At 37.0% G+C, this 57,671-nt stretch carries 57 protein-coding genes and 1 riboswitch (1 of these 58 only partly in view); of the genes, 3 read left to right on the top strand and 54 right to left on the bottom strand.

The genetic code is table 11. The annotated features are described in order from the left end of the window. Positions 1–171 precede the first annotated feature (171 nt). From V1503_RS11400 to rpiB, 36 genes are all read right to left on the bottom strand, one after another. A complete protein-coding gene (locus V1503_RS11400) occupies positions 172–384 on the bottom strand; it encodes a hypothetical protein (RefSeq protein WP_410626985.1) in 213 nt (70 codons plus the stop codon). Between the two features lie 98 nt (positions 385–482). Then, positions 483–1,358 carry a stage II sporulation protein SpoIIQ gene (spoIIQ, locus tag V1503_RS11395; protein WP_320257993.1) on the bottom strand — a complete coding sequence of 292 codons (876 nt, stop codon included), beginning with the start codon at positions 1,356–1,358 and terminating at the stop codon, positions 483–485. Positions 1,359–1,564: 206 nt separating this feature from the next. Then, positions 1,565–2,590, bottom strand: coding sequence for a stage II sporulation protein D (gene spoIID / locus V1503_RS11390; RefSeq protein ID WP_410626982.1), 1,026 nt, complete (start codon positions 2,588–2,590; stop codon positions 1,565–1,567). 215 nt (positions 2,591–2,805) lie between these two features. Beyond that, positions 2,806–4,116, bottom strand: coding sequence for a UDP-N-acetylglucosamine 1-carboxyvinyltransferase (murA, locus tag V1503_RS11385; RefSeq protein WP_410626979.1), 1,311 nt, complete (start codon positions 4,114–4,116; stop codon positions 2,806–2,808). Between the two features lie 36 nt (positions 4,117–4,152). Beyond that, the gene (locus V1503_RS11380) at positions 4,153–4,893 is read right to left on the bottom strand and encodes a YwmB family TATA-box binding protein (protein WP_410626977.1); all 741 of its coding nucleotides are present in this window, start codon (positions 4,891–4,893) and stop codon (positions 4,153–4,155) included. Positions 4,894–5,060: 167 nt separating this feature from the next. Continuing rightward, complete coding sequence (locus tag V1503_RS11375; RefSeq protein WP_410626975.1) at positions 5,061–6,068, bottom strand: nuclease-related domain-containing protein; 1,008 nt, start codon at positions 6,066–6,068, stop codon at positions 5,061–5,063. Between the two features lie 395 nt (positions 6,069–6,463). Continuing rightward, positions 6,464–6,697 carry a DUF1146 family protein gene (locus V1503_RS11370; protein WP_410626973.1) on the bottom strand — a complete coding sequence of 78 codons (234 nt, stop codon included), beginning with the start codon at positions 6,695–6,697 and terminating at the stop codon, positions 6,464–6,466. Positions 6,698–6,981: 284 nt separating this feature from the next. Continuing rightward, positions 6,982–8,493, bottom strand: a complete 1,512-nt coding sequence (nuoN, locus tag V1503_RS11365; protein ID WP_410626971.1) for an NADH-quinone oxidoreductase subunit NuoN — start codon at positions 8,491–8,493, stop codon at positions 6,982–6,984. Positions 8,494–8,498: 5 nt separating this feature from the next. Next, positions 8,499–10,025 carry an NADH-quinone oxidoreductase subunit M gene (locus V1503_RS11360; RefSeq protein WP_410626969.1) on the bottom strand — a complete coding sequence of 509 codons (1,527 nt, stop codon included), beginning with the start codon at positions 10,023–10,025 and terminating at the stop codon, positions 8,499–8,501. Beyond that, positions 10,022–11,890 carry an NADH-quinone oxidoreductase subunit L gene (nuoL, locus tag V1503_RS11355; RefSeq protein WP_410626967.1) on the bottom strand — a complete coding sequence of 623 codons (1,869 nt, stop codon included), beginning with the start codon at positions 11,888–11,890 and terminating at the stop codon, positions 10,022–10,024. The genes V1503_RS11360 and nuoL overlap by 4 nt, the downstream gene beginning before the upstream one ends. 45 nt (positions 11,891–11,935) lie before the next feature. Continuing rightward, positions 11,936–12,250, bottom strand: coding sequence for an NADH-quinone oxidoreductase subunit NuoK (gene nuoK, locus V1503_RS11350; protein ID WP_214480852.1), 315 nt, complete (start codon positions 12,248–12,250; stop codon positions 11,936–11,938). Then, positions 12,247–12,762 carry an NADH-quinone oxidoreductase subunit J gene (locus V1503_RS11345; protein ID WP_410626964.1) on the bottom strand — a complete coding sequence of 172 codons (516 nt, stop codon included), beginning with the start codon at positions 12,760–12,762 and terminating at the stop codon, positions 12,247–12,249. Before V1503_RS11345 ends, nuoK begins: the two co-directional genes overlap by 4 nt. Further along, on the bottom strand, positions 12,759–13,178 hold the full coding sequence (gene nuoI / locus V1503_RS11340) for an NADH-quinone oxidoreductase subunit NuoI (RefSeq protein WP_214480854.1): 420 nt from the start codon (positions 13,176–13,178) through the stop codon (positions 12,759–12,761). The genes V1503_RS11345 and nuoI overlap by 4 nt, the downstream gene beginning before the upstream one ends. Positions 13,179–13,229: 51 nt before the next feature. Next, positions 13,230–14,237, bottom strand: a complete 1,008-nt coding sequence (nuoH, locus tag V1503_RS11335; RefSeq protein WP_320257985.1) for an NADH-quinone oxidoreductase subunit NuoH — start codon at positions 14,235–14,237, stop codon at positions 13,230–13,232. Then, the gene (locus tag V1503_RS11330; RefSeq protein ID WP_214480856.1) at positions 14,237–15,337 is read right to left on the bottom strand and encodes an NADH-quinone oxidoreductase subunit D; all 1,101 of its coding nucleotides are present in this window, start codon (positions 15,335–15,337) and stop codon (positions 14,237–14,239) included. The genes nuoH and V1503_RS11330 overlap by 1 nt, the downstream gene beginning before the upstream one ends. A 3-nt stretch (positions 15,338–15,340) precedes the next feature. Next, the gene (locus V1503_RS11325) at positions 15,341–16,537 is read right to left on the bottom strand and encodes an NADH-quinone oxidoreductase subunit C (RefSeq protein WP_410626961.1); all 1,197 of its coding nucleotides are present in this window, start codon (positions 16,535–16,537) and stop codon (positions 15,341–15,343) included. A 3-nt stretch (positions 16,538–16,540) separates the two neighbouring features. Beyond that, the gene (locus tag V1503_RS11320; RefSeq protein ID WP_214480858.1) at positions 16,541–17,053 is read right to left on the bottom strand and encodes a NuoB/complex I 20 kDa subunit family protein; all 513 of its coding nucleotides are present in this window, start codon (positions 17,051–17,053) and stop codon (positions 16,541–16,543) included. Further along, a complete protein-coding gene (locus tag V1503_RS11315; protein WP_214480859.1) occupies positions 17,044–17,418 on the bottom strand; it encodes an NADH-quinone oxidoreductase subunit A in 375 nt (124 codons plus the stop codon). Before V1503_RS11315 ends, V1503_RS11320 begins: the two co-directional genes overlap by 10 nt. Before the next feature lie 206 nt (positions 17,419–17,624). Next, on the bottom strand, positions 17,625–18,029 hold the full coding sequence (locus V1503_RS11310) for a F0F1 ATP synthase subunit epsilon (protein ID WP_410626958.1): 405 nt from the start codon (positions 18,027–18,029) through the stop codon (positions 17,625–17,627). A 25-nt stretch (positions 18,030–18,054) separates the two neighbouring features. Further along, the gene (atpD, locus tag V1503_RS11305; protein WP_320207420.1) at positions 18,055–19,476 is read right to left on the bottom strand and encodes a F0F1 ATP synthase subunit beta; all 1,422 of its coding nucleotides are present in this window, start codon (positions 19,474–19,476) and stop codon (positions 18,055–18,057) included. A 42-nt stretch (positions 19,477–19,518) separates the two neighbouring features. Beyond that, positions 19,519–20,376, bottom strand: a complete 858-nt coding sequence (gene atpG / locus V1503_RS11300) for an ATP synthase F1 subunit gamma (protein WP_214480862.1) — start codon at positions 20,374–20,376, stop codon at positions 19,519–19,521. A gap of 104 nt (positions 20,377–20,480) precedes the next feature. Beyond that, entirely contained in the window at positions 20,481–21,989 is a 1,509-nt protein-coding gene (gene atpA, locus V1503_RS11295; protein ID WP_214480863.1) for a F0F1 ATP synthase subunit alpha, read from the bottom strand. 15 nt (positions 21,990–22,004) lie between these two features. Further along, the gene (locus tag V1503_RS11290) at positions 22,005–22,550 is read right to left on the bottom strand and encodes a F0F1 ATP synthase subunit delta (protein WP_320257983.1); all 546 of its coding nucleotides are present in this window, start codon (positions 22,548–22,550) and stop codon (positions 22,005–22,007) included. Then, entirely contained in the window at positions 22,547–23,092 is a 546-nt protein-coding gene (gene atpF, locus V1503_RS11285; RefSeq protein ID WP_413785405.1) for a F0F1 ATP synthase subunit B, read from the bottom strand. The genes V1503_RS11290 and atpF overlap by 4 nt, the downstream gene beginning before the upstream one ends. Before the next feature lie 168 nt (positions 23,093–23,260). Continuing rightward, the gene (gene atpE / locus V1503_RS11280) at positions 23,261–23,485 is read right to left on the bottom strand and encodes a F0F1 ATP synthase subunit C (RefSeq protein WP_214480865.1); all 225 of its coding nucleotides are present in this window, start codon (positions 23,483–23,485) and stop codon (positions 23,261–23,263) included. Positions 23,486–23,572: 87 nt separating this feature from the next. Continuing rightward, complete coding sequence (atpB, locus tag V1503_RS11275; protein WP_410626954.1) at positions 23,573–24,307, bottom strand: F0F1 ATP synthase subunit A; 735 nt, start codon at positions 24,305–24,307, stop codon at positions 23,573–23,575. A 7-nt stretch (positions 24,308–24,314) separates the two neighbouring features. Beyond that, entirely contained in the window at positions 24,315–24,695 is a 381-nt protein-coding gene (locus V1503_RS11270; protein WP_410626952.1) for an ATP synthase subunit I, read from the bottom strand. Positions 24,696–24,697: 2 nt separating this feature from the next. Further along, positions 24,698–24,922: an AtpZ/AtpI family protein gene (locus V1503_RS11265; RefSeq protein ID WP_410626950.1), complete on the bottom strand. Its 225-nt coding sequence runs from the start codon at positions 24,920–24,922 to the stop codon at positions 24,698–24,700. Between the two features lie 195 nt (positions 24,923–25,117). Further along, positions 25,118–27,391: a S8 family serine peptidase gene (locus tag V1503_RS11260; protein ID WP_410626948.1), complete on the bottom strand. Its 2,274-nt coding sequence runs from the start codon at positions 27,389–27,391 to the stop codon at positions 25,118–25,120. A gap of 548 nt (positions 27,392–27,939) precedes the next feature. Further along, the gene (wecB, locus tag V1503_RS11255; protein ID WP_410626946.1) at positions 27,940–29,085 is read right to left on the bottom strand and encodes a non-hydrolyzing UDP-N-acetylglucosamine 2-epimerase; all 1,146 of its coding nucleotides are present in this window, start codon (positions 29,083–29,085) and stop codon (positions 27,940–27,942) included. Between the two features lie 184 nt (positions 29,086–29,269). After that, complete coding sequence (upp, locus tag V1503_RS11250) at positions 29,270–29,899, bottom strand: uracil phosphoribosyltransferase (RefSeq protein WP_214480871.1); 630 nt, start codon at positions 29,897–29,899, stop codon at positions 29,270–29,272. Positions 29,900–30,229: 330 nt separating this feature from the next. Continuing rightward, positions 30,230–31,471, bottom strand: a complete 1,242-nt coding sequence (gene glyA, locus V1503_RS11245) for a serine hydroxymethyltransferase (RefSeq protein WP_410626943.1) — start codon at positions 31,469–31,471, stop codon at positions 30,230–30,232. A 117-nt stretch (positions 31,472–31,588) separates the two neighbouring features. Further along, a complete protein-coding gene (locus V1503_RS11240; protein ID WP_410626940.1) occupies positions 31,589–32,041 on the bottom strand; it encodes a GNAT family N-acetyltransferase in 453 nt (150 codons plus the stop codon). 197 nt (positions 32,042–32,238) lie between these two features. Beyond that, positions 32,239–32,487 carry a DUF2621 family protein gene (locus tag V1503_RS11235; protein WP_410626938.1) on the bottom strand — a complete coding sequence of 83 codons (249 nt, stop codon included), beginning with the start codon at positions 32,485–32,487 and terminating at the stop codon, positions 32,239–32,241. A gap of 68 nt (positions 32,488–32,555) precedes the next feature. After that, complete coding sequence (locus V1503_RS11230) at positions 32,556–33,128, bottom strand: TIGR01440 family protein (protein ID WP_214480875.1); 573 nt, start codon at positions 33,126–33,128, stop codon at positions 32,556–32,558. A 21-nt stretch (positions 33,129–33,149) separates the two neighbouring features. Next, positions 33,150–33,587 carry a ribose 5-phosphate isomerase B gene (gene rpiB, locus V1503_RS11225; RefSeq protein ID WP_214480876.1) on the bottom strand — a complete coding sequence of 146 codons (438 nt, stop codon included), beginning with the start codon at positions 33,585–33,587 and terminating at the stop codon, positions 33,150–33,152. 244 nt (positions 33,588–33,831) lie between these two features. On the opposite strand from rpiB, the gene V1503_RS11220 reads away from it, so the two are divergent. After that, complete coding sequence (locus V1503_RS11220) at positions 33,832–34,386, top strand: YfiT family bacillithiol transferase (RefSeq protein ID WP_410626935.1); 555 nt, start codon at positions 33,832–33,834, stop codon at positions 34,384–34,386. 526 nt (positions 34,387–34,912) lie between these two features. On the opposite strand, the gene V1503_RS11215 is transcribed toward V1503_RS11220, so the two are convergent. From V1503_RS11215 to V1503_RS11140, 15 genes are all read right to left on the bottom strand, one after another. After that, entirely contained in the window at positions 34,913–36,211 is a 1,299-nt protein-coding gene (locus tag V1503_RS11215; RefSeq protein ID WP_496113364.1) for a methyl-accepting chemotaxis protein, read from the bottom strand. A 204-nt stretch (positions 36,212–36,415) separates the two neighbouring features. Beyond that, complete coding sequence (locus V1503_RS11205) at positions 36,416–36,850, bottom strand: low molecular weight protein arginine phosphatase (RefSeq protein WP_410626933.1); 435 nt, start codon at positions 36,848–36,850, stop codon at positions 36,416–36,418. Positions 36,851–37,128: 278 nt separating this feature from the next. Further along, positions 37,129–37,680 (bottom strand): manganese efflux pump MntP, encoded by a 552-nt coding sequence (locus V1503_RS11200; protein WP_410626931.1) that lies wholly within the window; start codon positions 37,678–37,680, stop codon positions 37,129–37,131. A gap of 235 nt (positions 37,681–37,915) precedes the next feature. After that, entirely contained in the window at positions 37,916–38,959 is a 1,044-nt protein-coding gene (locus V1503_RS11195) for an L-threonylcarbamoyladenylate synthase (RefSeq protein WP_410626929.1), read from the bottom strand. Positions 38,960–39,335: 376 nt separating this feature from the next. Continuing rightward, positions 39,336–39,953, bottom strand: coding sequence for a stage II sporulation protein R (gene spoIIR / locus V1503_RS11190; protein WP_320257970.1), 618 nt, complete (start codon positions 39,951–39,953; stop codon positions 39,336–39,338). Positions 39,954–40,258: 305 nt separating this feature from the next. Further along, complete coding sequence (prmC, locus tag V1503_RS11185) at positions 40,259–41,128, bottom strand: peptide chain release factor N(5)-glutamine methyltransferase (RefSeq protein WP_410626926.1); 870 nt, start codon at positions 41,126–41,128, stop codon at positions 40,259–40,261. Beyond that, positions 41,121–42,203 carry a peptide chain release factor 1 gene (prfA, locus tag V1503_RS11180; protein WP_320257967.1) on the bottom strand — a complete coding sequence of 361 codons (1,083 nt, stop codon included), beginning with the start codon at positions 42,201–42,203 and terminating at the stop codon, positions 41,121–41,123. The genes prmC and prfA overlap by 8 nt, the downstream gene beginning before the upstream one ends. A gap of 443 nt (positions 42,204–42,646) precedes the next feature. Continuing rightward, complete coding sequence (locus V1503_RS11175; protein WP_214480886.1) at positions 42,647–43,267, bottom strand: thymidine kinase; 621 nt, start codon at positions 43,265–43,267, stop codon at positions 42,647–42,649. Between the two features lie 125 nt (positions 43,268–43,392). Beyond that, entirely contained in the window at positions 43,393–43,593 is a 201-nt protein-coding gene (gene rpmE, locus V1503_RS11170) for a 50S ribosomal protein L31 (RefSeq protein WP_214480887.1), read from the bottom strand. A 223-nt stretch (positions 43,594–43,816) separates the two neighbouring features. Further along, a complete protein-coding gene (gene rho, locus V1503_RS11165) occupies positions 43,817–45,100 on the bottom strand; it encodes a transcription termination factor Rho (protein ID WP_214480888.1) in 1,284 nt (427 codons plus the stop codon). A gap of 833 nt (positions 45,101–45,933) precedes the next feature. Then, complete coding sequence (gene glpX, locus V1503_RS11160) at positions 45,934–46,896, bottom strand: class II fructose-bisphosphatase (protein ID WP_320257965.1); 963 nt, start codon at positions 46,894–46,896, stop codon at positions 45,934–45,936. 218 nt (positions 46,897–47,114) lie between these two features. After that, on the bottom strand, positions 47,115–48,401 hold the full coding sequence (gene murA, locus V1503_RS11155; RefSeq protein ID WP_410626919.1) for a UDP-N-acetylglucosamine 1-carboxyvinyltransferase: 1,287 nt from the start codon (positions 48,399–48,401) through the stop codon (positions 47,115–47,117). 227 nt (positions 48,402–48,628) lie between these two features. Further along, positions 48,629–49,276, bottom strand: coding sequence for a fructose-6-phosphate aldolase (gene fsa / locus V1503_RS11150; protein WP_410626917.1), 648 nt, complete (start codon positions 49,274–49,276; stop codon positions 48,629–48,631). Between the two features lie 357 nt (positions 49,277–49,633). After that, complete coding sequence (locus V1503_RS11145; RefSeq protein ID WP_320257962.1) at positions 49,634–50,497, bottom strand: class II fructose-bisphosphate aldolase; 864 nt, start codon at positions 50,495–50,497, stop codon at positions 49,634–49,636. Between the two features lie 268 nt (positions 50,498–50,765). Beyond that, positions 50,766–51,149, bottom strand: a complete 384-nt coding sequence (locus V1503_RS11140; protein ID WP_410626914.1) for a response regulator — start codon at positions 51,147–51,149, stop codon at positions 50,766–50,768. A 435-nt stretch (positions 51,150–51,584) separates the two neighbouring features. On the opposite strand from V1503_RS11140, the gene V1503_RS11135 reads away from it, so the two are divergent. Beyond that, a complete protein-coding gene (locus tag V1503_RS11135) occupies positions 51,585–52,118 on the top strand; it encodes a DUF2529 family protein (protein ID WP_410626912.1) in 534 nt (177 codons plus the stop codon). A 224-nt stretch (positions 52,119–52,342) separates the two neighbouring features. Beyond that, a riboswitch (cyclic di-GMP riboswitch) is annotated at positions 52,343–52,472 on the top strand. A gap of 23 nt (positions 52,473–52,495) precedes the next feature. Then, positions 52,496–52,660: an anti-repressor SinI family protein gene (locus tag V1503_RS11130; RefSeq protein ID WP_214480895.1), complete on the top strand. Its 165-nt coding sequence runs from the start codon at positions 52,496–52,498 to the stop codon at positions 52,658–52,660. Between the two features lie 316 nt (positions 52,661–52,976). Here the strand turns inward: V1503_RS11130 and pyrG are convergent, their stop codons facing one another. The 3 genes from pyrG to icmF form a co-directional block, all read right to left on the bottom strand. Then, positions 52,977–54,578: a CTP synthase gene (gene pyrG, locus V1503_RS11125; RefSeq protein WP_214480896.1), complete on the bottom strand. Its 1,602-nt coding sequence runs from the start codon at positions 54,576–54,578 to the stop codon at positions 52,977–52,979. Between the two features lie 313 nt (positions 54,579–54,891). Beyond that, positions 54,892–55,398, bottom strand: coding sequence for a DNA-directed RNA polymerase subunit delta (gene rpoE, locus V1503_RS11120; RefSeq protein ID WP_410626909.1), 507 nt, complete (start codon positions 55,396–55,398; stop codon positions 54,892–54,894). Between the two features lie 737 nt (positions 55,399–56,135). Beyond that, on the bottom strand, positions 56,136–57,671 hold the 3' end of the coding sequence (icmF, locus tag V1503_RS11115; RefSeq protein ID WP_410626907.1) for a fused isobutyryl-CoA mutase/GTPase IcmF. It continues 1,722 nt past the right edge of the window; only the last 1,536 of its 3,258 coding nucleotides appear in the window; its start codon lies off the right edge, out of view; the stop codon is at positions 56,136–56,138.

The following is a 57,671-nucleotide window of genomic DNA, read 5'->3' as shown; positions in this document are numbered from 1 at the left end:
TTTGTTTAAATTACAACCATGATCCTTTTTGAAACTAAATTTCCGACAAAAGATCCGCTATCCTGCAAACAGGAAATAACTTATTTGACGATGTAAACAAATGTATTTTTGTATGTTCATACAAGATTATTTTCCATAAAGGTATAAATTGTTACAAAGCAATGGATGTCTTCACATTGATTGTTTTTTTGCACATAGATATAAACACGAAACACCTAACGTTCGAGGAATTTTTTTGTTAGGTTGTTTTCGTGTTAATTGTTGCATTTTGTAATTAGAGCTAAATAAGAATATAGCTATCGTTCGAGGCATCTTTTCTTCTGTACAACGACTAACAATAGCAACAAAGTTACGAAAGGAGCTTTTAGCTAAAATAATGGTCACCTAAAACCACCAGTAAATTGACAACAAACAAAAAGCCACTCTCTAATGAGAATGGTCATAATTGTATCAAGCTATTCACTTTATACTAAAGCAGATAATTATGAATCTTTATCTTCTTTTTCATCTCCTGGCTTTTCTTCTTCAGCAGGAGCTTCCTCTTCTTTTTCTTTTTCTTCAGCTGGTGCTTCCTCTTCTTCTTCCTCTACTTCTTCTTCAGCTTCTTTCTGCTCTTCTTCAGGCAATGTTTCTTCTTTCTTTCCTTCAGAAGCCTCTAGATCCATATTTTCATCTTCATCTAACAAAGAAGTGATAGGACTTCCAAATAAATTAATTGGATTGATCGCTTCGTCATTTTTACGTATTTCAAAATGCACGTGATTTTCTGCCTCACTATTTAAGAGACTTCTACCAGACTGTGCAATAACTTGCCCTTGTTCCACCATATCATTTTCTTGGACTTGGATATCAGCAAGTGATTGATATACAGTTACGATCCCATTTCCATGATCAATCTCTACAACATTCCCAAGGGTTGAATCAACGCTCGTTCTTGTAACAGTTCCACTAGCAGAAGCAACTACATCAAAGACACTATTATCCTTCGTTACAATATCAATACCTTTGTTTGGAATATATTGATTGTCGTAGTACAACAGAGCTGCTTCTTGATCTGCGTCAGATGCATCGGCATCATAAAATTGCTTTTGAATTTCCATTTCTTCAACATTTGTCACTGGATACATAAAACTTTCAAGCGATTGTGTTACTGGTACAGAATCATCATCCACAAAGTAATCGGATTGCAATGATACATTATCAAGATCATATTGATCAGAATCTGCAACATTTTTGCTGTTTTGATACCAAAGGATAGCTGTTAGAATGATTGCTGCACTAGCAATATAAATTGCTGGAAGAACCCAACGACGTTTAAAAAATCGTTTCATTTTTGAGAATTTCTTTTCTTCTCTCATGAATTCATCACCTCAGCAACCATTTTGAACACATTTTCATATTTTTATACAATCTTTTTATATTTTTTTGATTTAATATCCCCATCATGTGAAAAATTATCCATAATAATTAAAAAAAGCCCTAAATTGGGCTAATTTTTTTGCTTATTACAATGGAAGAGAGCTTTCTTAACTGATTTTTATTAATTTTACACAGGATCGAATAATTAATTTTTCACGATAAAGTTCGTTAAATAAGGAGTTGCATCACTAATTTGCGCTCCTTTGTAGTAGTGTGTAAGAATTTCTTGATATGTTTTTCCTTCTTCAGCCATTCCGTTTGCGCCATACTGACTCATACCAACACCATGCCCATAACCTTTTGTTGAGATGACAATTTGATCATTTTTACGTACCCATGTAAAATCTGATGAAGATAACCCTAATTGATCACGAACCTCTCTCCCTTTAAAGGTTTTACCGCTTATTTCTACAGTGTCAACACGTTTACCAGGTGTTCTTGCAATAATTTTTCCTACTGTACCATCGCTCGGTAATTTTATGTTAAGTTTCTGTTCAAACTCAGCCACCGTCATCGTTACTTGATTATGAAATTTTGGGGAAGTCTCATCCCAAGGACTTGCTACACTTGTTAAATAGGGGAATGGATTTTCCCAATAATCCTCCGAGTTTTCTGTATAACCATTACTCGTTGAGAAAAAGGATGCTTCTATTGGGGTACTATCATAAGTTAATATTTGACCGGCAGTTGAACGTACTGCCTCTTGAAATTTTTCCATCTTCCGTTCATAATCAATCCCCCACAATTCCTTCAACTCATCTTTGTTTTTATATACTTGATGAAGTACCATATCTGTAACATCGGCACCCTCTGGTACGCCGACTGCTTGCCCACCTATCATCTTTTTAACAATATAAGTTCTGGCACTTAAACTTTGTGCTTTTAATGCCTCTAGCTCAAAATCTGCAGGCATTTCTGATGCTAGGACTCCAACGACATATTCTTCAAGAGGGACATGCTCGATCGTTTTAGCTTGACTACGATAGACAGCCACTTCCACTTCGGAATTTAATGTGTTCGTAGTTAAGGTGGGAGAAGGTTCCGACTTCGATTCTTCAATGAGTTTTCCACCTTCCTTGGCTGAGAAAGGGAAAACTAACAATGAGGGGATTACAATAATCATGGCAAATAGTACAGAAATTAGTATAACGAGTGGTTTTACTTGTTTCATCGCTTCAAGCCTCCAAAAAGATTTTTTGTGTAGTCCTAAGATCTTTGAAACCACACTTCTATATATGCTTATGGAGGTGGACAACCTTTTATGATAAGAAAACCTAGTACTTTATATCCCAAAAATACAAAAGCAACCTCAACGGTTGCTTTTTTTTCAAAATTATTTAATTATATACTTATTGTTACATTCATAGCCGTTGAAAGGATGGTCCTTTAAGCATTCACATCTGTTACATGCTGATCAAAAGGTATTAATTGATCTCTTTGAACCGCTACACGTTCAATATCAGCTCCAAGGCCTGTTAATTTCTCATGAAAGCTCACATATCCACGATCCAAGTGCTTTAGCTCAGTAACCCTTGTATGCCCTTTAGCAGCTAACCCAGCTAAAATAAGAGCTGCTGCTGCACGGAGATCTGTAGCAGCTACTTCTGCACCTTGTAAATCAGAACGACCGTTAATAATGACTGAACGTCCTTCAATCTTAATATTACCATTCATTCGACGAAATTCTTCAACGTGCATAAAACGGTTTTCAAAAACAGTTTCAGTGATCATGCTAGTGCCTTCTGCACATAACAGTAATGACATCATCTGTGACTGCATATCTGTTGGAAATCCAGGATGAGGCATCGTTTTTAGATCTACAGCTTTTAACTTTTGAGGACCAATTACTCGTATGCCATCATGCTCCTCAGTAATCGTTACGCCCATTTCTTCCATCTTTGCTATTAATGAGCTTAAATGTTCCGGTACTGCTCCTTGTACGTATACATCACCGCCAGTAATTGCAGCTGCTACCATAAAAGTACCCGCTTCAATTCTATCTGGAATCACTTGATGTGTTGTTCCATATAAGGTTTTTACACCTTCGATACGTATCGTACCAGTTCCAGCACCACGCACTTTTGCACCCATTTTATTTAAAAAGTTTGCTAAATCAACAATTTCTGGTTCTTTTGCACAATTCTCGATAATCGTTGTTCCTTCAGCTAACGTAGCTGCCATCAAAATATTTTCAGTAGCACCTACACTAGGGAAATCTAGGTATATTTTTGCACCTTGTAGTTTTCCATCTACCTTTGCATCAATATATCCATTACCAACTTTTACAGTTGCTCCCATCGCTTCGAAGCCTTTTAAATGTTGATCAATTGGTCTTGAGCCAATTGCACATCCACCTGGTAAAGCAATTTTTGCTTGACCATTCCTCGCTAATAACGATCCCATTACTAATACAGAAGCCCTCATCTTTCGAACATATTCAAACGGTGCTTCTATCGTTAACTCTCTAGATGCATCAACTATAATTTGATTATTGTTAAATGTTACGTCAGCATTTAAATAACGTAACACTTCATTTACCGTGTATACATCGGAGAGCTCAGGTACATCACTTATTATACTTTTTCCTTCACTCGCTAATAAAGATGCAGCGATTACAGGTAAAACGGCATTTTTTGCACCTTCTACTTTAACCGTACCACTTAACCTTCTTCCGCCACGGACGATGATTTTTTCCAAGGTATATTCCCCTCCGCGTCCATTTTCTATATAATATTAATATTCAGATGTTATGATAGGTGTTCCAACTACAACGTTAGTCCTCCCACCTAACCCTGTACTACGCAAGGCTACTTGTATATTGATCGGTTCAATTTTTGTTGGAATAATATCTTTCCAATCATCAGTATATGCAGAAATTGAGACAAATGTCTCTTCGTTCAACGCCTCAATTGCTCTAGCATTAAATTGTTGTAGTATTTTGTCCGCTCGTTTATACAAAACCTCTTCAATCTTATCATTTAAATAGCCCTTGATACAAGTAAAAATTGTGACATCATCAGTAAAAATGTCAGCTATTCTGTTTTTTGTTGTGCCATTTACACTAGTCCAATCGGTGTGATTTCCTTTCACCTCATAAAATAGGTATGAATACCGATGTCCATTATCATATGATGAGATGAGCTTTACAATTTCTGTTTGGTTTTTTTCCAAGTGCTCAAATGTCCCAACAGCTTCCCATTTATTTGAACTTTCAGAAATATCCCAATTAAAGTTGCCAGTCTTCTCCTTAAGCTCCTCTATCCGTTGTTCGAATTCCACCTGATCGCTGATCTCTAATGCCTGTCTACTGTAGAGGCTCCATTCTTCGATCGTAATATGATTATTTTCGTATACATTTGCAATTTCCTCTAGTTTATTTACAGACTCATTTGCACTAGTCATCGAATTTCCATAAATACTTAGTAAAATCATTACAATAAATAACATACATATTTTATGAAGTTTATTTTTCATCTCTCGCCACTTCCTCTCCTTATTTTCATTGTTGCCACATCAACGTAGTTCATACTTGGAAAAACTCGTCATCTTTAGACAAGAAAATAAGTGAAGGAAAGTAAACACGTTACTATGCAAATGGGTTACTAATATGACTGTTAAGTATTAAGCAGATGGCAACTTAGTCATAGCTTTGCGGAATGAGCCTTTATTATTTCATTTAGTTTCGAGAGTGAAAGTTCGTACTGTCTGTTTTTATAATTCCCAGAATGTTGTAGGTTTAGGGATACCAATATTTTTGTGGAAATGGATATGGAAGGTAGCTGAAGAAATTCACGTAATTGTTTGTTAGAAATGATTGGGCTAATGAGGAGATAAAAATCTTTTAAAGCATAAACATGAGCATTTTCAATATTCGATTTACATACGGGACAACTCCAAGTACCTCGTTGTCGATGTAACGGAAGGGTAGAACATATTGGACAATGAACTCCTGTAATGATCTCAGAGGGTTGAATGTGAAATTTTTGTAACACATCCGGATATGTTGGAGAATGTTGTTTTACGAGCAGTTGGATTATTTTATTAAGGTCTCTCTTAGTTAATATTTCTTTTTTATATACGGAAGCTAGATTGTTTAGTTTGGCTGGGAGTGATGCAGCGTGGATCACTTTTTGAGAGGTTTCCTTAAAGTGGGAAGTGGTTTTTATAATTGTTGAAGGCTTGCTTATGACGATGAGTGATAGAACTGGTATAGATGGATATTTATACTTCTTTAGTAAATTTTTCAGTTGACTTTCTTGCCTACTAGTTTGTAAAAAGGGGTCAGGAAATGCCTCTTCGTTTCCATCTAATTCTCGAATCAGCTGGTGAAAGGTTCGGTCGAATGTGAGTGTGCCAGAGATGTTCTTCACTTCAATAATGAGAATAAAACATGCCGATATGATGAGTGTATCTAGCTGAAAATAACGGTTTTCACTATCGGGAATTCTTAAATCATGTAGTATGAAATACTTTTCACTTGGGAGAAAGTCAAAAAAATAATCAAGCGACTTCTCTCCTCGAAATCCAGCATACGCTTTTGCTAATTCTTCACTGAGCATCTCTTTTTTGGAGTGTGTAGGTGGCAACCGTCTTAATAAAGCCTCTAATTTTTCTATCTTAGGTGGGATTTGCCTTTCTTTTTTAATCATTTCATCACCTCACATTATTTTTTTGAAGAATTCTCCACCTTTTACTCGTTCTCCTTTAATTTTCTTACATTCTTTTCATTATCTTAACAACAATAGAAGCAGTACTTGTCCGCATTTGGGGTTTTACTGTCCAATCTTGGCGTTTCACTAGCCAAACTTGGGGTTTTACTATCCAAACTATGGGTTTTACTATCTAATCTTGGTGTTTTACTATCCAAACTTGGGGCTTTACTATCCGAACTTCGCCTTTTACTATCCAAACTTGAGGTTTTACTATCCAATTTTGGCGTTTTACTAGCCAAACTTCACCTTTTACTAGCCAAACTAAGCACTTTACTATCCAAATCGCTCGTGATACTATGCAAAGTTCACTCTAGGCAGTTTTAAGTACAAATTTAGCTAAATAACGTTGTAATTTGTTTCGACCAGAAAAGATAGTCTAAAAAGAAGTTGCTAATGGTTGAACCGAGTGCAATAGTGATTAAAATAAATAATGTCCGGGCTTGGAATACACGATTTTTTTTAAAGAGCTTTTCAAAATTTAGCGATTGTAGTGCCCACCATGTAATTGTAATAAATATCAAATGTGATAGGATGCTAACAAACGCATCTATACCATAATTTGTCATAATTATATGCCTCCCATCGTTTTTCAGGTAGTTTGCCATTGATCTTCTTTACTTGAAAAGCTGCTCCGTTCATAGCATCTTTCAATTAGGACCACTGAGCCTTCCCACAAAAAGGAGAGGTAGCATTGTCCACCTCTCCTTCTATCTTATCAATAAACCCCTATGTTTGTGAATTCAAATGACCAATGGACGCTTCGACAGTGAGTGTTTACTTTCACTCCACCTTACTTTCAATGTCTCATTCCTTTATAAGAGCAATAAAACTTTGTCCTTCTCGGCCTCTACTAGCGTACAAAATCATTAAAATAGTTAAAAGTATCGTATAAAAAGTCAAATGCAATCCCAGGCAGCAACCCTAGAAGGATTGTACCAATTGCACAAATGACGATAACAGCTATGACACCAAATGAGACGTTAAATGCACCTTGCGATGGCGCAGGACGAAAGAACATTTGCGTCAATATGCCGAAGTAATAGAAATAAGATATGACAGTCGTCACGATTAAAATCGATGCGAGTACGTAATGGCTAGGAACAGAAGCAAATGCGCTTATAAATATATTTAGCTTCCCAATAAATCCTGCTGTTCCAGGAATACCTGCAAGCGATAATATAAAGATGGTCATCGTCACTGCTAAAATTGGTGAGCGTTTATATAGACCAGCAAATTGGCTTATATCCTCAGAACCTGATTTATCAGTGATTAGTTGTAATACTGCAAATGCGCCTAAATTCATTAGTAAATACGCAGCTAAGTAAAACCAAATAGTGTCAATCATAAATGGTGAGAGTGTGACAAAAGCTACTAATACGTACCCAGCATGAGCGATACTAGAGTAGGCAAGCATACGTTTAACATTTCTTTGTTTTAACGCAATGGTATTACCAATAATCATCGATGCTCCTGCTAAGAATGCAATGTAATCTTGCATTTCGAAAAACATCCAATTCCCACTTGTTCCTCCTGCTGGTGTTCGTGGAAAGATGGATAAGAACAGACGCATAATAATTACAAAGCCAGCCGTTTTTGATACTACACTTAAAAACGCAGTTACTGGTGTAGGTGCCCCTTGATAGACATCTGGTGCCCACATATGAAAAGGTGCAGCTGCTAGTTTAAACGCTAAGCCAACGAACATAATTAAAAATGCCAATGATAACATGTATTGCAAGTTCGTATCGTAAATTGTTGAAAGCTGGTATGCAATTTCAATTACATTTGTAGTACCTGTTAATCCATAAATATAACTCATTCCAAACAACGTTAGTGCTGTGGCAATTCCACCATTTACTACATATTTCATCGCTGATTCATTTGATAGCTGATTCTTTTTGCGCAATCCAGCTAATATATATGATGAAATAGAAAGTAATTCAAGGCCGACAAATAGTGTAATCATATCTCCACTTGAAGTCATAATCATAGCGCCTAGTAGTGCAGTTAAAAATAAATAATAGAATTCACCACGGTATTCTAGCTTATCTTTTGGCTGATAGCTCATAGAAAGCAATAACACTAAGCCAGCACCTACTAGCAATAATAGCTTAAATGCTTTACCGAAAGAGTCAAGTCGATACGTATCATATAAAATGGATGTCACGTCTTTATCAAATGATCCTACTAAAAAGATAATAGCAACGACAATCCCAGCAATGCCTAACCACGCAAGTGGCTTACGACTTTTATTTTGCCCCATAAATAAGTCTATTAATGAAAGAAGGGTTGCAACACCGAGGATGACGAACTCTGGTGCCATAATTCCCCATTCGTAACTAAGCAAAGTATCGAGATCCATCCCGCTCACCCTCCTATTCCTAACATAATAGTCTCAATAGTTGATTTTAACGGCTCTGATAGAACAGTTGGGTATACACCTATTAAGATAATAAAACCGAGTAATACGAGTGCAGGAACCATTTCTACTCCTTTGAAATCAGCTAGTTTCCCATATGATTGCTTTGCAGTTCCAAATGTTACTTGCAACACTGCTCGTAGTAAATAAGCTGCTGTCAAAATAATCCCCAGTGCCCCTATTGCCGCAATGACAGGCATTTCTTTAAATAAACCAGCAAATGCCATAAATTCACTTACGAACCCTGACATGCCAGGTAATCCTAATGATGCCATTGCCCCAGCAAGTAAGAACCCTGCTGTTAAAGGCATCGCCTTGGCTAAACCACCAAGCTTGTCAATCGATGAGGTGTTGACACGTTCATACATTACACCTACGAGGAAGAACAACAATGCTGAAATTAAGCCGTGTGATACGACTTGAAAAATCGCACCTTGAATGCCAGTCTCATTTAATGCAGCTAGTCCAATTAACACAATTCCCATATGTGAAATACTTGAATAAGCTAGTACCATTTTTAAGTCTGTTTGAATAAGTGCTAAAAATGCACCATATAACAGGTTAATAACACCTAATATCGCTAGCCATATTGCTATTGACTCAAACTCGTTCGGGAATAACCCCATACCAAACCGAATGAGACCGAAAGCACCGATTTTTAATAGGACACCTGAGTGAAGCATTACAATGGCTGGTGGTGCTTGGACGTGAACACGTAGCATCCAGCTATGTAATGGAAATATAGGTAGCTTCACGCCAAATGCAACAATAAGTGCAATGAGTAACCCAAAACGAAGTTGTTCAGAAATCGGAAAGAAAAATTCAATTTGATCGACAGGGTAGCTTAAGGCAACCTTAAGATCCTCAAAATTGGCTGTTCCAGTTTTCGCAAATAAGATAATAATAACGATTAATAGGATAGCTGAACCAATCCCATTATAGATTAAGAAGCTGAACGCTGCTTTTTCTTTGGCAAAATAGCCCCACTTTCCAATGAGGAAAAACATTGGAATAAGCGTTACTTCGAAGAAGATAAAGAATAAGATAAGGTTCCCAGCAGCAAAAACGCCGAGCATACCAATTTCTAATAACAGGAAAAGCATGAAATAGCCTTTCCATTCTTTTTTAATATGAATAGACGCAATCGCCGCTAGAGTCGAAAGGACTGTTGTAAGTACGATCATGACGAGTGCTAGACCGTCGAGACTTAGCTCATAATCAATTCTCCAAGCAAATTCAGGTACCCCTGGAAACTGACCTAAATGAATCCATTCATATTTTTCAGCATATTGACTTAAAGCTTCACCAGTTACATATTTCACAAAAACAATGAGTGATAAGGATAATGCAGGTAATGTTGCTAAAAAACCTACAAGCTTAATTTGCTTCTCTTGCGTTTTAGGAATCAACATGAGAAGAATAATTCCTAGCAATGGGGAGAATATTAATAGTGATAAATAGAAAGATGCGTTCATCCGATATACCCCCCTGTCAAAGCAAAGATCACTAATAAGATTGCTAAACCAATAATAGTCACTGCACCATACATTTGAATCTGACCATTTTGCAGCTTGGACCCTATTCTACCTATGCTTTGTGTAAATAATGCAATGCCATTCACTATACCTTCAACGATAAATTTCTCAATATATTTCATAAATAAGCTAATCACTTTAGTCGAGTAAACAACCGTTGCTTGATAAAACTCATCTATGTAATACTTATTTAACAAAATGTTATAAACAATCGATTCACGTGAAGAAAAGGTATCCCTTGCAAGTGATTTTTTCCCATACATTAAATATGCTAGAAAAATACCGACAAATGAAACGACCGTTGCCACAATCATAATCCATGCTGGGGCTTTAATATGTGCAGCTTCCAAGTATTCATTTCCTTCTGCCAACCAATCACCTAAGAACGTTCCAAACCAAGGTGTATTTATATATCCAGCTACAATTGCTAAAATAGCTAACACAATCATCGGAAACGTCATGGATAACGGTGACTCGTGTACCTCTTTCGTAGTTCCATTTTGTTTTCCCGTAAATACTAAAAAGAATAAGCGGAACATATAAAATGCTGTGAAGAATGCTGCAATGACAGCGATCCAAAACAACCCATAATTGCCATGAGTCCATGTCGCAACTAAAATTTCTTCTTTACTGAAAAACCCAGAAAGCAATGGTACTCCGCTAATTGCTAACGTACCAATTAAAAATAACGGACCTGTGAGATGCAGCTTTTTCCATAAACCACCCATCTCATTGATGTTCTGCGTATGAACTGCGTGAATGACACTACCAGCTGCTAAGAATAGCAATGCCTTAAAGAATGCATGTGTCGTCAGGTGAAATACCCCAGCAACATAGCCGGCAGAGCCTAGTGCAAGCATCATATACCCTAACTGACTAACCGTTGAATAAGCTAGCACTCGTTTAATATCCGTTTGAACAAGTCCGATCGATGCCGCAAATATCGCTGTAAAGCCACCAACAATAGCAACTGTTGTCAATGCTGTTTCACTTGCAGTAAACAAAGGAAACATCGATGCAACCAAATATACCCCTGCAGCTACCATCGTCGCTGCATGAATGAGTGCAGATACTGGTGTCGGACCTTCCATCGCATCAGGGAGCCATGAATGTAATGGAAACTGACCTGATTTACCCATCGCTCCAATAAAAATTAAAATAGCTGTTAATGTAATCATTTCCATTGGTATCACATTTGTTGATACTGCATGAAAAATGTCATCATATTCAAAGCTACCGACCTGCCAAAATAATAGAATCATACCAATGAATAGTCCTACATCACCGATTCTTGTCATGATAAACGCCTTTTTGGCAGCTGCTTTCGCATCCTCTTTATAAAAATAAAAACCGATTAATAAGAATGACCCTACACCAACTAACTCCCAAAATACATATGTTTGAAGTAGGTTTGGTGAAATCACTAATCCTAGCATAGAAAATGTAAATAACCCTAGATATGCATAAAATACTGGAAACCGTTCATCTCCATGCATATATCCCTTTGAATAAAGGTGTACAAGAAAACTGACAAGCGTCACTACTACTAGCATTAGTGCATTTAATTGATTGATTTCAAATCCCGCTGTTAAGTTGATATTCCCAATCGTAAGCCATGTACCTTCTTGCTTAAATGTTGGTTCACTTAGCCGCTCTACCAATACGAAAATTGCCAATGTAAAAGATACCAACGTCATGAGAATACCTACATATGCACTCCCCTCCTTCAAACGCTTACCAATCAGGAGAAGAAGCACAAAAGAAACTAACGGGAAAAGCGGTATTAACCATGCATATTCCATCATCGTATCACGATCCCCTTTTTTTAGTCAGTGAAGATAAACTGTCCATTAATGCTTCATCGAATCCATTTCGTCGATGTTAACTGTCTTTCGATTACGATATAGCGCCATTAAGATAGCTAAACCAACCGCCGCCTCTGCTGCAGCAATAGTTATCGTAAAAAGGGAAAAGATTTGACCAGTAATATTTGGATTGACTCCAAATTTACTAAATGCTACTAAATTAATATTTACAGCATTGAGCATTAGCTCAATCGAAATGAGCACAATGACCATATTTTTTTTCGTCAGCGCACCATACAAGCCTAAGCAGAATAAAAACAACGCTAATAATAAATAACCAGCTAAAGGAGTTGAACTCATTTATTGTCTGCCTCCTCATCATCTTTTTTTGCTAAAATAATAGCCCCAATCAGTGCTACAAGCAAAAGAACAGACATTAACTCAAACGGTATAACAAATTTAGAATAAAGCGCTATACCTATCTGCTTTGTATTTTCTACATGTAAGGTAGTCGCTTGTTGACCGAAATCAAGATTAACAATTCCTAGCATGACAACGATTCCAAAAGCTATGACACCCATTAAGGTAAGAAGCTTACGCAGCATGCTTGCCTTAGAGTCACCCGTTTCATCATTATGACGAGTCAGCATAATACCAAACAACATAATAATCGTAATAGCACCAGAGTATATTAATATTTGAACAGCCGCTACAAATTCTGCAGACAACAGGACATAAACACCAGCAATACTAATAAACGTAAACACAAGTGAAATGACCATGTGTACTACCTTTGTTAGAGACAACATGAGGATACTGCCAATTATAGCGATTAGTGAAAGTACTATTAGTGCTATAAATTCACCGCTCATGCCTTATTCTCCTTTCGAATGTTTTGGTCATTCTCATCTAACCATTCTAGATTTTTAAATAGCTCATCACGACTGTACTCAGCAAGCTCAAAGTTGTTGGTCATGACTATTGCTTCAGTCGGACAAACTTCCGTGCATAAATCACATAAAATACAAATTTCAAAATTAATATCATAAGTATCGATGATTTTCCCTTTTTTATTTGGATCAGGGTGCTTCTTACCAGTCAGTCTAATGCAATCTGTCGGGCATATATTTGCACACTGGTTACAAACGATACATTTTTCAGGATAGAATTTTTGTATTCCTCGAAAACGATCAGGAAGTGGTAATGATTCATTCGGATAATCATACGTAACCTTCTTCTTCGTTACACTATTTAGGGTATATTTTAATCCTTTTGCTAAACCTAGCATGTACCCAACCCCTTATTTTTTAATGACATATTACTAGATGAGGATGTTCCTCTAAAAGTAGTTAATAATTTCCTTAATTACAGCTGTAATAAAAATATTTGCAAGAGCTACAGGTAGTAACACCTTCCAGCCAAATTCCATTAGATGGTCTGCTCGTACGCGTGGAAATGCAACACGGAACCAAATAAGTAAAAATACTACGAAGCTAAACTTTAAAGCAAACCAAACCGCTCCAGGAATGAAATCAAGGAACATGATAGGATGCCATCCACCTAAAAATAATACAGTTATTAGTGAAGCCATCGCAAAAAAGTAAACATATTCAGCTAGCATGAAAAATGCCCAGCGAAACCCTGAATATTCGACGTGGTACCCTGCAATAATTTCTGACTCTGCCTCTGGCAAATCAAAAGGTACACGATTTAACTCTGCAACAGCAGCAATTAAAAAGACGACAAAACCAATTGGTTGCCTAAATATATTCCACCAAGTTTCTTGACCTTGAACGATATCATTTAAATTTAAGCTTCCAGTTAAGAAGATGACCCCTAATACTGACATTACAAGTGGAATCTCGTAAGAAATCATCTGTGCAGCGGCACGCATACTACCTAATAATGCATATTTGTTGTTTGATGCCCAACCACCAGTCACAACCCCAATTGTCGTTAAGCCAGATATAGCGATATAATACAATAATCCCACACCAATATCTGCAAATTGAAATGCATCCGTGAATGGCATTGTTGCCAATACCATAAATGCAGGAGCAAAGGCAATGATTGGAGCAATTAAAAATAGTGGTCTATCAGCATTCTTCGTTACGACATCTTCTTTTAATAGCAGTTTAAGAACATCTGCAACAGTTTGTAATAAGCCCCAACGGCCCCCCACTTGGTTTGGGCCTATACGTCCCTGCATAAATCCCATTACTTTCCTCTCTGCTAAGATGCCATATGTAACAAATCCTAGTACTACAAATAAAAATAGCGTACCTAATCCTAAAAAAATGCCCAGATTTCCGACAGTTGGTGAGGAATGCAATAAGTCTTGCATCATTACCCATCTACCTCCCCAAGAACAATATCAACTGCTCCTAAAATAACAATTAAATTCGCCATATTTTCCCCTTTTAATAATTTTGAGAGGATTTGCAAATTATAAAATGAAGGACGACGGAATTTTAAACGATACGGCTCCTTCTTACCGTCACTTGCAATGTAACAGCCTATTTCTCCACGAGGTGATTCAATTCGGACATACGCTTCACCTTTTGGAGCTTTAATAATCCTAGGTACTTTCGCCAATATTGGACCTTCATTTGGAAACTGTTCACAAGCTTGTTCAATTATTTTTAATGACTCTTCAATTTCTTCTAAGCGGCAGAAATAACGTGCTAATGCATCGCCTTCTTCTCGAAAAGGTACATCAAAATCAAACCTATCGTAGATTGAATATGGCTCGTCTTTTCGTAGGTCCCATTTAACGCCCGTACAGCGTAAGTTTACTCCGCTTAAAGAATATGCAAGTGCATCTTCCTTCGTATAAGTTCCTACACCTTTTACACGACTCATAAAGATCTCGTTTCCTGTGACGAGGTCATGATACCCTTTAAGCTGTTCGCGCATGTATGGAACAAACTCTTCTACCTTCTGAATCCAACCTTCTGGTGCGTCCCACTTGACACCGCCTACCCTCATATAATTAAAGGTAAGTCTAGCACCTGAAAGTTCGTTTAGCAGATTAATAATCATTTCACGTTCTCTAAATGCATAAAGAAACGGACTGACTGCACCGATATCTAGTAAATATGTTCCCCACCAGACGAGATGACTTGCGATACGTCCAAGCTCCATCGCCAATACTCGTAAGTATTCAGCTCGTTCAGGTACTTCAAGCCCCATCATTGTTTCAACTGAATGACAAAGGACGTAATTATTCGTCATTGCTGATAAATAATCCATTCTATCAGTAAATGGGATAATTTGTGTATATTGTAAGTCCTCTGCTAGTTTTTCTGTTCCACGGTGAAGATAACCAATTACTGGTGTCGCTTCCGTTATGATTTCACCATCTATTTTGACCACAAGCCGAAATACACCATGTGTACTTGGATGCTGCGGTCCAACGTTAAGGAGCATTTCTTCTGTTCGAATCATCAGTTAAACCTCCACATCATACGGTTCGTAGTCTTTTCTAAGCGGGTATCCAACCCAATCCTCTGCAAGTAAAATGCGTGCTAAGTTAGGATGACCTTTAAAATTAATGCCTAATAAGTCATAAGCTTCCCGTTCAGGCCAATTCGCTCCTTCCCATAATGGTTGCAACGAATCAATAATTGGTTCCTCACGATCTATTTTGACCTTTAAGGCAACAGTTTGCCGATTAATATATGAGTATAAATGCACATAAACTTCCATATGCGAAACAAAATCTGTTCCGTGTATATTCGATAAATAGTCAAAGCTTAACTGTTCATTATATTTTAGGAATTCTGCTATTTTAAAATATGAGTCAGGTGTTGCTACTAGTGTAGGAACATCTTTTGAAAGCTCATTAATATATGAGTCTGACAAAACTTCCTTGCCAAGATGCTCTTCAATTACTTTTACATATTTATCGAGATAAGGTTGGTTTTGAGATGGTTTTTTCTCTACTGTTTGATCTGACTCTGTTGCACCACTTGCTTTTGCTTTTGCTGCAGCGGCAGCCTTCGCTTTTGCCTTTGCTGCTGCAATCGCTTTCGCTTTTGCTGCTGCGGCATCATCATTTTCTACTTTATCATTGCCACTATCCCTCTGTTGCTTTGCTAAAGCAGCGGCTTTTGCCTTTGCTGCTGCGGCGGCTTTTGCTTTTGCTGCGGCTGCCGCCTTTGCTTTCGCTTCATCACCTTCAGGAGCTTTTTCGTTTTTTTCTTTTGCTTTTTGTTTGGCTAACGCAGCGGCTTTCGCTTTTGCTGCTGCAGCAGCTTTTGCTTTCGCTTCATCACCTTCAGAAGCTCTTTCGTTCTTTTCTTTTGCTTTTTGCTTGGCTAACGCAGCGGCTTTTGCTTTTGCTGCTGCGGCTGCCTTTTGCTTTTCAAGGTCTGTTTCATCATTAGAACTACTTGTAACCGCTTCCTTTTGTGCTGATTTTTCGCCCTCATTTTTTTGCTTTGCAATCTCTTTTTGTTTGGCTAATGCAGCAGCCTTTGCCTTCGCTGCTGCGGCAGCTTTTGCTTTAGCTACATCAATATTTGAATCACTTTCATCTTCTTTAAGACTAGCATCGTTAGCTTTCCTCTCTGCTAGTTTTTTTAATGCTAGTTCTTTAGCTTTTTTTGCAGCTTCCTTCTTTTGTTGGTCAAGATCTTTGCTCATTTGCTACATCACCTTCTTCCCTGTCTTAGCTTCGTAGCGAATTTTTTCCTTTAATTTATTTATTCCATAAATAAGTGCTGCTGGATTTGGCGGACACCCAGGAATGTATACATCGACAGGTACAATCTGGTCGACCCCTTTGACAACTGCATAAGACTTAACATATGGTCCTCCCGCTGTTGCACAAGACCCCATTGCTATTACCCACTTAGGTTCAGACATTTGATCGTATAACCTCTTAACGATTGGCGCCATTTTTTTTGTTACTGTCCCAGAAACAATCATGACATCAGATTGTCGTGGAGAGGTACGAAAAAAAGAGCCAAAACGGTCTAAGTCATAATGTGATGATCCAACCCCCATCATTTCGATACCACAACAAGCGAGTCCCATTGTTAATGGCCATAAAGAATTACTTCTCGCCCAACCCTTCAATTGTTCAAGTGTTGTAAAAAATATATTGCGTTTTAATTCTTCCATTTCTTCTGCTGAAATGTTTTCTATTTTTAAATCCATTTTAACACCTTCTTCTTCCATGCATATATTAACCCGATTAATAACATAACGACAAAAATAAGCATTTCAATTAATGCGAAAATACCGAGTTCGTCATATGCAACTGCCCATGGGTATAAGAAAACTGTTTCAACATCAAAAATCACAAACATTAAGCCAAAAATATAATACCTTACGTTAAACTGCACACGTGAATCATGGAATGGTTCAATACCGCTTTCGTACGTCTTTTGTTTTTCACTGTTAGGTGCATGCGGACGTAAAAACCGACCTGCTGTTAATGCAGCTACAGGTAACAAGACTCCTAGACATAGAAAAACGAATACGATTAAATAATTGTTGATGTATAAGTTAAATTGCTCCATGTTCCCCCTCCGTTTGTCGTGCCTTGTAATGAAAAAAATATTTTATTTAACCGTTAACATTATAGCAAATACCAATATTTGTGTCGATAAAGCATGGACGAAATATTGAATTTTCCATCAGCAACATTACTCAATTTTCAACCGATCGTCAATGACAAAAATCACAAACAAAAAGGCTTTCTGTATGATACAGAAAGCCTTTTTAATTAAAAGTGTTTATTTGTAACGTTCAAACGATTAATCGCACGTTGAAGAGACATCTCAGCTCGTCTAAAGTCAACTTCTGACTGTTGAGCTCTTAGACGTTGTTCAGCTCTTTCTTTTGCTGCTTTTGCACGTAACACATCAATATCAGCTGCAACTTCCGCAGCTTGTGCAAGTATCGTTACTTTTTCAGGTCTAACTTCTAGAAAGCCTCCACTAACAGCCACAAGTTCAGTGTCGGTTCCCTTTTTTAGACGAACTACCCCAATTTGTAATGGAGCAACCATCGGAATATGACCAGGTAAAATACCAAGCTCTCCACTTTGAGCCTTTGCAATTACCATCTCCACATCTTCTTCTAAAACCGGGCCATCGGGAGTAACTACATGGACTTTAACCACTTTCATTTTATACCCTCCTAGGTCCCAATAATTATACTTCTACGCCCATTTCTTTCGCTTTTTCAACTACTTCTTCAATACGTCCTACTAAGCGGAACGCATCTTCAGGAAGGTTGTCATACTTCCCTTCAAGGATCTCTTTAAATCCACGAACTGTTTCTTTAACTTGAACGTAAGAACCAGGTTGGCCTGTAAATTGCTCAGCCACGTGGAAGTTTTGAGATAAGAAGAATTGAATACGGCGAGCACGATGAACGATTAATTTATCTTCATCAGAAAGCTCATCCATTCCAAGAATCGCAATGATGTCTTGTAATTCTTTATAACGCTGTAGTGTTGACTGTACTTGACGAGCAACTTCGTAGTGCTCTTCTCCAACAATTTCAGGTGCTAAAGCACGTGAAGTTGATGCAAGTGGGTCAACCGCAGGGTAAATACCCATTTCTGAAAGTTTACGCTCAAGGTTTGTCGTTGCGTCTAAGTGAGCAAACGTCGTTGCTGGAGCTGGATCAGTATAGTCATCGGCAGGAACGTAAATTGCTTGGATCGATGTTACAGAACCAACGCTTGTTGATGTAATACGCTCTTGAAGCTGACCCATTTCTGTTGCTAATGTTGGTTGATAACCAACGGCAGAAGGCATACGACCAAGTAATGCTGATACCTCAGAACCTGCTTGAGTAAAGCGGAAGATGTTATCCATAAAGAATAACACGTCTTGACCTTGGTCATCACGGAAATATTCAGCCATTGTTAAACCTGTTAATGCAACACGCATACGTGCACCAGGAGGCTCATTCATCTGACCGAAAACCATTGCTGTTTTCTTAATAACGCCTGAATCAGTCATTTCATGGTATAAATCGTTTCCTTCACGTGTACGCTCACCTACACCAGCGAATACTGAAATACCACCATGTTCTTGTGCGATATTATTGATTAATTCCTGAATTAAAACGGTTTTACCAACACCTGCTCCACCAAATAGGCCGATTTTTCCACCTTTAATGTACGGTGCTAATAAGTCAACTACTTTAATTCCTGTTTCTAAAATTTCTACTTCTGTAGAAAGCTTCTCAAAAGAAGGTGCTTGTCTGTGAATCGCATCACGACGAGCATCTTGTGGGATTGCTTCATCTAGATCAATGTTTTCACCTAGTACGTTAAATACACGTCCTAATGTAACATCACCAACTGGTACAGAAATTGCTGCTTCAGTATCAATTGCTTCTAATCCACGTACAAGTCCATCTGTAGATGACATTGCAATCGTACGTACAGAATCGTCTCCAAGGTGTAGAGCAACTTCTAATGTTAAGTTAATATCAACTTCATTTTCATTACGTGCTTTATGCTCAATTTTAAGGGCATTATAAATTTCAGGAAGATGGCCGTTATCAAATTTTACATCAACAACCGGTCCCATTACTGAAAGAATGCGTCCTTTATTCATCGTTTTCCCTCCTAACTTGCTTGTGAAAATCTATGATCTTTCCTATTCAAGTGCAGATGCACCAGCAACAATCTCAGTAATTTCTTGAGTAATTGCAGCTTGACGCGCACGGTTGAATGATAGTGTAAGACCTTTAATAAGCTCGTTTGCATTATCCGTAGCGTTTTTCATTGCAGTCATACGAGCTGCATGTTCCGCTGCCTTACCATCTAATAAGGCACCATAGATGAGACTTTCAGCATATTGAGGAAGCAACACTTCTAAAATATCTTCTTGAGAAGGTTCAAATTCATAAGAAGAAAGCTTGCTCTCAGCTGCTATATCCGTTAATGGTAGTAGTTTCTTTTCAGTTACTTCGTGCTGGATGACACTAATAAAGTGATTATAGTACAAATACAACTCATCAAACGTACCATCTACAAAAGAATCAATTGTTTGACTTGCAATATCTTTAATTTCTGTAAAAGAAGGTTGATCTGCAAGGCCAACAATATGGGAATTAACCGGTATTCCTCTCTTTAAAAAGAAATCGCGACCGATACGACCTAATGCAATGACAGCATACTCATCTGTAGAGCTATGACGTTCTTGAATTTTTTGATATACAGAACGTAAAACATTACTATTGTATGCACCTGCAAGACCACGATCAGAAGTAATGACAATATAACCAGTCTTCTTCACAGGTCTGCTCATTAACATCGGATGGCTAACACCGGTACTACCTAATGCGATACTAGCTACAACCTCTTGAATTTTTTCCATGTATGGTACAAACGATTTAGCATTATTTTCAGCCCTATTTAACTTCGAAGCTGAAACCATCTCCATCGCTTTCGTAATTTGACTCGTTTTCTTCGTTGAGGTAATTCTCGTTTTTATATCACGTAAGGATGCCAAAGGTTCTCACCACCTTTTTAAGGTTGTTCAAAATAAGAAAAATTTTTATATAATTAGCGGCGATCGTATGTTTACAAATGTAAGACCTCGCCGCTTAGCATCAATTATTCAGAAACAGCAAACGTCTTCTTGAAATCTTCAATAGCTGCATCAAAATCAGCCTCTTCAGGAAGGTTTCCTGTTGAACGAATATGCTCAAATAACTCATTGCGATTATGCTCAATCCAAGAGAAATATTCCTCTTCGAAACGTGAAATATCTGCTACAGGAATATCATCTAAGAATCCACGAGTTAATGCATATAGAATAGCTACTTGTTTTTCTACTTTTAGAGGTTTATGCAAACCTTGTTTTAATACTTCAACTGTACGTGCACCACGATTAAGCTTCGCTTGTGTTGCCTGATCAAGATCAGATCCGAATTGAGCGAAGGCTTCAAGCTCACGGTAAGACGCTAAGTCTAAGCGTAATGTACCTGATACTTTCCTCATCGCTTTCACCTGTGCAGATCCACCAACACGAGAAACTGATAAACCAGCATTCACGGCAGGGCGTACACCAGAGAAGAATAGATCAGATTGCAAGAATATTTGCCCATCTGTAATCGAGATTACGTTTGTAGGGATATATGCTGACACGTCACCTGCTTGCGTCTCAATGAACGGAAGGGCTGTAATTGAGCCGCCACCTTTTGCATCACTTAATTTCGCAGCACGCTCTAATAAGCGAGAGTGTAAATAGAATACGTCACCAGGATAAGCTTCACGACCTGGAGGACGGCGAAGTAATAGTGAAAGCTCACGATATGCAGAGGCTTGCTTCGTTAAATCATCATAAATAACGAGCACGTGTTTACCGTTGTACATAAACTCCTCACCCATCGTTACTCCTGCATATGGCGCTAGGAATAATAATGGTGCAGGTTGAGATGCAGATGCAGTAACAACGATCGTGTAATCTAATGCACCGTGCTTTCTTAATGTTTCAACAACACCACGAACAGTAGATTCTTTTTGCCCGATGGCTACATAAATACAAATCATATCTTGATCTTGCTGGTTAAGAATCGTATCAATCGCAACTGCAGTTTTACCTGTTTGACGGTCTCCGATAATCAATTCACGTTGACCACGTCCAATTGGGATAAGTGAGTCGATTGCTTTAATTCCTGTTTGTAAAGGTTCATGAACCGATTTTCTATCCATTACCCCTGGAGCTGGGCTTTCAATAGGACGAGTTTTGTTCGATTCAATTGGTCCTAAACCATCGACAGGTTGACCAAGTGGATTCACGACACGACCGATTAATTCCTCTCCAACAGGAACTTCCATAATACGTCCAGTACGACGAACCTCGTCTCCTTCACGGATATCTCTGAAAGGCCCTAAAATAACGATACCTACGTTATTTTCTTCTAGATTTTGTGCCATTCCCATGACACCGTTAGAAAATTCAACAAGCTCCCCAGCCATGGCATTATCGAGGCCATGTACACGTGCGATACCGTCACCTACTTGGATAACTGTACCTACATCATTAACTTCAACTTCTGACTGATATTCTTCGATTTGTTTTTTCAACAGTGAACTAATTTCTTCAGCTTTGATGCTCATGAATTTCACCCCTATCTACGATCTATTTCCTACGAGCTGACGTTCAATACGCTCTAGCTTGCTGCTAACGCTCCCGTCATATATACGATTACCGATCCGGATTTTAATGCCACCGATCAGTGTATGATCAACTATATTTTCAATATTAAGAGACTGCTTACCAACCTTTGTCGCAAATACATTTGATAACGTATTTTTTTCTACATCCGATAAAGGCTTAACAGTAAATACCTTAGCATCTGCAACACCGCGCTCATCATTTGACAATGATAAGAACTCATTCACTACATCAACAACGATGTTTAAGCGATGGCGTTCTACTAATAGAGAAAGCGTGTTCACCACGACTGAAGAAGCAGATTTGAAAGCCTCTTGTAGCGATGCCTTCTTCTTAGCAACAGATACCTTAGGGTGATGCAGAACAGAAAGAAACTGCTCATTGTCTGTAAACACTTGTTTAACGACGCGAAGTTCCTCACCAATCTGATCAAGGATATTCTGTTCCTTTGCTAATTGGAAAAGAGCCAGCGCATATCGTTTTGCTACGATTTCTTTGCTCATCGCCCTTCTCCTACTTCTTGAATGTAATCATTTATAAGTTTTTCTTGATCTTGTTCATTTAGTTCTTTTTCAATTACTTTCGATGCAATAAGAACAGATAACGATGCTACTTGTTCACGTAATGCAGCAATAGCTTGTTCTTTTTCTTGCTCAATTGCTTGAGTTGCAGAATCTTTTACACGCTCAGCTTCGATGCGGGCAGCATTAACGATATCGTTTTTCTGCTCCTCACCAATTTTCTTCGCACCTTCAATAAGTTCCTGCGCTTCTTTACGTGCATCCTTTAATAACTGACGCTGTTCTTCAAGAAGCCCCTGAGCTTCTTTGCTACTTTGTTCAGCAGTCGTAATTTCGTTAGCAATATGTTCTTCACGTTGTTTCATAATGCCCATTAGTGGACCCCATGCAAACTTCTTTAATAGCAATAATAGGATAAGGAAGATAATTAATTGTGCGAGAATATCTCCACCATTAAAAAGTGGTATCTCACCGCCTTCTCCACCAGCTCCTGCTCCTAATACCAACATGTCTAATTTGAACATATCTTCGTTCACTCCCTTCAAGAGATTTCATGAAGACGTTCAAAAACCTAATGTCTTTGAACGATTGTATGTGTAAGAAAATTAAAATTATATTATTTAAACAAAAGGAATGGCGAAGGTTCTCTGAACATGTTCTTCGCCATTACCCCACTAATCAAAGATCTACTATTATGAACCCATTACCATAAATGCGATAACAACAGCGATGATAGGAAGTGCCTCAACTAGTGCAACCCCAATGAACATTGTTGTTTGTAACATACCACGTGCTTCAGGCTGACGAGCCATTCCTTCAACTGTACGAGATACGATAAGACCGTTACCAATACCAGCACCTAGTGCTCCTAAACCAATTGCAATTGCTGCTGCTAATAAACCAACAGAACCTGTCATAATAAAAAGTCCTCCTTTAATTTGTGAAAGTAATAGTATGAATTAAAAAGATGTGTCCAAAAATTAATTTTGAACGAGTAGATTTATTTAATGGTCATGGCTCACTTTGTGTGCCAGATAAACCATTGTTAACATTGTAAAGATAAACGCTTGAATTGCACCAACGAATATACTGAAACCTTGCCAAGCTAACATAAGCGGAATAGAAGCTAAAGTTCCAATAATTCCAGAACCGATACTTGCAGCATACCCACTTGTAGCCAAACCTGCTAGTAATCCTAGAAGGATTTCACCCGCGAATATATTACCATAAAGACGAAGACCCAGTGTTAATGTGTTAGCAAACTCTTCGATAATCTTAAATGGCAACATAAAAGGAAATGGTTTGATAAAGTCTCTACCATATTCTTTTACACCTTTCATTTTCACACCATAATAGTGTGACAATCCAACAACCATTATCGCTAATGTTAGCGTAACGACTGGATCAGCAGTCGGTGATTTCCACCATAGCTCACCATTTACTTGAACCGCAAATGGTAGACCTAACATATTGGCAACAATGATGTATAGGAATAACGTTAATCCTAACGTTAAGAATCTTCCACCAGTTTGCCAATCCATCGAGCTATTTATAATTCCTTTAATAAAGTCTACTACCCACTCGATGAAGTTTTGCTTACCTGTAGGTTTCATAGATAGAGAACGAGTACAGATGACTGCGATAATAAATACAATTGTAGCAGTAACTAGCATCATTAATACATTACTTAAATTAAAATTAAGGCCTAAAAATTCTTGAATTGGAGCTCCATGATTCATTTATTATTCACCTCTCTTCCCCGCGATGAATGAGTTGAAAAAAATAATCTATTATAATGACGATATAGATCGTCATTAATCCCAAAATTGCTGAGTATAAATGAATCTTGTCTGGATATTGTAATGCAATATACACGACAAGTGCAGCTGAAGCCATCCGGTTAAATGTTCCTAGTGAACGAACTTTAGTACCTTCTTCCACCGCTTTAGTAAACCGATTTGACCGGCGAACCATGATCCATAAATTATACAAACTTATTATTGTACCTAATATCAACCCTAAAAAAACCGATTGATATGGTGTGAACCCCCAACCTAACACGTAGATTGAAAGCAGAAATAATATGTATTTTCTATAACGTATAGACATTTGCTGCAAATCTTGCATAATTAGGAATCTCCCGAAAAATAGTGGTTGATCATGCGCACCATAGCAAATACACCAGCTGCTAGTCCAATAAGAAGACCAATAATTAAAAACAATGGTGCCGTTTCCAATTTACTATCGATCCATCTTCCAGAAAAAATGCCAAATAAAACTGAACCTACTAGTTGCGAGAGAATGGTCGACATTAGTGCCATCGCTCGTAAAGGGTGTCGTTGGTTTTGACGCATTCCGACATAAACCTCACAATAATACTTTTCAAAACAGCATTAAAAAATGTCTGAAAAGTCTTGTTTTTACCCGCTTGTAAGCCTTATTTTTTACATCCTTTGTAAGCATACAATAGCACATAGTCAATGTCAATCTGTTTGTTGTGAAATGTTCACATTACATAAGCCGACAAAATGTTATATTATTAGATTACACTATTTTTCGTTGTCAGCGATGTCTTCTATGACTACCATTGTTTCAAACGAATCCTCCCTCCCCTCTTTTTTGGCAAAGATAATTGCTTTATAAACACCTTCTGCTGGAACTTCATCAAACGATAATGTCTTTTCAAATAAACCTCGCTCTACATCCTTTTGCCAGTCTAAATATGTAATAAAATGAAATGTATCTGGATCATATAAGGCTATAGCTAATTCTTCAGCACCACCGGGCAAATATAGCTCATATTGATATGTAGCTGGTTCGTCTCCAATTGTAAATTCAAAGCCTATCACCCTTGGATAATCCGGTTCATCTACTACAAAGAGATAAGGTAATGTAATACGTTTGTTATTTTCTCTTATGACAAATGCTCCTGTATGTAAGCCACCCTCAAACATATTTGGTGTAATATCAAATTTAACATCAACTTGCTTCTTCTCTTTAGGCTGTAATGTAAAGGACATAGGCAAACCCCATTGTAGTCCAGCCTGATGCTTTGGATATTCGAATGCATAATAAGCACGCTTTGTAGATTGATTTTCAATGGTGAGTGTCACTTTTTTCTTTTGCCGAACATCCTGTGTTTGAAATTGCCCGAAGGCAACTGAACTAGGATATACTAAAGTACTTGCTCTAATGGCTTCGGCAAGTTGAATTCTTCCAGCTCCTTGTTCATAGGGCTCATATAAACTCCCATCCTCCTTCGTTAGAGTTTTAGCTGTATTCATCAAAGCTGCCTTTACTTGCTCTGGCGTCCAATCAGGATGAGCTTGTTTTATTAACGCACATGCCCCTGCCACATGGGGCGCGGCCATACTCGTGCCTTGTAATTGTAAATAGCCATTCGGAACCGTACTATCAATTGCCACGCCTGGAGCGACAATATCAGGCTTAATACCCCAAGTATATGTAACAGGTCCTCTTGAACTAAAGTCAGCTAACACGTCCTTACTAGGTCGTTGAGACGTATACAATAGCCTCTTACCTTCATCATGCCGTGCCTTTAGCCATATGCCTTCTTTTTGTGACATTGATACTACAGGAATTGTTGGCTGCTCCTCAAGAGTTCCGAGGAAATCTCCTTCTTTATGATTATAAATAATTACTCCAACCGCACCTTCTTCTTGAGCATTTAATGCTTTTTCAGTAAAGGTAATCTTTCCGCGCTCAATGAGGACAATTTTCTCCTTCACATCAACTAGATCTTCTTTGGTACCAAGACCGCCAAGAACAAATGAAGTCGGTTTGTTTATGTCCCAAGCACGTGAACCTTGCATGGTAGATAACTCGATCTCTTCATCGTGAAAAGCGACCTTAATAAAAGGATTATGCATTGGAGGCGTTGACGCACCAACAGAAATCGATTTTAAGGACGTACCAGGTGAGCCGACCGTCCATATGCTAGGACCAGAATTACCACTTGACGTGACAGCAATGATGCCCTGTTCAACAGCTTTATCAAGCGCTAAACTAGTAGGCCAATCCGGACCGTTCACTGTAGTTCCAAGAGATAGATTAATAACATCTACTTGATCTTCAATCGCTTTTTCAATAGCTGCAATGACCTGATCGCTCGTACCAACTCCTCCTGGACCTAATGCACGATATGCGATAATTTCTGCTTCTGGTGCGACTCCTTTCACCTTTCCATTCGCTGCAATGATTCCAGCTACGTGAGTACCGTGCAGTGTAGGTAATCCTTCAGCAGCAATCGTCTCCATTGGGTCATTATCATCGTCAATAACATCAAATCCTCCTCCGTAGTTTTTTTGTAAATCTGGATGTGTATAATCTACCCCTGTATCAATGACACCGACTCTCATCCCCTTTCCAGTTAATCTTACATTCTCAGGATCAAACAACCCCCTTACTTCGTGACCACCGATAAAAGGAACGCTCTTTTCAAGCGTTACACGATATGTGGAAACGGAAGAAGAGTGCTTTACCCATGATTTCTGTAATAATTTATGTATATCCTGTGACTTACCTTCTACAGCAAAACCTTTAAAGGCTATTTCATATATTTGATGAACACGTATTGATGGAAGTGAGTTGGATAGTTGCTTTTTCGCTCTTTCAAAATGCTCTTCCTCAACGACAATAATAGCCTTCTCTTGTTTATTCGGAACAAATTTTGGTATAGGGGGTCTGTCAGGGTAAGTTATAACTTGATTTGCTGCTTTAAACTCATCATGCTGATAAGTAAGATTCAATGTTATAAGTAAGATAAGAAGAAATAGTAGATTCATTTGCCTGAATACTCGCATAGCATCACCTCCGGCTTTAGTTTTATACGAATGGAATCATTTTATGTGAGAAATACATGTTAATTTCGAGTAAAATGCGGTGTTTTTTTCCAAAACTCTTACTTTACTGTCGAAACTTCTAGGTTTACTATCCTATTCAACAGGTTTACTGTCCAAATCAATGGGTTTACTATTCAAATCAACAAGTTTACTATCCTAATCAACAGATTTACTATCCTAATCAATGGGTTTACTATCCAAACCAGTGGGTTTACTATCCTAATCAACAGATTTACTGTCCTAATCAACTAGTTTACAGTCGAAGCTGTATCTGTTACCGTCCAAGCAACCACTTTTATTGTCCAAACTAAAAAAGACTGACGCTCATCAGTCTTTTTTAATGGCTGTATTCGCATTAAATGTTGCTTTTCGTACTAAGAGCCAAACACGTACACAAATAGAGTTCGTGGCATCTTTTCTTCTGTACAACAATGACTAACCATATAAAACAACTTATTAGTTCTAACAATAGCAACAAAGTTTACGAAAAGAGCCTATATTAAAAATTTCTATATTAAATAATCTGCTGGTCTGTTAGCTAATTGTTTAAAATAATACTTTATGGCTTCCGCTATACGCTTAGATGCTTCACCATCACCATATGGATTACTCGCTTGTGCCATTTTCTCATATTCTTCTTTATTTGTGAGAAGTTCAGTTGCTAATTGATGGATCGTGCCTGCATCAGTTCCTGCTAATTTTAATGTACCTGCATCAATGCCTTCAGGGCGTTCGGTTGTGTCACGAAGTACAAGGACAGGTACTCCTAAGGAAGGCGCTTCTTCTTGAACACCACCTGAATCTGTCAAGATGAGGTGAGCTCTTGAGGCAAAATTATGAAAATCAATCACATCTAATGGTTCAATTAAGTGAATTCGCGAATCATTTCCTAACACGTCATTTGCCAGCTCTCTTACAGCAGGATTTAGGTGAACAGGATACACAACTTGAACATCACTGTGTTCTTCAACAAGACGTTTCACTGCTCGGAATATATTCCGCATCGGTTCGCCAACATTTTCGCGACGATGTGCTGTTAATAAAATTAGTCGATCATGACCGAGTTGATCTAAAATAGGGTGTGTATACTGATCCTTCACTGTCGTTGTTAACGCATCAATCGCAGTATTCCCTGTAATAAATATTCCTTGTTCCTCTTTATTTTCATTTAAAAGGTTAGCTTGTGCTTTAGAAGTTGGAGCAAAGTGTAAATCAGCTAATACTCCCGTTAACTGCCTGTTCATTTCTTCTGGAAACGGTGAAAATTTGTTCCAAGTACGAAGTCCAGCCTCTACGTGACCGACAACAATTTTGTTATAATACGCTGCAAGACTCGCCACAAAAGTCGTTGTCGTGTCACCGTGTACAAGCACGATGTCCGGTTGTACTTTTTTCATTACATCTTCTAAGCCTTCAAGCCCTCTCGTTGTAATGTCAGTTAACGTTTGACGTTCCTTCATAATATTCAAATCATAATCAGGCGTAATCCCGAAAATATGTAAAACTTGATCAAGCATTTCTCGATGCTGAGCGGTTACAGTTACAATTGATTCAAAATGCTCGGATTGTTTTTGCAACTCTAGTACTAGCGGTGCCATTTTAATTGCTTCAGGACGAGTTCCAAAAATCGTCATCACTCTTATCCGTTTAGTCATCTCCAGACGCCTCCACTAACAATGTTATCTTAGTTATACCATTTGAATACGTAAAACTTAAACGAAAAAGGTCAAATTCAATAACTCTCAAGCGCAAATACAATACATTGAGAGGAATCAGACCCTTAACAAACCTAGAAAATCAAGTAAAGTCTGCTCTACTTGATTTTCAAAAAATATGAATTTATTTCGTTCCGAACAATCGATCACCAGCGTCACCTAAACCTGGAACAATGTAGCCATGATCATTAAGTTTTTCATCTAAAGCAGCAAGATATATGTCAACATCAGGATGTTCGGTTTTAACTACCTCAACGCCCTCAGGAGCAGCGATTAAACACATTAATTTAATGTTTTTGGCACCACGTTTTTTTAATGAATGAATTGCTTCGACTGCTGACCCTCCAGTTGCTAACATCGGATCAACTACAATAAAGTCACGTTCAGCTACATCAGAAGGAAGCTTCACATAATATTCAACTGGTTGCAATGTTTTTGGGTCACGATAAAGTCCAATATGTCCAACTTTTGCAGCAGGAATCAACTTTAGGATGCCATCTACCATTCCTAAGCCAGCTCTTAAAATAGGAATAATACCTAATTTTTTCCCCGTTAATATTTTTGAGTTTGTTTTATTAACAGGTGTTTCAATAACCGTATCTTCAAGTGGAAGATCACGCGTAATTTCAAATGCCATGAGAGTTGCTACTTCATCAACTAATTCACGGAATTCTTTCGTACCTGTATGTTTATCTCGAATATATGTAAGCTTATGTTGAATGAGGGGGTGATCAAACACATATACTTTCGCCATCTTAATATCTCTCCTTTTCGTTTTCACTTCAATTGATTTTACAGAAAAACCTCCAACAGTTCAAGCTTCACTTAAGAAAAGCACTAGCTCCTCAATCCCAGCTCATATAAGGGGGCATTATCATATTAAATATTATGTTAAATGCTCTATAAAAACCCATTTGGATGGGAAAGACATGATATATAACATCTCCTAATAACACCTCTTCAAACGAGGTAAGTTTTCTTTTTTTATAGCAGTCTCAAAGTTAATCGAATAATTACCTAAATTTAACACTTTACCACAAACAAAAAGCTAGACTTGCAAAAATGCAGTCTAGCTTATGTCATATTATTTATCTTCATATAATGGGAATTTTTTAATTAAAGTTGCTACACGTTCTTTCGCTTCTTCCAGCTTTTCTTCATTATCATGGTTATTGAGCGTAAACGCAATGATTGCTGCCGTTTCTTTCATAGCCTCTATATCAAAGCCACGGCTTGTTACAGCAGCTGTACCTATACGAATTCCGCTAGTAACAAACGGACTTTCAGGATCAAATGGTATTGTATTCTTGTTCACTGTAATACCTACATCATCAAGGATTTTTTCAGCCAATTTACCTGTAATATTTAACGAACGGACATCTAGTAAAACAAGGTGATTATCAGTACCATCGGAAACGAGTGTGATACCTTCTTCTTTTAAGCTTTCAGCAAGTTGCTTAGCGTTAGCTATAACATTTCCTGCATACTGTTTAAAGCTGTCTTCAAGTGCTTCACCAAATGAAACTGCTTTTGCAGCAATGACATGCATAAGCGGGCCACCTTGAATTCCTGGAAAAATTGATTTATCAATCTTCTTACCGAACTCTTCCTTACATAAAATCATACCACCACGTGGTCCACGCAATGTTTTATGTGTTGTCGTTGTAACAAAATCTGCAAACGGAATTGGATTTTGGTGTAAGCCTGCAGCTACCAAGCCTGCAATATGAGCCATATCAACCATTAAATAAGCCCCTACTTCATCAGCAATTTCTCGGAAACGTTTAAAGTCTATTTCTCGTGGGTATGCACTTGCTCCTGCAACAATTAATTTTGGTTTGTGCAGTTTAGCTTTCTCTAGAACATCCTCATAATTAATACGATGAGTATCTTGATCTACACCATACTCTACGAAATTATATTGGACTCCACTAAAATTGACGGGGCTACCATGAGTTAAATGACCACCGTGGGATAAATTCATTCCTAACACTGTATCGCCATGTTCAAGGATCGTAAAATACACAGCCATATTCGCTTGTGCACCTGAGTGTGGTTGCACATTTGCATACTCAGCACCAAAGATTTGTTTTGCGCGGTCACGCGCAATATCCTCAACAACATCAACATGCTCACAGCCTCCGTAATAACGTCGACCAGGATAACCTTCCGCATACTTATTTGTTAATACAGATCCTTGCGCTTCCATTACTACCTCACTTACAAAATTCTCAGATGCAATTAATTCAATTTTTGTACGCTGTCTAGTCAATTCTTCATTCATTGCTTTAAAAACGGTTTGATCTTGCTGCGATAAGTTTTTCATGTAAATCCCCTCCGATGGCTTCTGCCCATATGTTTTTTTCCGAAAATTAATTTCTATTATAGCACATGATTATACCCCGATCCACGAAAAAAAGAACAAAAAACACTTATCATGGTGTTATTGTTCGGAACTACGAACATTCAAACCTTTTCCCATTAATACATGCGGAATGTCGTCCTCCATAAAAACATCAGACAATATATCATAACCAAGCTTTTTGTAAAAGCCTTCTGCTTGTGTTTGACCGTGTAACTTCACTCTTGTTATTTGTTTATCCTTTGCTATTCCTTCAAGTGCTTGAATAATGACTTTTCCAACACCAAATTTACGGTATGGAGCTAAGACACATATTCTTTCAAGTTTGCCTTGTCCATCAACAAAACGAATTCTACCAGTCCCTACAGCTTCATCGTTGATAAAAACAAGAACATGATCACATTTTCCGTTTAATTGATCGTATTCATCAAATTCATCTTCTAACGGTACCCCTTGTTCCTCTACAAACACTGTTGTTCTAATATGAAATGCCGTTTTTAATTCATTCTCCGTTGTTATCCGCTTTGTTTTCATCATGTATCCTTTCTTGTAGAAACGATGCTATCCCTATGTTTCCTTGGATGTTGTCACCTAAAAGAACAATTTCATTGTTAAAAACATAGATCACCTACGAAAAGCCATGTTAATCAATGATTTTACTGTTTTAACAACATCGTTATTGAAAACATTTTATCATCAACCCAATAACAGATTGAAAAACAGTTAACAAACTATCCCACTATATCCTTGTACGGGGTAAGGTCGATGTTTTTCGATTTTAACACATCAATGACACGCCCCTTCATATTTCCAGGTGCTGCCATAAGATACCCTCTTATAACTTCATCTATTGATATTTTATTATCTGATATTTCAAGGATTCTTCTTTCAATTCCTTTTTTAGCCATTGGTCGAGCAAAAACTGGAATTAGCTTAAGTAACTCCTCATATAGTTCTTTTGCATCATTTTCCCATTCCATTATTGTCATCATCCTTCCATTTAATATTAATAAGAATCAAGCAATAGTGCTGTTATAACAAAATAAGATTAACATTGTTTATTTTCTTTGTTACTCGCATAAACAGCTCTTTCACCACCGATAAGTTTTGGTCTTGATTTAGCAAGGGTGACATGAGCATGTCCAATTTGATTGATGGAGCACCGAACTGGAACAGCCACATGCTTAATATGCATGCCGATAAAAGTATCACCGATATCAATACCAGCATCTGCTTTTATAAACTCTACAACAACCGGATCAATGAAATGGTGATAAGCATATGTAGGTACCGACCCACCTGCAGAGCGAATAGGTGTTACTGTTACTTCTGTAAGCTGTTTGTCTAATGCTGTTTGTCTTTCTACAACTAACGCCCTGTTCAAATGTTCGCAGCATTGAAATGCTATTTGGAAACCATACATCTCTTTTAATGCCATACATTCTTTTACGACCATCTCTGCAACTTCCATCGTACCAGATGTTCCAATTCGTTCGCCTAAGATTTCACTCGTACTGCAACCAACGACTAACAGCTGTTGATTCCCTAGCGATGCAATTTGTTGGAACTCACTTAAAATCATATGTAATTGCTGCTGCCATTTTAATATATCAGCACTCATGTCGGCTCGCTCTCCTTCGTGTTATTTTTCGTATTTAGTAATTTTGTTAATTCGATTCTCATGTCGTCCACCTTCAAAGTCAGTAGTCAACCAAACTTTCGCAATCTCTCTTGCTAGTCCAGGGCCTATTACTCGCTCACCCATAGCCAAAATATTGCTATTATTATGTTCACGCGTTGCTTTTGCGCTGAATAAGTCATGGACAAGAGCACATCGAATTCCTTTCACCTTATTAGCTGCAATACTCATCCCTATCCCAGTACCACATATTAATATACCTCTATCAACCTCTCCACTCACTACTTTCTCCGCAACTGGTAGTGCATAATCAGGGTAATCAACTGATTCGCCACATTCACAGCCTAGATCAACATAATCTATGTTCATCTCTTCCATTAAGCCTTTAATTTCTTCACGAATATTTACTCCACCATGATCTGATGCAATTGCTATTTTCATTATTTAGCCTCCATTTACGTATTATTGCCCCAAAGAGGTATCCGTCTATATGATAGTGTATTTGGAATAGAACAAGCAAATACTTTATGCACATTGTTACACGTGAATTTTCAAACTCTTCTGAGCTGAGAATAATTTGTTCGGTAAAAAGACCATATAGTTTTGATTTAACTTTTAACTACTTGATAAACTTTCTTGGTGTAAAATAATGTTAAAGATTCTATTGAAGTAAGGAGGAAGAAAGATGGAAGATTTACGATACCCGATAGGTAAACCTAAGCTAGACGATAATTTAGCCAAAGAACAACTAGATTTATGGATTAATCAAATAGAAAAAACACCTTTAAGGCTTCAACAAACTGTAAAAGGTTTATCGGAAGCACAGTTAAATACCGCGTATCGACCAGAGGGATGGACAGTTAGACAGGTTGTACATCATGTGGCAGATGCTCATATCAATGGTTTTATTCGATTTAAGTGGACGCTGACTGAAAATGAGCCACATATTAAAGCTTATGATCAGCAAGGGTTTGCACAGTTACACGATTCTTCATCAGCACCGATTGATTTATCACTGGATCTATTAACAGCTTTACATAAAAAATGGGTAGTATTATTGCGCTCATTACAACCTAGCGATTTAGAAAAGCAGTTTATCCATCCAGATTCAGGAGTAGTTAAATTGAAAACAGCTATTGGTATTTATGCTTGGCATGGGCGTCATCACATCGCTCACATTACAAGTTTAATAGATAGAAGAGGTTGGAAAAATAACGAAAAAGTAATTGATAGAGGATAATAGGTAAAACAAATTTTAATGCACACAGTGTTTATAATAAGGACGCTTCGGCATTTTAATTATTGCACACACTAAAGCTGGAATTTTTTTCTTGTAAACATATACAAAATGACTAAAGCTTCTTTAGTAACAGTAGTAACACATTTTATGAACAGGAATTATGAAAAAGCTCTCTTCGTAAACCTTGTTGCTAAAATGAACTTTATAATGAGCTTTATGAGAGCTCAATTATTTTAAAAGTAGCAAAGATGCTACGAACGCTATTTGTATACGTGCTTATCTCTTATAAGGAATAGTACAATTATGTGAAAGTTACCTAGCAAAAAAGTTTTAGTTTGCTATAAATATACGTATAGCTAACTAAAACTCTTTTGCGCTATGTATTTAATTGATAATTTTTTAAACTTATCGACGTCGGTTATTGTTCGACCTACTCACGATTAAACCAAAATAGGATCTTTTGTGCTGCTCTCATTTTGTATCTTTTCATGTGTGTAATTCGACATTAGCTCACTATAATACGTAATTAACAATTAAATTGTTGTATCGTTTTTTTCAAATTATCAGCTTGTCCAGATAATTCAGTTACGAGTTTATCAATATTTTCGATAACTAATGCCTGTTCGTTCGTGGAGGCTGCTACTTCTTCTGCTCCTGCTGATGTTTGCTCAGCAATTGCAGCGACCTCTTGTGATTGTACAGCAGTATGATTAATACTATCCATCTGACGCATCACGTATTTAGTAATATATTTGACCGCTTCAACAACTTCATTTACTGATTCAGTCATTTCTGCAATAGCTTCGTTTGTCTCTGATCCTTTATTCGCCTCTTTGTTTGCTACATTTACTTGATCTGTGATTTGTTGAACGACATTCTGAACCTCAAGCTGAATATTTTTGATTAACTCCGTTATTCCTTGGACAGCTGTTCCACTCTCATCCGCAAGCTTACGAACCTCTTCTGCTACAACTGCAAAACCTTTCCCATGCTCCCCTGCACGAGCAGCTTCTATGGATGCATTCAACGCTAACAAATTCGTTTGCTCAGCAATATCGCCAACTAATGAAATAATATTTTCTACTTTATTTGCATTCTCTTCTAATCTACCAACCGCTTTTAAAGATTGTTGATTATTTTCCGCTAAACTTTGAATTCCTGAAACGAGAGAGTGTATAACTACTTTACTATCATTTAAGCGGTTAACCATCTCTTTAGAAAGGTGTTCAGATGCAACAGCTTTATCTTGTACTTCTTTTGCCAACATCAATACATCATCAACAGATTCTGCTGTACTTTGAACAGCAACAGCTGAACCATCTGCTCCTTTAGAAATCTCCTCGATCGTGTGAGCAATGTTCTCAGCTTGTACCGAAGCAGAATTAGTAGCAGTTGATATTTCTATTACTTTGTTATTTGTATTTGCAAAATTATCTTCAATATTATGTACCATTTCTCTTAAACTCTTTAGCATCTTATTAAATGCAATAGATAATGATCGAATCTCATCATCAGCTTTTTTTACGGGAACATCTTCATTAATTTGGCCATTCGCTGCATTCATTGCAACCGCTTCTAATTTTTGTAATGGTTTAGTTATAAGCCCAGCAATGAAATATGCCAAAATACTAGACCAAAGGATTCCTAACACTAAAGTGATAATCGTGAAAGCTCCTTCACTTAACGCAAAGTAACCATTAACGAAATCATAAAAATAATAGATGCAGATCGCTGAAGTAGAGTATGTAATTAACGCTACAGTGGTAATAAACAATACAAGCTTAAGTCTTAAACCAAATTTATACCGTTTCTTCTTCTCTCCCATAGTAAGACTCCCCTTCCCATAATAAAACAATAGATCCCCTTGTTGATTCAGTTTGCACATTGATGTTATTTTGTGCTAAGAAATAAGTACTCCAAATAGTGCTTCGTGTCATCTTTTCTTCTATAAAAAGATGACAATCGCGTAAAACCTCTTTTAACTATTCGGGTTTTGCGAAAATTACATCAAAGTTTAAGAAAAGTAGCTTTATTTAAGTTTTTTATATAACTTCTCAATTAACCGCTCTAACTCATTCATCGTTTGACGATACGTCTGTACCGAACCACCAAACGGATCACTAATATCTCCACCTTCTCCTTCAACAAATTCTTTTAATGTATAAGTTTTGTATATAGCTTCAGGAAATGTATTCACAATGAGATGCTTATGGCTGCTCGTCATCGTCAAAATATATGTGGACCAATCAATATGTTCTTTTTCAAGCTGACTAGAAATATGATCTAACACAATTTCCTTTTCTTTCAGTACTTCATTGGCGTTAGCTGATGCAGCGCTTCCATTGTTTGCATAAATACCCGCTGATCGAACTTGAATGTTGCCCATGTTTTTATGTTTTAACAATGCTTCTGCCATTGGGCTACGACACGTATTCCCAGTACATACAAATAGTATCTTTGTCATTCTAATCCTCCGATGCTATTAGATCTATATATGACTTTCGTTCTAGCTTCTATGGTGTTTGAACTTCTTTGATTTACAACAGTATTTTACAAAAAATTATACCATCACTACCATTATAATCGAAATTTGTCGCATTATATAGGTAATAATATACATTTATTTTTATTTTATGCAAAAAAAATAAGCTTATGGTAGCTAAAGTTACTAAGGAAGAAAAGTATAAAGACCCAAGACGGATGAACTAGAATTTTCTAACTATGCTATTTATCATTATTTCTTCAAGCGAAAAGTAATTTAACACCAAAAGCGAATAAAATACTTCCCCCTAATGCTTCTCCATATGTCCCTAACCACCTTTGAGCTGATCTACCTAGTAGCAACCCTGTCCAAGTCAAGACCATACTCACCAAACCAAACATACATATAGTAATTGCTGTTCGCGCTCCAAACATCCCTAAACTTAAACCTAAAGAAAAACTATCTAAACTCACGCTTAAAGCAAAGATAAGTAAACCCAATCCAACAGGGGTTATTAGTGATGATTCATCTTCTTTTAAGGACGATATAAGCATTTGGATACCGAGTAGTAATAATAACACCCCACCAGCATAGGTAGTAACTGCACCGAACTGCTCGGACAACAGCCTTCCAATAACCATTCCTACCAATGGCATCCAAATGTGAAAAAAGCCTATCGTAACACCAATATAAAAAATTTGCTTTAGACGTAGAGGGATTAATCCCATCCCAAGACCTACAGAAAAAGCATCCATACCTAAAGCAAATGCCATGATAAATAAAGTAACTATTTCCCCAAATATCGTTCCCATTGCCCTCCTACCTCCTACACTTGATCTAGTAAAGGAAGTTCAAACATCCCTAAGACCAGTCTAGATAAACATATGCAAAGGCTGTTTTCGATTTGATTGTTAATTTTCGTAATAGTTCGTGTCATCTTTTTATTTAAAGCGACGACATAACAACGCAAATAAAAATAGCCTATATAATTACATAACGACTTTCTTAAACATATGCTTGTACTGTAGGAAATAGAAGAAAAGGGTACTATTTTTGTTCTATTGTTTGATGTGCTGCAGCTTTCATTAAACGATTCATAATTGCATGGCCAATTCCTTCATAAGGAAAACTCTCACTTAAAATAACATCTGCCTGGGTGTCATCAAATTTTCTAAGAACACCATATAAATTACTAGCAACACTGTACAAATCATTCCTTTGTCCACAACTTAAAACGATATCTGCATTATATTTTTGTTTATTTTCATCAGTAGTTATCACACCAACGCGTTTTCCACTAGCTCTTTGTTTATCAATGTTCAATTGCAAAAAATTACTTGTTCCCTGCACAATGAACAGTGGTGCTTGTGGAGCATAGTGGGTATATTTCATTCCAGGTGACTTAGGTGTTTGACCTTCCTCAACTAAGGCATGATCTATGTCCACCTTACCCACAACCTCCTCAAGCTGCTCTTTTGTTATACCACCAGGTCGGAGTATTACTGGTATTTGGCCTGTACAATCTAAGACAGTTGATTCTACACCTACTCCAGTAAGACCACCATCTAATATTCCAGCTATCTTGCCGTTTAGATCATCGTGTACGTGTTTTGCTGAGGTAGGACTTGGCCGCCCAGATAGATTCGCACTGGGAGCAGCAATAGGTAACTGACTCGTTCTAATTAACTGTAAAGCAATTTCATGATTAGGCATTCGAACCGCAACAGTACTTAAACCAGTTGTAACTTTATTAGATATTCCTTCTTTTTTCATTAAAACAATCGTCAATGGACCTGGCCAAAAATAATCTATTAACTTCAACGCTACATCCGATACATTTTCCGCAATATCAAACAACTGCTTTTTCTCGGCAATGTGAACAATAAGTGGATTATCACTTGGACGTCCTTTAGCAGTAAAAATTTTAGTCACAGCCTCGTCCGACAAAGCATTTGCCCCTAATCCATATACAGTTTCAGTCGGAAAAGCTACAACTTCATTTTGATTAAGCAATCGGGCCGCTTGCTTAATTTGTGGATAACTTTGTGGATTAATTCCCTTGTCATCCACAACCCAAACTTTAGTACTCAACCATCTCACTCCTATCTTCTTAGCTGCAGTAGTTACTTATAAGTATTATTATTTCAACATTAGTATCTTCATCAATATACTATCTTAATTTATAACCACCATGTTGATAAGCTATTAAAACTATAAAATATTCAACACTAGAAAACAAGCTTTATCCACAAAATGTGGATAAAGCTCATGTTATAGTGGATAACTTGTGGATTATTAAAACTAGAATATCATATAAAGAGATCATTTCATTTATCAACATGAACACATTGCTATTAATCAAGCCTGTCAGGTACCTTCTCTTCTTTGTAAACAATGGCTATTTGCTAAAATCAACATCTTGCCGCATCAATTAGTTAACATCGCAACAAAGTTCACGAAGTGAATCCTAATCAAATAACTTTGAAATCCATTCAATAAGAAAAAATCTCACTTTGACCTTTTCATTTTTCGTTTCTTTCGTTTGCTTAAGCTCATTCTCACTGTTGTCATTCATATCAACTGCTTCACCGTTGGAAAAATCTAAAAAGCATAAAGGAGGAAATAAAACACACCACCAATTAGCTCCAGCTCCATCACCTAACGTAATTAATATTGCCTCATATTCACCTGCAGGATACAAATAGTTTCCATATAGTTTCGTCGGAAAACTTACTTCGTCAAACTCTACGCTAGCATTTTGTTTGCTACCTTGGTTACTTAGTACCGATTCAACAATTTGCTCTATCATGTGAACACGGGTATTGATTAATTTTCTTGCCTCTTCAATCGAAGTCAACTCTTCAACCCATTGTGTAATTTGTTCATTGACCTTATCTCGAATGAGCCTTTTCAAAGCTTGATCTTCACTAGAATCACTATTAGCAAGTATGCGCAAACGAATCGCCTCATCTGGAATAATGACAGTATCATTTGCCTGGACATTTGTTTGCTCTCCATAAAACACAATATTAACTCCAAAAACTAATAATAAAATATATATAATAGCAATGTTTTTCTTCCCCATTTACTAGCACCGCCCCTTCACTAAAACAGTGTGGACAATATAAAAAAATCTTAAACTAGTAAAATTAAAAAAATCTAGTAGATGAACAGAAAAGCAGAAGTGCCTCGGTCATCCCCGACAAGCACTGGAGGCATTTCATAAGAAGACGCTTTTGGATTTCGTATCTATGTTTGAGGTGACCTTAAGATAAATAAGGGCCCTTTTCGTCTATTTTCACATTAATACGGGGTTTTATCCGAGTCCAAAATTTTATAAGCAGGAAAAATGAACTTTGAGAAATAATAGCCTAATTAAGAGCCTTTATATTAAGATATCTCAGCAAAAACCATTCTATCTTTGCCGTTAATATCAAATACAACCTCAACAACTGCATTTCTAAAAGTTTGTTGTAGTAATGATTGAACGCTCTTACCTTGTCCAACCCCTACTTCAAAAGCAATAATTGCCTTCTCACTTAATACGTAAGGCAATTGCGTCATAAAACGACGATAAAAATCAAGTCCATCCTCACCACCAGCTAAAGCACGCATAGGGTCGTAATCCTTTACAACTGGAGATAGTTTGTTAATCTCGTTGTTAGGGATATAAGGAGGGTTCGAGACGATCACATCAAAAGTTGTATCACTATTCAAAAAAGGCGTTAGCAAATCCCCTTGAATAAACGTAACCTCTGTCTCGAGGTTTTCAGCATTTAATTTCGCAATGGCTAGTGATTCTTTTGCAATATCAGTAGCAGTGACTTGTAATGATTTCCCCTCAGAAGCTAATGTAATGGCAATGATACCACTCCCAGTTCCAACATCTACTACGTTAACACGATTTCCATTTGGAAATAACTTATCTATACGTTGTAGGACACCTTGCACTAGCTCTTCTGTTTCTGGACGCGGGATTAATACTTCTTTGTTTACACGAAAGGTTCTTCCGTAAAAATGTTCATATCCAATAATGTGTTGAACCGGAACACCATTACAATGAGTGTGTATATCTTCTGTAAACTTTCTATCTATCTCAGTATCGATGTCCGTTCTCATGTTGCTAAACAGTTGCGTTCTCGACATTTGAAGGTGATGAAGTAACAATAATTCGCCTACATTGTCATCCCTATTTGATTCCTTTAAAAAAGAAGAAGCCCAATTCAGGGCTTCATATATTTTTCTCTTTTGCTTACTCATTATCGTCTTGCTCCATTTTTTTTGATTGATCTTCTAATATAAGCGCATCAATAAATTCGTCTAGCTTACCTTGTAAAATTTGGTCTAGCTTTTGAATTGTTAGGCCAATTCGATGATCAGTTACACGATTTTGAGGAAAGTTATATGTCCGTATACGCTCTGAACGATCACCAGAGCCTACAGCTTGTTTACGATTTTGATCATATTCAGCTTGTGCTTCTTGCTGAAACTTATCGTATACACGTGCACGTAAAACTTTCATCGCTTTTTCTTTATTTTTTATTTGTGACTTTTCATCTTGACAAGATACTACTGTACCTGTTGGTACATGCGTTAAACGTACAGCTGACATGGTTGTATTTACACTCTGTCCACCTGGCCCACTTGAAGCAAAGGTATCCACTCGAATATCCTTTTCATGGATGTCTACTTCAACTTCTTCTGCTTCAGGTAAACATGCAACAGTAGCTGTTGAAGTATGAATACGACCACCAGATTCAGTTTCAGGAACACGCTGTACGCGGTGTGCACCGTTTTCAAATTTCATCTTTGAATAGGCGCCTTTACCATTAATCATAAAAATAATCTCTTTAAAGCCACCAATTCCAGTTGAACTAGCTTCTATGACTTCTGTTTTCCACCCTTGAATCTCCGCGTAACGAGAATACATTCGGTATAAATCACCTGCAAATAGAGCTGCTTCATCTCCACCTGCTGCACCGCGTATTTCCATAATTACATTTTTATCATCATTAGGATCTTTAGGAATAAGAAGAACTTTCAATTGCTCCACAATTTCGGACTCATTACTTTCAAGTTCATTAATCTCTTCCTTAACCATATCTCTCATATCTGCATCAAGTTTTTCTTCAAGCATTGCTTTTGCATCCTGAAGTTGCTCGCTAACAGATTTATATTCTCTATATTTTTGAACTGTTTCCTGTATATCTGATTGTTCCTTAGAATAATCACGTAATTTTTTAGGATCATTTACGATTTCAGGATCACTTAATAGCTCATTCAATTTTTCAAAACGCTCTTCTACAGCTTGCAAACGATCAAACACATCATTCACCTCAATTTTAGTCCATAACATTGTAATTATATTATACGTTAACAAAGGAGTCAAAGAAATGTCGTCATTTATGATAGCTCTCGTTATCCGTCAGAGGTGTCCCACTAGGCAGATACATTACATAGTAACAACAAAAGGATATTTTTATATTGTTTATTTTTTTCTAGAAACCTTAATATTAAGCTGTTTTCACATTGATTGTAGTTTTCTTATTAGGGAATAAACACGTACACAACTAGAATTCTGGGCGTCTTTTCTTCTATCATAACGACGACTTAAAATTTATAACCACTTTGTTGTTTTTGTTACTAACCTTATGACGATAGCAACAAAGTTGATGAAAAGAGTCTTCAATAAAAATAGCAATAAAGTCTCAAAAAGAGACTTAAAATGAAGCGTTATGTAATTTAGCCAATAAAAAATGCACAACTATTTGCTGCGCATTATTTTCCGACATTGTTACTATTTATCCCCATATTCATGCTACGTTTACCTGGTACTTCATGATGATGACGACACCGAGGTTCATATGATTCTGATGCTCCTACTAAAATAATTGGTTCATCATAATAGGCAGGATTACCATCTATTAATCGCTGAGTTCTACTCGCTGGTGAACCACAAATGGCACAAACAGCTTGCAACTTTGTCACTAATTCAGCAATAGCCATTAGCGCAGGAACAGGACCGAACGGTTCTCCTCTAAAATCTTGATCTAGACCAGCAACGATGACACGATGACCTTGGTTGGCTAATTGTGTAACAACTTGAATAATGTCTTCATCAAAAAATTGAACTTCATCAATTGCTACTACATCTGTTGTAGACGTTACATTCGAAATAATATCTTGTGAATCTTTTACAGAATGAGCAATAATAGATGTCCCATTATGAGATACTACTTCTTCATCACTATAACGATTATCTATAAGTGGTTTAAAAACTTGAATACTTTGCTTTGCAAATTGCGCACGTCTCACTCGTCGAATTAATTCTTCAGACTTCCCAGAAAACATGCTGCCACAAATTAGTTCAAGCCAGCCAGTTTGCTTCATAACATACATGAAACGGCGTCTCCCTTTTTTCTGTAATTTCATATCAAATATTTTTATATATTTTTATATTTAACTAAGTATAAAACAAAGTAAAAAACAGGCAAGATATGGAATAACTCGCCTGTTTTACTTGATTACTTAAGGCCGTATTTTTTGTTAAATTTATCTACACGTCCATCTGCAGAAGCGAATTTTTGACGTCCAGTATAGAATGGATGACAAGCTGAGCAAATCTCAACACGCACCTCTTCTTTTACAGAGCCACTTTCGAACTCGTTTCCACAAGCACATTTAACAGTTACTTTTGAATAATTTGGATGAATTCCAGCTTTCATTATTTTCATCTCCTTCCGCCCTGAATCATCTGAGACAGAGTTATCGAGGTTATTAAAAAGTGCAAAAGAAATGTTTAGAACACTTCTTATTCATCTAGAATGGAGCAAAATAGGAAATAACCCCATTAACAGATTCCATCTAGAAACACACATGAGAAATTATAACAAGGGTTCTCATCTTTTGCAACTACCTGATACTAACAATTCTTTTTTTATCAAAAATTTAAACTCGCCTAGATGATGAATGCCCCATCGCTTTCCATTCTTCTTCAAGCATTTGAAAAAATTCTTGATTTGATTTTGATTTCCTTAATTTTCTTAAAAACTTCTCTGCAAAATCAGGTGAATCTGACATAGATTTTCTGATCGCCCATAACTTATCAAGGTGATCCTTAGGAATTAATAATTCTTCCTTACGAGTTCCTGAACGACGAATATCAATTGCAGGGAAAATTCTTTTCTCTGCTAATGAACGATCCAAATGAAGCTCCATATTACCAGTTCCTTTGAACTCTTCATATATGACATCGTCCATTCTTGAGCCGGTATCAACTAATGCAGTAGCTAATATCGTTAAGCTTCCACCTTCTTCAATGTTTCTAGCAGCTCCAAAAAACCTCTTAGGACGATGGAAAGCAGCTGGATCAATACCACCAGATAATGTACGTCCACTTGGTGGGATAACTAAGTTATACGCACGTGCTAATCGTGTGATGCTATCCATTAAAATGATTACATCTCTCTTATGCTCAACAAGTCGCATCGCGCGCTCTAATACAAGCTCTGCAACCTTTATATGATTTTCTGGTACTTCATCAAACGTTGAACTAACAACATCTCCTGCAACAGACCTTTCAATATCTGTTACTTCCTCTGGTCTTTCATCAATTAACAGTACAATAAGCTCAGCATCAGGTTGATTTGTCGTAATACTGTTAGCAATTTCTTTTAAGAGCATGGTTTTACCAGCCTTTGGAGGAGCTACAATTAAACCACGTTGTCCAAAGCCAACAGGTGCTGTAACGTCCATAATGCGTGTCGACAATTTATGTGGAGCTGTTTCAAGCTTAATTTGTCTATTTGGATACAAAGGAGTCAATGCTGGAAAGTGCACACGCTCTTTAGCTGTTTCTGGATCGTCGCCGTTAACTGCCTCTACGTGTAGTAATCCATAATATCGCTCATTTTCCTTAGGAGGCCTTACTTTCCCAGAAACTTTATCACCGTTTCGAAGGTCAAATCGACGAATTTGCGAAGCTGAAATATAGATATCCTCTGAACTTGGAGAATAATTAATTGGTCTTAGAAATCCAAACCCTTCAGATTGAATGATTTCTAAAACACCTTCCATGAATAATAATCCGTCTTTCTCCGCCCTTGCTTTTAAAATGGCAAAGATTAATTCCTTTTTCGTAAGCTTACTATAATAAGTTATTTTAAATTCACGAGCAAGCTCGTACAATTCCTTTAACTTCATTTCCTCTAACTTTCCAATTGTTAGACTCATATAAACACCACTCTTTAAATGTTATTATTTCCTCTAAATAAGTAGGTAAAAAATGGAATGAATAATAATTAGGTGAGCTATCTTATTAAAGAGGTAGAATTAATGATAATTCTTTTTCCGCATTGCTTGTTCATTTTTCATTAGTTTATTTGTTAGTATTGAAAAACGAAGGTTTGGAAGGCTTTCACATGAAGCAAAAAAAGAAGAATACAAGTTTTTCTTTTACGTAGCACTTTCTATTTTACCCTTTTTTCGTATACATATTCAACTATTTTTTATTTATAACAGCAAAACATATCTAATTATGCGTCTCATGAGCATATTTTCCGTAGAAAACAGTGCATGGAAAATGTCTAGTTTACTTACTTAACTTATGACTGTTGAAGAATGAACAATGTACAGTAAGGTATATGAAATAAGTCATTTAGCATGATTTTGAAGGCTCTTCCCATATACTTCTTTGCTAAACTTGAACAATTAGATGTGATTTTAGTATAAGTTATCGTGATTACGAGGGGAGATACTACTCACTATGTATCATACATGTTTTTTACAGTAATAAAACAACAGTAACCACCTTTTACAGTGAAAAAATTTCATAATCGTTAATTTAATTCTTTAACAATCATGGCAAAGACAGTTTTTTTAAAAGAAAAGGCTCTTTTCGTAAACTTTGTTGCTATCGTTATCCAATTAAAAGTAGTGAAAAGATACCACACCCCAATTGTGTACGTGTTTGGCTCTTACTACGAAAAGCTACAAATCATGCGAAAACAGTCAAAGAAAACGAGGGTTGTTAAGAAAACCCTCGTTTTAGCTAGTTAATAATTATATTACTTAATGACAAGGTTTGGCTTTTTCTTCAAGCTATGCCTTCCCTCTACGAAACGAACCGTTCCAGATTTTGCACGCATGACAATCGAATGAGTAGAACCATAGGTGCCTTTAAATTGAACCCCTTTAAGAAGCTCACCATCTGTAACACCTGTTGCAGAGAAAATAGCATCATCACCACGAACTAAATCTTCCATACGTAAAACTCGACTAACATCAAGTCCCATAGATTTACAGCGTTCTACCTCTGCATCATCCTGTGGTAGGAGTTTACCTTGAATCTCTCCCCCTAAGCATTTTAAAGCAACTGCAGCTAGAACACCTTCCGGAGCGCCACCAGATCCAAATAAAATATCAACACCAGTATGATCAAACGCAGTGTTAAAAGCTCCTGCTACATCTCCATCATCGATCAGCTTTATTCTCGCTCCTGCTTCACGAAGTTGTGCAATAATATGCTCATGTCGAGGGCGGTTCAAAACTGTTGCAACAACATCTTGAATATCTTTGTTTTTCGCCTTTGCAACAGCCTTCAAATTATCAATTACAGGCGCATCGATATCAATATGTCCTACAGCCTCTGGACCGACAGCTATTTTATCCATATACATATCAGGCGCGTGCAATAGATTTCCGTTATCAGCAACAGCTAATACTGCAAGCGCGTTCCATCCACCTGAAGCAACAATGTTAGTGCCTTCGAGTGGATCAACAGCAACATCCACACGTTGTCCATAACCAGTTCCAAGCTTTTCACCAATGTATAACATCGGTGCTTCGTCCATTTCACCTTCTCCAATCACAACAGTACCTTTCATAGGTACAGTGTCAAATACGTCTCTCATTGCAGAAGTTGCAGCATCATCTGCTTCATCTTTTTTCCCACGACCCATCCATCGTGCTGATGCTAAAGCAGCTGCTTCAGTTACCCGAACAAGCTCCATAGATAAACTTCGTTCCATACGTGCTTCCCCCCAAAAAATTGCCTTCAACTTTACAGTTTACTTTAAAAAGCGTAAGTTGAAAAGCAGTGAGCATATATTAAACTGTATCAAAGGTTCTATTTCGTATACCTTGTTACTATTTTCTCTTACTTTTAAACGGTTAGTTACATTTTATATAGTTGCTATAGTTTTTATGTTTATATCTTATAAATGATCAAATAATGTAAACACTCTATTTATAAGTTTTGTAACTGTTCTATTTCTTCTTGAGTCATTTTCTCTCTCCATATCGTCGCACCGAGACCTGAAAGCTTATCCTCAAGGTGGCTATAACCACGATCAATATGCTCTAATCCAGTTATTTCTGTTATACCATTAGCGATTAAACCAGCTACAACCAATGAAGCTCCTGCTCGCAAATCACTCGCTCGCACTCTTGCACCTTGTAATCGTGCTGGACCAGAAATAATGGATGAGCCACCTTCTACTTTGACATTCGCATTCATACGTCTCAATTCATCAATATGCTTAAAGCGTGCACCATAAATCGTATCAGTAACAATACTTGTACCTTGTGCTCTTGTTAGTAAAGAAGTAAAAGGTTGTTGTAGATCTGTCGGAAAACCGGGATACACAAGTGTTTTTAAATCGACTGCCTTTAAATTATTTGAACTAGAAATTAGCACTTGATCATTACTTGTTTCAATTGAAACACCCATTTCACGTAGCTTAGCAATAAGTGATTCGAGATGTAACGGAATTACATTATCTACCAACACTTGTTCTCCAGTTGCCGCTGCAACGATAATGTATGTACCAGCTTCAATTCTATCCGGTATGATTGAGTGGCGGCACCCACTAAGATGCTCTACCCCGTCAATTCGGATGACATCAGTTCCTGCACCCTTGATTTTTGCACCCATACTAGAGAGTAAAGTGGCTACATCAATAATCTCAGGTTCTTTTGCTGCATTCTCAATAATCGTTCTCCCTTTTGCTCTGACAGCTGCCAACATAATATTAATCGTTGCACCAACACTTACTACATCTAAATATATTCTGGCACCTCTTAGCTCATTAGCACGTAAATAAATCGCACCTTGTTCGTTGGTTACTTGAGCTCCAAGTGCTTCAAAGCCTTTAATATGCTGGTCAATTGGTCGAGGTCCCAAGTGACACCCTCCCGGCAACCCAATTACAGCCTTTTTAAATCGACCAAGCATCGCACCCATTAAATAATAAGAGGCACGTAATTTTTTCACTTTACCATTTGGCAAAGGCATGGAGATCATATTAGTAGGATCAATAGTCATTTCTTTATCATTAAGTACTACGTTACCACCGATTTCCTCTAATAAACCACCTAACATTTGTACATCCGAAATATTTGGTATACCTTCAATTGTGACAGGTGAATCCGCCAAGATCGTTGCTGGGATAAGAGCAACGACGCTATTTTTAGCTCCACTAATTTTCACTGATCCCTTTAACGGATAACCACCGGCTATTTTTAACTTTTCCATGTTTTTCTCCCTTCTAAGTGGATTATCAAAAGTTCCTCAAAAAACTCGGTTTCGATATATTCCTTCAACACTTATTTTTTGCCTCCCTTTTCATCCACCATAGCGAAGTAAACTATATATTAATTTATAATAATTGGTATATTTACCCATATGAATTAAGTATTATCTAATAGTTTACACGAAAAAGCAAAAATAATGTATGGAAATGATCCTCTTAAAAATATTTTCTAGTCATTTTTTTTATTCCAATCTGCTAGAAACTTTTCAATACCTTGATCTGTCAACGGATGATTACAGAGTTGCATAATCACGTTATAAGGAACAGTTGCTATATGAGCACCATTTAGCGCAGCTTCTGTTATATGCATAGGGTGACGTATAGAGGCAGCAATAATTTCCGTCTCTAGATTGTGCACATTAAAAATTTCTGCAATCGTTGCAATTAAGTCCATACCATTATGTCCTATATCATCTAAACGGCCAAGGAATGGTGATACATAAGTAGCGCCAGCTCTTGCAGCAAGCAATGCTTGATTTGCATTAAAAATGAGCGTAACATTCGTTTTGATTCCTTCATCAGAAAAAGCTTTCACAGCTTTTAAGCCTTCAATAGTCATCGGAACTTTAATCGTAATATTTGGAGCGATCTTAGCGAGCTCTTTGCCCTCTTCAATCATTTCTGGTGCTGTTGTAGCAATAACCTCAGCGCTAACAGAGCCGGGTACGAGTGAAGTTATTTCACGTAGACGATCGTGAAAGGAAACATTTTTTTCTTTCGCAACTAAACTTGGGTTTGTCGTTACACCAGATAAAATTCCAACTGAATGAGCTTCACGGATTTCTTCAATGTTTGCAGTATCAATAAAAAATTTCATTATCATTCTTCCTCCTAAAATATAATAATAAAACAATGTTTTCGAATTATTCGTTTATTTCGTACTAATAAATATACATGAGTTCTAGTCATTTTACACGCAATAAAATACTTTCTAACCTAATTTGGGAGCTATCGCAGCGAATCATATGAAAAAAAGCCGAAGAAAAAACAAAACCGCCCTTCATTTCAAGTATCTACAAAGATAATGAAATAATGCACAATAGTTGTGCAAAGGCGGTTTCTCTGTGTATAGAGATTATTTGGCTAGCCTACCATTTCATATGCAATCACTATATGAAAATGTTATAAGAAAAACACGCAATATAGAAATGATGTGTAATTCCTTTGGTAAGACTTACGCTTTATTTGATGAACCAAATTCCTTCATTTTACCTTTTACAGTCTCTTTAATAGCTTCACGTGCTGGTCCTAAGTATTTACGTGGATCATACTCTTCTGTTTTTTCAGCTAAGACTTCACGAACGACTTTAGCTGAAGCAATTTGGTTTTCAGTATTTACATTAATTTTTGATGTTCCTAATGAAATAGCCTTTTGAATATCTTTCGTAGGAATTCCTGTTCCACCATGAAGTACTAAAGGAATACCTGTTAATTCCATAACTTCTTTCATGCGGTCAAAGCCAAGGTTAGGTTCACCTTTGTATGGTCCGTGGACAGATCCTAGAGCTGGCGCAAAGCAGTCTACTCCAGTTTCACGAACAAGTTGATCACACTCTGATGGAATAGCATACATTGCATCTGCATCATCAACTACTAAATCGTCTTCTTGACCACCAATACGGCCTAATTCTGCTTCCACAGAAACTCCGTGTAGGTGTGCAAGTTCAACAACTTTTTGCGTAATAGCAATATTTTCTTCAAGTGGATGGTGAGAACCATCAATCATAACAGAAGTAAAGCCTGCATGGATTGCTTCAGCACATTTTTCAAAGCTTGAACCATGGTCTAAATGAATCGCCACAGGAACTGTAATGTTATAATCTTCAATTAATCCTTCAACCATCTTTACAACTGTTTTAAATCCACCCATATAACGAGCAGCACCTTCAGAAACACCACAAATAACAGGTGAGTTTTCTTCTTTAGCAGCTTGTAAAATTGCTTGTGTAAATTCTAAGTTGTTCAGGTTAAACTGTCCAACTGCATATCCTTCATCTTTTGCTTTGTTAAGCATTTCAGTCATAGAAACTAAAGGCATATCATTATCCTCCTTAAGGCAGCTAATTAGTATATTTTCCTATAAGTTCATCATATGTAGAGTATCCAAATTCATCAATTACTATGTACTGTCCAAATGTTATTAGAGTCATTCACAAAATTTATTGAACAGTGCAGTTTTTATCCATTGAAGAATACTCACATTTGATCATAACTTAGTTACATTTCATAGCATACCAACTTACTTGCCAAAGCTCAATAGTTTCGCTTAAGTAGTAATCGCTTACATCGCAATTTTCACTAAAAATTCATTGTTTAACAGAACCAACTGACAATTGCTCCTTCACCGCTACACGAATTTCATCGATATCAAAAGGTTTAGCAAAATGAGTAATCGCTCCTAAATCCTTCGCTTCTTGAATCATGTCCAACTCCCCATACGCTGTCATAATAATGACCTTGACCTTTATATCTTGATCGTCTACCCTCATTCTCTTTAATATCTCTATTCCATCCATACCTGGAATTTTCATATCTAGCAATACTAAGTCAGGTGAGTGCTTTTTCACAATATCTAATGCCTCAACTCCATTAGAAGCTTGAAATGTTACATAGCCTTCTTTTTGAAATACTTCGTTAAGTAATATACGAATGCCATATTGATCATCGACAATTAGTATTTTGTGCCCCATTCTTTTTCACTCCTCTAAATAAGTTTCCCTACTTAACTACTTTGTATTTCTCGTTAACTTCACATTTTCCTTCTTTATATTGATTTTATTTTACATTCCTTCCTAGATTATTCAATTTTATTCAAAAGTCCTTTTCTTAAACATATTACTATTTTTACTAAATTAGCTTAGATTTAAGGGCTTTTATGGGGTTTTAACAGTTGTTAAGGAAAGGTCTGTTAACCCCTCGTTTTGTCTTTGAGTTTATCCCTTATTATAAAGCAACCTATGTGAATTAAATAGTTGGAACGATACAATTTAGGAATTTGTATTTAAGCACAATTGCAGTTAAACTTGCTAAAGAAAAGTAAAGCAATAAGTAATTAATTCGAAAGTTTTTATTACCAATTTGACTTTCTGGCTTGATTTTATAAACCATTGGAGGATTTACATAAGATGCTAAAGATATTTACTACTCAGTTAAGCGGAATATTTACTAAAATTATTAATAATGAAGAGTTCCAAATTGAGGATGGAGCTAGATTATTGGCACAAGCAAAATTCGGTGATGGTTCAATATACCTACATGGAGTGAATGAAATGGAAGCAATTTCAATTGAATCCTCAATTGGTGCAGAGCCATTATTACACATAAAAAAGCTACCCTCAATTAATCACTTCAATTCCCTTAATGAGACAGATAGAGTACTATTGATCACGCGATTCTCAACCGATGAAGCAGCAATTAATATAGCATTAGCATTAAGAAAAAGAGGCATCCCTACTGTTGCAATATGCAACGTCGCAACACCAGATAATGATGAAATTACACTCTCTAACATAGCAGATATTGTTATCGATACGAAGTTAGCTAAACCTTTAATAACCAATAGCGATGGAACACGATTTGGCTTTCCTACAACTATGATAGCTTTATTTACTTATCATGCGCTAGCTTATACAATGCAAGAGATATTAGATGAATACTAAATCTTAACAAAAAATATATACCTTTCAGAATTATCGACAATATTACATTGTCGGTTTTTATGACTTTTTGACTATTTTTTTGCTCATAAAAACAATAGAAGTGTGGATAAGTCTTATCAAACCCACATTCAAAAAATTTTTTTACCCATGACAGGTTTCTACACTCTTTTTGTAATTTTTGTAATAAACTAACCTTATTATAAATTTTATAACTGATATAGTCCTCCAGTAAATGGCTAACTTGTTGAAAAATAAGGGCGCAAAGTTACAGGTCTAAAGTTTCTTACCTCTTCTAAAAAACTATTCAAATAGTTTTTTAGAAGAGGTAGTAACAATGATGGCTGTGCTACCTGGATTATTTTCTAAGGGAGGAAAAAATGGAGAGTGTAAAAAATAATTTTCGTTTAGATCGTGAATGGGTTGACTTAATATGTGAAGCACTAGATAGTAAACTTACAGTTGCAGAAATAAAAGAATTTTTACAACAGAATCAATCTCCTCAAAAAGAATTGCATACGAAAAAAGAATGCATAAAAGCCTAATGGAATTTATCCTCATTAGGCTTTTCTTGTTTTTTATTCACATTAAATCTTCGATGAACATAGGCTGAAGTGACATTATGTCATCTACTCTTTAATATAACTAGCTTCGATTCCTCATACTTCATCATTTCACCAGCAGGAAAATGCTCCTTCTGGTGATATGCTTCCAGCGCTTGTCGGAACTGCCAGTCGGCTACGCTTTTGTTACTATCCAGCTCCGCCTCCTAGTCCCTCGAGGTCGCTTCAGCATTTCATCCGAAGGCAAATTACACCTTCATATGATATGCTTCCAGCGCTTGTCGGAACTGCCAGTCGGCTACGCTTTTGTTACTATTGAAGCTTGGATGAAGTCATGGAATAATCGTTGAGGCCTAGTTGGTCGTGACGTAAATTCCGGATGAAATTGTGATGCAACAAACCAAGGATGATCTTTTAATTCGATTATTTCTACAAGACGTCCATCAGGACTTGTCCCAGAAAATACAAACCCTTTTTCTTCAAGCATTTGGCGATATTGATTATTAAATTCATAGCGATGACGATGGCGTTCATAAATTACTTCATCTTTATATGCCTCAGAGGCTTTTGTTCCATCTGATAATTTACATGGGTAAAGACCTAATCTTAATGTGCCACCCAAATCCTCAATATCCTTTTGCTCAGGCAATAAATCAATGACAGGATGCGGTGTTTCAGGATCTATTTCTGCAGAATGAGCACCTTGCAAGCCAACAACATTACGTGCAAATTCAACTGAAGCTAATTGCATCCCTAAACATATTCCTAAAAATGGAACTTTATTTTCACGCGCATACTGTATCGCTAAAATTTTTCCTTCAATACCACGGTCTCCGAAACCACCCGGTACCAAAATACCATCTGCTTCTGATAGTAGATTAACAACATTATCTTTCGTCACATGTTCTGAATTAATCCACTTAATATTGACATCTGTATCAAATGCATAACCTGCATGACGCATTGCCTCAACAACTGATATATATGCATCCTGTAATTCAACATACTTACCAACAAGGGCAATTGTTGTTTTATTCGAAAGGTTTTTCACCTTATTAACAAGCTCTTCCCATTCAGTCATATCAGCAGGTTTACAAGGTAACTTCAGGTGATCACATGTAATTTGATCCAGCTTTTGCTCTTGAACTGCAAGTGGTACAGAATACAATGTATCTGCATCACGCATTTCTACAACAGCCTTCGAATCAATATCGCAGAACAATGCAATTTTATCTTTCATATCATCAGATATCGGCATTTCTGTTCTAACAACGATAACATTAGGTTGAATTCCTAAGCTACGAAGCTCTTTTACACTATGTTGTGTAGGCTTTGTTTTCATTTCGCCAGCTGCTTTAAGGTATGGAACTAATGTACAATGAATGTACATTACATTGTCTCTTCCGATATCACTCTTAATTTGTCGTATGGCTTCTAAGAATGGTAAAGACTCGATGTCCCCTACTGTTCCACCGATTTCTGTAATAACAACATCAGCGTTTGTTTCTCGCCCAGCCCTAAAGACACGTTCTTTAATTTCATTCGTGATGTGTGGTATAACTTGAACAGTTCCACCTAAATAATCACCACGTCGTTCTTTTTTTAATACAGTTGAATAAATTTTCCCTGTTGTTACATTACTGTATTTATTCAAATTTATATCTATAAATCGTTCATAATGACCTAAATCTAAATCTGTTTCAGCTCCATCATCAGTAACAAAAACTTCTCCGTGTTGATATGGACTCATCGTTCCAGGGTCGACATTAATATATGGATCAAACTTTTGAATGGTTACATTTAATCCTCTATTTTTTAATAATCTTCCCAATGATGCTGCTGTAATACCTTTCCCTAATGATGATACAACTCCGCCAGTAACGAAAATATATTTTGTCATTGTTTTTCCCCTTTCAAAATCCTATATATATGAGGATGTTCAAAAAGCACGATAAAAATTACTATTTAGTATCATTGCTTGTCGTTCACCCTTGCTTAATAGGTCCGCTAGATTGTATAAAACGGCAAAACCTTTATAACAGGGGATAATCATTTTTAGTGCACAGCACCATGGATTTCTTATCCTAAAAAATAAAAAATGCCCCTCTTACGAATATTCGCAAGGGAGCAGGATATTTTAATAGTTAAGATAAGTTCTTTTTTAAAGAGCCCAAAAAAGATTCTACCTAGTTCATTTATAAAAGTCAAGCGTATTATAAATCTTCTTCCTCATCTAAATCAAGATCTTCATCATCTTCTTCAAGATCGAAATCTTCTTCTAGATCTTCATCAGTTTCCTCATCAAGGTCATCGATGTCATCTAGATCAAGTTCAATATCTTCTTCTTCAAAATTGTCAAGATCATCGAAACTCTCTTCTTCTACTTTTTTAGTAGCTTTTTCAGATGCTTTTTTCGATTTTTTCTTTTTCGATTTTACCGTAGGAGTTACTTCTTCTTCAATTTTTTCATAAGGGTACCAAGACCTTAATCCCCATAGATTTTCACCAACACAAATAAACCGCCCATCAATATTTATATCAGTATAAAATTGAGAAATTTTTGCGTTAATTTCATCTTGGGATAATTGAAGAGAAGCTGTAATGTCATCAACTAACTCTTTAAATATAATAGGTTTTTTTCTGCTTGATAAAATGTCAAATGCAATCTCAATAAGTGACATTTCTTTTAATTGGTCCAACGAATACTGTTTTAAACTCAAAAGGGACACTTCCTTTCATTGCTTCCACTCTAAGTAATACCATTCATTATAAACAAATTCAACCACTTTATGCTACTCAATTCTATGTATTTGTGAAAAATGTTAATTAATAGAACGAAAAGTCATACAGACTGTTCCCTCGAAGGCGCTTCAGCTATACAACCTGAAGATTAAATAAACCTCCTTGTGCTGAGGTCCCAGCACTTTTCCCTCGAGGTCATAAACCAAACCGACAAGAAGGTTAAAAAACAACCTTCTGTCCGGCTCGCCTTATGCTTGTCGTCGGAGTCAGGATGACTACATTTCGCCGTTACCCACAGGACATGAGCTGGTTTTAGGTGAAATTGGGCGCCTTTCGCTTTTCTTTTTGTCTAGCTCCGCCTCCTAGTCCCTCGAGTCGCTTCACCATTTCTCATGAAGTCAAAAAGCGACTTCAAGTGAAATGCTTCCAGTGCTTGTCGGGACTAAGCAGTCGGCTTCGCTTTTCTTCCTGTCCAGCTACAGTGCCTATCCCCTCGAGGTCACTTCGCCATTTCACCTAAACGCAAAAAGCGCCTTCAAGTGAAATGCTTCCAGCGCTTGTCGGGACTAAGCAGTCGGCTTCGCTTTTCTTCCTGTCCAGCTCCGCCTCCTTGCCTCTCGAGTCGTTTCACCTTTTCACCAGAAGACATAAAGCGTCTTCAGTTGTAAAGGTTCCAACGCTTGTCGAGGCAATTCAGTCGGCTTCGCTTTTCTTTTTACATATTACGGCGGTATTGGCCGCCTACTTCGTAGAGTGCTTTTGTAATTTGGCCTAGACTTGCTACTTTTACAGTTGTCATTAATTCTTCAAAGATATTTCCTCCGTTTTTTGCAGTAGACTTCAAATTTTCCAGCGCTTTATTTACAACATTTTCGTTCCGCTTTTGGAAGCTTGTTAAATTATGAATCTGCGTTTCTTTCTCTTCTTTAGTCGCTCGAGCTAGCTCCATATTATTAATATCATCTTCAGATGGAGGATTAGGATTCACGTACGTATTTACACCAATGATCGGCAAATCTCCAGAATGCTTTTTCATCTCATAATACATCGATTCTTCTTGGATTTTTCCTCGCTGATATTGTGTTTCCATCGCACCTAACACGCCACCTCGATCGTTGATACGATCAAATTCCTGTAGAACAGCTTCTTCAACTAAATCTGTGAGTTCCTCTACAATAAAAGATCCTTGCATTGGATTTTCATTTTTAGTTAATCCATGTTCTTTCGTAATAATCATTTGAATCGCCATTGCACGTCTTACAGATTCTTCAGTTGGAGTTGTAATCGCTTCGTCATAGGCATTAGTGTGTAATGAATTACAATTATCATGAAGTGCCATCAGTGCTTGCAAAGTAGTCCGAATATCATTAAAATCAATTTCTTGGGCATGTAATGAACGCCCTGAAGTTTGAACATGATATTTTAGTTTTTGACTTCTTTCGTTTGCTTTATATTTATCACGCATAACAGTCGCCCAAATACGGCGAGCAACTCTTCCAATTACAGTATACTCAGCGTCAAGACCATTGCTGAAAAAGAAAGAAAGATTTGGTGCAAAGTCATCAATATTCATACCACGACTCAAATAATACTCAACATACGTAAATCCATTGGATAACGTAAAGGCTAGCTGTGAAATAGGGTTTGCTCCGGCCTCAGCAATATGATAGCCAGAAATTGAAACAGAATAATAGTTTCGTACATTATTATTTATGAAATACTCTTGTATATCTCCCATCATTCGTAATGCAAATTCTGTTGAAAATATACACGTATTTTGACCTTGGTCTTCTTTTAAAATATCTGCTTGAACAGTTCCACGAACATTGGCTAATGTTTTCACTTTAACTTCTTCAAGCTCATGTTCTGTCAACTGTCTTGATAATTCATGTTCAATTCTTTCGACTTGTTGGCTTATTGCAGTATTCATAAACATAGCTAAAATGATTGGAGCAGGGCCATTAATTGTCATAGAGACAGATGTGGAGGGGTGACATAGATCAAACCCTTTATATAGCTTGTTCATATCATCAAGCGTACAAATGCTTACACCACTTTCTCCAACTTTTCCATAAATATCAGGGCGATAATCTGGGTCCTCCCCATATAATGTAACTGAATCAAATGCTGTACTTAACCGTTTTGCCGCATCATCCTTTGATAAATAATGGAACCTTTTATTTGTTCGCTCTGGTGTCCCTTCACCAGCAAATTGACGCTTCGGATCTTCATTTTGACGTTTAAACGGAAA

The organism is Nanhaiella sioensis (assembly GCF_046557775.1).
GTDB lineage: Bacteria > Bacillota > Bacilli > Bacillales > SM2101 > Nanhaiella > Nanhaiella sioensis.
The sequence above is the reverse complement of the archived record's forward strand: the minus strand, read 5'-3'. Positions and strand labels throughout refer to the sequence as shown.

What these genes read in the sequence shown, in the direction of transcription:
- rpiB (WP_214480876.1), bottom strand. Translation starts at nt 33,587, where the DNA reads ATGAAAATAGCAATTGCATCAGATCATGGTGGAGTAAATATTCGTGAA.
- V1503_RS11290 (WP_320257983.1), bottom strand. Translation starts at nt 22,550, where the DNA reads ATGAGCAAAGAAATCGTAGCAAAACGATATGCGCTGGCTCTTTTCCAA.
- V1503_RS11230 (WP_214480875.1), bottom strand. Translation starts at nt 33,128, where the DNA reads ATGAGTGCTGATATATTAAAATGGCAGCAGCAATTACATATGATTTTA.
- spoIIQ (WP_320257993.1), bottom strand. Translation starts at nt 1,358, where the DNA reads ATGAGAGAAGAAAAGAAATTCTCAAAAATGAAACGATTTTTTAAACGT.
- V1503_RS11135 (WP_410626912.1), top strand. Translation starts at nt 51,585, where the DNA reads ATGCTAAAGATATTTACTACTCAGTTAAGCGGAATATTTACTAAAATT.
- upp (WP_214480871.1), bottom strand. Translation starts at nt 29,899, where the DNA reads ATGGCGAAAGTATATGTGTTTGATCACCCCCTCATTCAACATAAGCTT.
- V1503_RS11200 (WP_410626931.1), bottom strand. Translation starts at nt 37,680, where the DNA reads ATGGGAACGATATTTGGGGAAATAGTTACTTTATTTATCATGGCATTT.
- atpF (WP_413785405.1), bottom strand. Translation starts at nt 23,092, where the DNA reads ATGTTCAAATTAGACATGTTGGTATTAGGAGCAGGAGCTGGTGGAGAA.
- spoIID (WP_410626982.1), bottom strand. Translation starts at nt 2,590, where the DNA reads ATGAAACAAGTAAAACCACTCGTTATACTAATTTCTGTACTATTTGCC.
- V1503_RS11375 (WP_410626975.1), bottom strand. Translation starts at nt 6,068, where the DNA reads ATGATTAAAAAAGAAAGGCAAATCCCACCTAAGATAGAAAAATTAGAG.
- nuoL (WP_410626967.1), bottom strand. Translation starts at nt 11,890, where the DNA reads ATGATGGAATATGCATGGTTAATACCGCTTTTCCCGTTAGTTTCTTTT.
- nuoK (WP_214480852.1), bottom strand. Translation starts at nt 12,250, where the DNA reads ATGAGTTCAACTCCTTTAGCTGGTTATTTATTATTAGCGTTGTTTTTA.
- V1503_RS11270 (WP_410626952.1), bottom strand. Translation starts at nt 24,695, where the DNA reads ATGCAAGATTTGCAGCAAATGTCTATACGTTATAGAAAATACATATTA.
- V1503_RS11265 (WP_410626950.1), bottom strand. Translation starts at nt 24,922, where the DNA reads ATGCGTCAAAACCAACGACACCCTTTACGAGCGATGGCACTAATGTCG.
- atpD (WP_320207420.1), bottom strand. Translation starts at nt 19,476, where the DNA reads ATGAATAAAGGACGCATTCTTTCAGTAATGGGACCGGTTGTTGATGTA.
- rho (WP_214480888.1), bottom strand. Translation starts at nt 45,100, where the DNA reads ATGAGTCTAACAATTGGAAAGTTAGAGGAAATGAAGTTAAAGGAATTG.
- V1503_RS11205 (WP_410626933.1), bottom strand. Translation starts at nt 36,850, where the DNA reads ATGACAAAGATACTATTTGTATGTACTGGGAATACGTGTCGTAGCCCA.
- V1503_RS11235 (WP_410626938.1), bottom strand. Translation starts at nt 32,487, where the DNA reads ATGGAATGGGAAAATGATGCAAAAGAACTATATGAGGAGTTACTTAAG.
- V1503_RS11370 (WP_410626973.1), bottom strand. Translation starts at nt 6,697, where the DNA reads ATGACAAATTATGGTATAGATGCGTTTGTTAGCATCCTATCACATTTG.
- pyrG (WP_214480896.1), bottom strand. Translation starts at nt 54,578, where the DNA reads ATGACAAAATATATTTTCGTTACTGGCGGAGTTGTATCATCATTAGGG.
- V1503_RS11220 (WP_410626935.1), top strand. Translation starts at nt 33,832, where the DNA reads ATGGAAGATTTACGATACCCGATAGGTAAACCTAAGCTAGACGATAAT.
- V1503_RS11315 (WP_214480859.1), bottom strand. Translation starts at nt 17,418, where the DNA reads ATGGAGCAATTTAACTTATACATCAACAATTATTTAATCGTATTCGTT.
- V1503_RS11145 (WP_320257962.1), bottom strand. Translation starts at nt 50,497, where the DNA reads ATGCCTTTAGTTTCTATGACTGAAATGCTTAACAAAGCAAAAGATGAA.
- V1503_RS11240 (WP_410626940.1), bottom strand. Translation starts at nt 32,041, where the DNA reads ATGAAAACAAAGCGGATAACAACGGAGAATGAATTAAAAACGGCATTT.
- glyA (WP_410626943.1), bottom strand. Translation starts at nt 31,471, where the DNA reads ATGAAAAACTTATCGCAGCAAGATCAAACCGTTTTTAAAGCAATGAAT.
- V1503_RS11320 (WP_214480858.1), bottom strand. Translation starts at nt 17,053, where the DNA reads ATGGATTTAAAAATAGAAAACATTTCAGCAGAAGAAATGGAAGAATTA.
- V1503_RS11345 (WP_410626964.1), bottom strand. Translation starts at nt 12,762, where the DNA reads ATGAGCGGTGAATTTATAGCACTAATAGTACTTTCACTAATCGCTATA.
- atpA (WP_214480863.1), bottom strand. Translation starts at nt 21,989, where the DNA reads ATGAGCATCAAAGCTGAAGAAATTAGTTCACTGTTGAAAAAACAAATC.
- V1503_RS11310 (WP_410626958.1), bottom strand. Translation starts at nt 18,029, where the DNA reads ATGAAAGTGGTTAAAGTCCATGTAGTTACTCCCGATGGCCCGGTTTTA.
- V1503_RS11260 (WP_410626948.1), bottom strand. Translation starts at nt 27,391, where the DNA reads ATGCGAGTATTCAGGCAAATGAATCTACTATTTCTTCTTATCTTACTT.
- V1503_RS11140 (WP_410626914.1), bottom strand. Translation starts at nt 51,149, where the DNA reads ATGGGGCACAAAATACTAATTGTCGATGATCAATATGGCATTCGTATA.
- V1503_RS11175 (WP_214480886.1), bottom strand. Translation starts at nt 43,267, where the DNA reads ATGTATGTTATGAAGCAAACTGGCTGGCTTGAACTAATTTGTGGCAGC.
- prmC (WP_410626926.1), bottom strand. Translation starts at nt 41,128, where the DNA reads ATGAGTAAGCAAAAGAGAAAAATATATGAAGCCCTGAATTGGGCTTCT.
- atpE (WP_214480865.1), bottom strand. Translation starts at nt 23,485, where the DNA reads ATGACAGGTTCTGTTGGTTTATTAGCAGCAGCAATTGCAATTGGTTTA.
- nuoN (WP_410626971.1), bottom strand. Translation starts at nt 8,493, where the DNA reads ATGGATCTCGATACTTTGCTTAGTTACGAATGGGGAATTATGGCACCA.
- V1503_RS11360 (WP_410626969.1), bottom strand. Translation starts at nt 10,025, where the DNA reads ATGAACGCATCTTTCTATTTATCACTATTAATATTCTCCCCATTGCTA.
- V1503_RS11325 (WP_410626961.1), bottom strand. Translation starts at nt 16,537, where the DNA reads ATGAGCAAAGATCTTGACCAACAAAAGAAGGAAGCTGCAAAAAAAGCT.
- V1503_RS11330 (WP_214480856.1), bottom strand. Translation starts at nt 15,337, where the DNA reads ATGATTCGAACAGAAGAAATGCTCCTTAACGTTGGACCGCAGCATCCA.
- nuoI (WP_214480854.1), bottom strand. Translation starts at nt 13,178, where the DNA reads ATGCTAGGTTTAGCAAAAGGATTAAAATATACCCTAAATAGTGTAACG.
- nuoH (WP_320257985.1), bottom strand. Translation starts at nt 14,237, where the DNA reads ATGATGCAAGACTTATTGCATTCCTCACCAACTGTCGGAAATCTGGGC.
- rpmE (WP_214480887.1), bottom strand. Translation starts at nt 43,593, where the DNA reads ATGAAAGCTGGAATTCATCCAAATTATTCAAAAGTAACTGTTAAATGT.
- wecB (WP_410626946.1), bottom strand. Translation starts at nt 29,085, where the DNA reads ATGACTAAACGGATAAGAGTGATGACGATTTTTGGAACTCGTCCTGAA.
- murA (WP_410626919.1), bottom strand. Translation starts at nt 48,401, where the DNA reads ATGGAAAAGTTAAAAATAGCCGGTGGTTATCCGTTAAAGGGATCAGTG.
- V1503_RS11130 (WP_214480895.1), top strand. Translation starts at nt 52,496, where the DNA reads ATGGAGAGTGTAAAAAATAATTTTCGTTTAGATCGTGAATGGGTTGAC.
- glpX (WP_320257965.1), bottom strand. Translation starts at nt 46,896, where the DNA reads ATGGAACGAAGTTTATCTATGGAGCTTGTTCGGGTAACTGAAGCAGCT.
- V1503_RS11215 (WP_496113364.1), bottom strand. Translation starts at nt 36,211, where the DNA reads ATGGGAGAGAAGAAGAAACGGTATAAATTTGGTTTAAGACTTAAGCTT.
- spoIIR (WP_320257970.1), bottom strand. Translation starts at nt 39,953, where the DNA reads ATGGGGAAGAAAAACATTGCTATTATATATATTTTATTATTAGTTTTT.
- fsa (WP_410626917.1), bottom strand. Translation starts at nt 49,276, where the DNA reads ATGAAATTTTTTATTGATACTGCAAACATTGAAGAAATCCGTGAAGCT.
- atpB (WP_410626954.1), bottom strand. Translation starts at nt 24,307, where the DNA reads ATGAATCATGGAGCTCCAATTCAAGAATTTTTAGGCCTTAATTTTAAT.
- V1503_RS11380 (WP_410626977.1), bottom strand. Translation starts at nt 4,893, where the DNA reads ATGAAAAATAAACTTCATAAAATATGTATGTTATTTATTGTAATGATT.